Annotated in this window: 50 protein-coding genes (2 of these 50 only partly in view); 27 read left to right on the forward strand and 23 right to left on the reverse strand. The window is 56.3% G+C overall.

Going from position 1 to position 57671, the window contains the following annotated elements; genetic code table 11:
• On the reverse strand, positions 1-702 hold the 5' portion of the coding sequence (locus tag ACMYSK_RS15260) for a sugar efflux transporter (RefSeq protein WP_434636528.1). Its footprint begins 483 nt before the window's first position; only the first 702 of its 1185 coding nucleotides appear in the window; its start codon is at positions 700-702; its stop codon lies off the left edge, out of view.
• A gap of 189 nt (positions 703-891) precedes the next feature.
• Entirely contained in the window at positions 892-1044 is a 153-nt protein-coding gene (sgrT, locus tag ACMYSK_RS15265) for a glucose uptake inhibitor SgrT (RefSeq protein ID WP_434636530.1), read from the reverse strand.
• An 87-nt stretch (positions 1045-1131) separates the two neighbouring features.
• Between sgrT and sgrR the strand changes: the two genes are divergently transcribed.
• The 4 genes from sgrR (at position 1132) to thiQ (ending at position 6581) form a co-directional block, all read left to right on the forward strand.
• Positions 1132-2787 (forward strand): HTH-type transcriptional regulator SgrR, encoded by a 1656-nt coding sequence (gene sgrR / locus ACMYSK_RS15270; protein ID WP_434636532.1) that lies wholly within the window; start codon positions 1132-1134, stop codon positions 2785-2787.
• A 539-nt stretch (positions 2788-3326) separates the two neighbouring features.
• Complete coding sequence (gene thiB / locus ACMYSK_RS15275; protein WP_434636534.1) at positions 3327-4310, forward strand: thiamine ABC transporter substrate binding subunit; 984 nt, start codon at positions 3327-3329, stop codon at positions 4308-4310.
• Positions 4286-5896, forward strand: coding sequence for a thiamine/thiamine pyrophosphate ABC transporter permease ThiP (gene thiP, locus ACMYSK_RS15280; RefSeq protein WP_434636536.1), 1611 nt, complete (start codon positions 4286-4288; stop codon positions 5894-5896). Before thiB ends, thiP begins: the two co-directional genes overlap by 25 nt.
• Positions 5880-6581, forward strand: coding sequence for a thiamine ABC transporter ATP-binding protein ThiQ (gene thiQ, locus ACMYSK_RS15285; protein ID WP_434636538.1), 702 nt, complete (start codon positions 5880-5882; stop codon positions 6579-6581). The genes thiP and thiQ overlap by 17 nt, the downstream gene beginning before the upstream one ends.
• Here thiQ and ACMYSK_RS15290 read toward each other — a convergent pair.
• Together ACMYSK_RS15290 and araC are read right to left on the reverse strand one after the other, a co-directional pair.
• Positions 6568-7332, reverse strand: coding sequence for a DedA family protein (locus tag ACMYSK_RS15290; protein ID WP_434644154.1), 765 nt, complete (start codon positions 7330-7332; stop codon positions 6568-6570). The genes thiQ and ACMYSK_RS15290 overlap by 14 nt on opposite strands.
• Positions 7333-7725: 393 nt before the next feature.
• Entirely contained in the window at positions 7726-8571 is an 846-nt protein-coding gene (gene araC, locus ACMYSK_RS15295) for an arabinose operon transcriptional regulator AraC (protein WP_434636540.1), read from the reverse strand.
• A gap of 337 nt (positions 8572-8908) precedes the next feature.
• On the opposite strand from araC, the gene araB reads away from it, so the two are divergent.
• From araB to rluA, 6 genes are all read left to right on the forward strand, one after another.
• A complete protein-coding gene (gene araB / locus ACMYSK_RS15300) occupies positions 8909-10618 on the forward strand; it encodes a ribulokinase (protein WP_434636542.1) in 1710 nt (569 codons plus the stop codon).
• A gap of 10 nt (positions 10619-10628) precedes the next feature.
• Entirely contained in the window at positions 10629-12131 is a 1503-nt protein-coding gene (gene araA, locus ACMYSK_RS15305) for an L-arabinose isomerase (protein ID WP_434636544.1), read from the forward strand.
• A gap of 100 nt (positions 12132-12231) precedes the next feature.
• On the forward strand, positions 12232-12927 hold the full coding sequence (araD, locus tag ACMYSK_RS15310; protein ID WP_434636546.1) for an L-ribulose-5-phosphate 4-epimerase: 696 nt from the start codon (positions 12232-12234) through the stop codon (positions 12925-12927).
• A 170-nt stretch (positions 12928-13097) separates the two neighbouring features.
• Positions 13098-15455, forward strand: a complete 2358-nt coding sequence (gene polB, locus ACMYSK_RS15315) for a DNA polymerase II (protein WP_434636547.1) — start codon at positions 13098-13100, stop codon at positions 15453-15455.
• A gap of 187 nt (positions 15456-15642) precedes the next feature.
• A complete protein-coding gene (gene rapA, locus ACMYSK_RS15320; RefSeq protein WP_434636549.1) occupies positions 15643-18549 on the forward strand; it encodes an RNA polymerase-associated protein RapA in 2907 nt (968 codons plus the stop codon).
• Positions 18550-18561: 12 nt separating this feature from the next.
• Positions 18562-19221 (forward strand): bifunctional tRNA pseudouridine(32) synthase/23S rRNA pseudouridine(746) synthase RluA, encoded by a 660-nt coding sequence (gene rluA, locus ACMYSK_RS15325; RefSeq protein WP_434636552.1) that lies wholly within the window; start codon positions 18562-18564, stop codon positions 19219-19221.
• A 105-nt stretch (positions 19222-19326) separates the two neighbouring features.
• On the opposite strand, the gene citX is transcribed toward rluA, so the two are convergent.
• On the reverse strand, positions 19327-19857 hold the full coding sequence (gene citX / locus ACMYSK_RS15330; RefSeq protein WP_434636554.1) for a citrate lyase holo-[acyl-carrier protein] synthase: 531 nt from the start codon (positions 19855-19857) through the stop codon (positions 19327-19329).
• Positions 19858-20027: 170 nt separating this feature from the next.
• Positions 20028-21392, reverse strand: a complete 1365-nt coding sequence (locus tag ACMYSK_RS15335; protein ID WP_434636555.1) for a 2-hydroxycarboxylate transporter family protein — start codon at positions 21390-21392, stop codon at positions 20028-20030.
• A 443-nt stretch (positions 21393-21835) separates the two neighbouring features.
• On the opposite strand from ACMYSK_RS15335, the gene ACMYSK_RS15340 reads away from it, so the two are divergent.
• Positions 21836-23461: an ATP-binding protein gene (locus ACMYSK_RS15340; protein ID WP_434636558.1), complete on the forward strand. Its 1626-nt coding sequence runs from the start codon at positions 21836-21838 to the stop codon at positions 23459-23461.
• Positions 23451-24149, forward strand: a complete 699-nt coding sequence (locus tag ACMYSK_RS15345; protein ID WP_434636560.1) for a response regulator — start codon at positions 23451-23453, stop codon at positions 24147-24149. The genes ACMYSK_RS15340 and ACMYSK_RS15345 overlap by 11 nt, the downstream gene beginning before the upstream one ends.
• Positions 24150-24179: 30 nt before the next feature.
• On the opposite strand, the gene djlA is transcribed toward ACMYSK_RS15345, so the two are convergent.
• Positions 24180-25007: a co-chaperone DjlA gene (gene djlA, locus ACMYSK_RS15350; RefSeq protein ID WP_434636561.1), complete on the reverse strand. Its 828-nt coding sequence runs from the start codon at positions 25005-25007 to the stop codon at positions 24180-24182.
• Between the two features lie 244 nt (positions 25008-25251).
• Between djlA and lptD the strand changes: the two genes are divergently transcribed.
• The 6 genes from lptD (at position 25252) to apaH (ending at position 32101) form a co-directional block, all read left to right on the forward strand.
• Positions 25252-27597, forward strand: a complete 2346-nt coding sequence (lptD, locus tag ACMYSK_RS15355; RefSeq protein ID WP_434636563.1) for an LPS assembly protein LptD — start codon at positions 25252-25254, stop codon at positions 27595-27597.
• A gap of 54 nt (positions 27598-27651) precedes the next feature.
• Complete coding sequence (surA, locus tag ACMYSK_RS15360; RefSeq protein ID WP_434636565.1) at positions 27652-28938, forward strand: peptidylprolyl isomerase SurA; 1287 nt, start codon at positions 27652-27654, stop codon at positions 28936-28938.
• 121 nt (positions 28939-29059) lie between these two features.
• Positions 29060-30049, forward strand: coding sequence for a 4-hydroxythreonine-4-phosphate dehydrogenase PdxA (gene pdxA, locus ACMYSK_RS15365; protein ID WP_434636566.1), 990 nt, complete (start codon positions 29060-29062; stop codon positions 30047-30049).
• Positions 30046-30867, forward strand: a complete 822-nt coding sequence (gene rsmA / locus ACMYSK_RS15370) for a 16S rRNA (adenine(1518)-N(6)/adenine(1519)-N(6))-dimethyltransferase RsmA (protein ID WP_434636567.1) — start codon at positions 30046-30048, stop codon at positions 30865-30867. Before pdxA ends, rsmA begins: the two co-directional genes overlap by 4 nt.
• Before the next feature lie 3 nt (positions 30868-30870).
• Positions 30871-31248, forward strand: coding sequence for a Co2+/Mg2+ efflux protein ApaG (gene apaG / locus ACMYSK_RS15375; RefSeq protein WP_434636569.1), 378 nt, complete (start codon positions 30871-30873; stop codon positions 31246-31248).
• Between the two features lie 4 nt (positions 31249-31252).
• Positions 31253-32101 (forward strand): bis(5'-nucleosyl)-tetraphosphatase (symmetrical) ApaH, encoded by an 849-nt coding sequence (gene apaH, locus ACMYSK_RS15380; protein WP_434636571.1) that lies wholly within the window; start codon positions 31253-31255, stop codon positions 32099-32101.
• A 79-nt stretch (positions 32102-32180) separates the two neighbouring features.
• Here apaH and folA read toward each other — a convergent pair whose 3' ends face one another.
• The 6 genes from folA to ACMYSK_RS15410 all read right to left on the reverse strand — a co-directional run bounded on the left by folA (position 32181) and on the right by ACMYSK_RS15410 (position 38873).
• On the reverse strand, positions 32181-32660 hold the full coding sequence (gene folA / locus ACMYSK_RS15385) for a type 3 dihydrofolate reductase (protein ID WP_434636573.1): 480 nt from the start codon (positions 32658-32660) through the stop codon (positions 32181-32183).
• A gap of 197 nt (positions 32661-32857) precedes the next feature.
• Positions 32858-34723 (reverse strand): glutathione-regulated potassium-efflux system protein KefC, encoded by a 1866-nt coding sequence (gene kefC / locus ACMYSK_RS15390; protein WP_434636574.1) that lies wholly within the window; start codon positions 34721-34723, stop codon positions 32858-32860.
• On the reverse strand, positions 34716-35246 hold the full coding sequence (gene kefF / locus ACMYSK_RS15395; RefSeq protein ID WP_434636576.1) for a glutathione-regulated potassium-efflux system oxidoreductase KefF: 531 nt from the start codon (positions 35244-35246) through the stop codon (positions 34716-34718). The genes kefC and kefF overlap by 8 nt, the downstream gene beginning before the upstream one ends.
• 95 nt (positions 35247-35341) lie before the next feature.
• Positions 35342-36646, reverse strand: coding sequence for an MFS transporter (locus tag ACMYSK_RS15400; RefSeq protein WP_434636578.1), 1305 nt, complete (start codon positions 36644-36646; stop codon positions 35342-35344).
• A 72-nt stretch (positions 36647-36718) separates the two neighbouring features.
• Positions 36719-37669 carry a 2-hydroxyacid dehydrogenase gene (locus ACMYSK_RS15405; protein ID WP_434636579.1) on the reverse strand — a complete coding sequence of 317 codons (951 nt, stop codon included), beginning with the start codon at positions 37667-37669 and terminating at the stop codon, positions 36719-36721.
• A gap of 211 nt (positions 37670-37880) precedes the next feature.
• Positions 37881-38873, reverse strand: a complete 993-nt coding sequence (locus ACMYSK_RS15410; protein ID WP_434636581.1) for a LacI family DNA-binding transcriptional regulator — start codon at positions 38871-38873, stop codon at positions 37881-37883.
• Between the two features lie 330 nt (positions 38874-39203).
• On the opposite strand from ACMYSK_RS15410, the gene idnO reads away from it, so the two are divergent.
• The 3 genes from idnO to ACMYSK_RS15425 are packed head-to-tail and all read left to right on the forward strand — an operon-like array spanning position 39204 to position 40977.
• Entirely contained in the window at positions 39204-39968 is a 765-nt protein-coding gene (gene idnO / locus ACMYSK_RS15415) for a gluconate 5-dehydrogenase (protein WP_434636583.1), read from the forward strand.
• A 14-nt stretch (positions 39969-39982) separates the two neighbouring features.
• Positions 39983-40513, forward strand: a complete 531-nt coding sequence (locus ACMYSK_RS15420; RefSeq protein WP_434636584.1) for a gluconokinase — start codon at positions 39983-39985, stop codon at positions 40511-40513.
• Positions 40510-40977 (forward strand): YhcH/YjgK/YiaL family protein, encoded by a 468-nt coding sequence (locus tag ACMYSK_RS15425; protein WP_434636586.1) that lies wholly within the window; start codon positions 40510-40512, stop codon positions 40975-40977. Before ACMYSK_RS15420 ends, ACMYSK_RS15425 begins: the two co-directional genes overlap by 4 nt.
• 52 nt (positions 40978-41029) lie before the next feature.
• Here ACMYSK_RS15425 and ACMYSK_RS15430 read toward each other — a convergent pair whose 3' ends face one another.
• The 5 genes from ACMYSK_RS15430 to ACMYSK_RS15450 all read right to left on the reverse strand — a co-directional run bounded on the left by ACMYSK_RS15430 (position 41030) and on the right by ACMYSK_RS15450 (position 48280).
• Positions 41030-41263: a YgdI/YgdR family lipoprotein gene (locus ACMYSK_RS15430; protein WP_434636588.1), complete on the reverse strand. Its 234-nt coding sequence runs from the start codon at positions 41261-41263 to the stop codon at positions 41030-41032.
• A gap of 170 nt (positions 41264-41433) precedes the next feature.
• Positions 41434-44658, reverse strand: a complete 3225-nt coding sequence (gene carB, locus ACMYSK_RS15435) for a carbamoyl-phosphate synthase large subunit (RefSeq protein WP_434636590.1) — start codon at positions 44656-44658, stop codon at positions 41434-41436.
• A 16-nt stretch (positions 44659-44674) separates the two neighbouring features.
• Positions 44675-45823, reverse strand: a complete 1149-nt coding sequence (gene carA, locus ACMYSK_RS15440) for a glutamine-hydrolyzing carbamoyl-phosphate synthase small subunit (RefSeq protein ID WP_434636591.1) — start codon at positions 45821-45823, stop codon at positions 44675-44677.
• A 458-nt stretch (positions 45824-46281) separates the two neighbouring features.
• Entirely contained in the window at positions 46282-47103 is an 822-nt protein-coding gene (gene dapB, locus ACMYSK_RS15445) for a 4-hydroxy-tetrahydrodipicolinate reductase (protein ID WP_434636593.1), read from the reverse strand.
• 160 nt (positions 47104-47263) lie between these two features.
• Positions 47264-48280, reverse strand: a complete 1017-nt coding sequence (locus ACMYSK_RS15450; RefSeq protein ID WP_434636595.1) for a LacI family DNA-binding transcriptional regulator — start codon at positions 48278-48280, stop codon at positions 47264-47266.
• Between the two features lie 189 nt (positions 48281-48469).
• Here ACMYSK_RS15450 and ACMYSK_RS15455 point away from each other — a divergent pair, with 189 nt between their 5' ends.
• The 5 genes from ACMYSK_RS15455 to ACMYSK_RS15475 are packed head-to-tail and all read left to right on the forward strand — an operon-like array spanning position 48470 to position 52780.
• Entirely contained in the window at positions 48470-50215 is a 1746-nt protein-coding gene (locus tag ACMYSK_RS15455) for a class I mannose-6-phosphate isomerase (RefSeq protein ID WP_434636597.1), read from the forward strand.
• 4 nt (positions 50216-50219) lie between these two features.
• Positions 50220-50648, forward strand: coding sequence for a PTS sugar transporter subunit IIA (locus ACMYSK_RS15460; protein ID WP_434636598.1), 429 nt, complete (start codon positions 50220-50222; stop codon positions 50646-50648).
• 11 nt (positions 50649-50659) lie between these two features.
• Positions 50660-51154: a PTS system mannose/fructose/N-acetylgalactosamine-transporter subunit IIB gene (locus ACMYSK_RS15465; protein ID WP_434636600.1), complete on the forward strand. Its 495-nt coding sequence runs from the start codon at positions 50660-50662 to the stop codon at positions 51152-51154.
• A gap of 10 nt (positions 51155-51164) precedes the next feature.
• Positions 51165-51962 (forward strand): PTS mannose/fructose/sorbose/N-acetylgalactosamine transporter subunit IIC, encoded by a 798-nt coding sequence (locus ACMYSK_RS15470; RefSeq protein WP_434644156.1) that lies wholly within the window; start codon positions 51165-51167, stop codon positions 51960-51962.
• On the forward strand, positions 51962-52780 hold the full coding sequence (locus ACMYSK_RS15475) for a PTS system mannose/fructose/sorbose family transporter subunit IID (protein ID WP_434636602.1): 819 nt from the start codon (positions 51962-51964) through the stop codon (positions 52778-52780). The genes ACMYSK_RS15470 and ACMYSK_RS15475 overlap by 1 nt, the downstream gene beginning before the upstream one ends.
• 226 nt (positions 52781-53006) lie before the next feature.
• Here the strand turns inward: ACMYSK_RS15475 and ACMYSK_RS15480 are convergent, their stop codons facing one another.
• From ACMYSK_RS15480 to ACMYSK_RS15490, 3 genes are all read right to left on the reverse strand, one after another.
• Positions 53007-53789, reverse strand: coding sequence for a glucose-6-phosphate isomerase family protein (locus ACMYSK_RS15480; RefSeq protein ID WP_434636604.1), 783 nt, complete (start codon positions 53787-53789; stop codon positions 53007-53009).
• Entirely contained in the window at positions 53782-54345 is a 564-nt protein-coding gene (locus ACMYSK_RS15485) for a glucose-6-phosphate isomerase family protein (protein WP_434636606.1), read from the reverse strand. Before ACMYSK_RS15485 ends, ACMYSK_RS15480 begins: the two co-directional genes overlap by 8 nt.
• 117 nt (positions 54346-54462) lie before the next feature.
• Positions 54463-55092 (reverse strand): alanyl-tRNA editing protein, encoded by a 630-nt coding sequence (locus ACMYSK_RS15490; protein WP_434636608.1) that lies wholly within the window; start codon positions 55090-55092, stop codon positions 54463-54465.
• Positions 55093-55184: 92 nt separating this feature from the next.
• Between ACMYSK_RS15490 and ACMYSK_RS15495 the strand changes: the two genes are divergently transcribed.
• On the forward strand, positions 55185-56087 hold the full coding sequence (locus tag ACMYSK_RS15495) for a LysR family transcriptional regulator (RefSeq protein ID WP_434636610.1): 903 nt from the start codon (positions 55185-55187) through the stop codon (positions 56085-56087).
• Positions 56088-56093: 6 nt separating this feature from the next.
• Here ACMYSK_RS15495 and rihC read toward each other — a convergent pair whose 3' ends face one another.
• Both rihC and ispH read right to left on the reverse strand, forming a co-directional pair.
• Entirely contained in the window at positions 56094-57008 is a 915-nt protein-coding gene (gene rihC, locus ACMYSK_RS15500; protein WP_434636612.1) for a ribonucleoside hydrolase RihC, read from the reverse strand.
• 65 nt (positions 57009-57073) lie between these two features.
• Positions 57074-57671, reverse strand: the 3' portion of a protein-coding gene (ispH, locus tag ACMYSK_RS15505) for a 4-hydroxy-3-methylbut-2-enyl diphosphate reductase (protein WP_434636614.1). It continues 353 nt past the right edge of the window; the window shows 598 of its 951 coding nt (coding positions 354-951); the start codon falls outside the window, past its right edge; the stop codon is at positions 57074-57076.

Raw genomic sequence — 57671 nt, forward strand, 5'->3', positions numbered from 1 at the left:
GGTGTTGCAGGTCCACATCAGCGTCGAAGCGATAAACAGCATACGCACGTTTTTGTCCTGCCAGCCGCCGGCCTGCACCGCCACGCCTGCCGCTTGTGAAGGCGACTCTACGCGGGCAACCGACGGTAGCTTAACGGCAATCAACGCCAGGCTAATCACGAAAATACCGGCGGCAATTGAGAACATCGTGGTAAAGCCATAGTTCAGCGCCAGCATAAAGGCGAGCGGCGGGCCAATAACCCACGCCAGCGACAGCTGAGCACGCATGACCGAACTAAACATGACCACTTCCCGCGCCGAACTGTCGGCATATTCCCGCGCCAGGGCGAACAGCTGCGGCATGGCGGCATTGGCTATCGAGGCCAGCATCACGCCGCAGGTGATCAACGTTAAGTAGTGACGATTAAAGGCAAACAGCAGCGCATTACCCACCGCCATCAGGCAGCAGAACATAATCAGACGACGGCGATCTCCCTGGTTATCGGATCGTTTTGCCAGCGCGAGGCTAACCAGAATACCGGCGATCGCATTAACGGTATAAAACAAACCGACCCAGAAGGGCTGCGCGCCCACCTCGCGGCTGAGGAACAAGCTGAGGGTCGGTGCCTGCAGCGCGCCTGCAATGCCCATCATAAAAGCGACCAGCATAAAAGCCGCATAAACGCCGTTAAGCCGCCGTCCCATCGTCATCAACCAGAGCATGTCATGTCCTTAAAGCACGCGAAGAAAACGAAAAAAGCCAGCAGAAGCAATCTGCTGGCAGGTGATTTTATACTCTATCTATTTCAAGTGACAGTCAGGAAACCGAAACGTTTTGGCTCAGTCAACTGGTCTGGAGTTTGAAAGACGATAAGTACACACCAATACTCAGTCACACATGATGTAGGCAAGTCAATGATCAGAGGTCTGTGACGTAACTCCCCACTGCATCAGCTCGCCAAGAATCTTCTGCTGTCTCCCTGCCATCAAGCGGGCCAGCCATGACGCATCCTGCGTCGCAGAAAAGTAGCGTTGGTAGAACTGTTTCGCGGTAGACCCCATCATATTCACCTCCTCGCTTCATCGGAATGCATTATTGGCCTAATATAGGGATTAATAAATTGCTGAGTTTTCATCAGGAGTTCCCCTTTTATGTCTTCTGCTCGTCTGCAACAACAGTTCATCCGCTTATGGCAGTGCTGCGAAGGTAAATCGCAGGAGACGACGCTCAACGAGCTGGCGGAGATGCTCTGCTGCTCGCGCCGCCATATGCGCACGCTGCTGAATATGATGGAAGAACGCGGCTGGTTAACCTGGGAGGCGGAAGCCGGGCGCGGCAAGCGCTCGAAGCTCTCTTTCCTTTATACCGGCCTGGCGCTACAGCAGCAGCGGGCGGAAGACCTGCTGGAACAGGACCGCATCGATCAGCTGGTCCAGCTGGTGGGCGATAAAGCCGCCGTCCGCCAGATGCTGGTCTCGCATCTGGGTCGCAGCTTCCGTCAGGGACGGCATATCCTGCGCGTACTCTACTACCGACCGATGAAAAACCTGCTTCCTGGCAGCGCGCTGCGCCGCTCGGAAAACCATATCGCCAGGCAGATCTTCAGCGCGCTGACGCGGGTAAATGAGGAAAACGGGGAACTGGAAGCAGATATTGCCCACCACTGGCAGCAAATTTCTCCGACCCACTGGCGTTTTTTTCTCCGTCCCGGCATTCATTTTCATCACGGAAGAGAGCTGGAGATGGAGGATGTGATTGCCTCGTTGCAGCGCAGCAACGCCCTTCCACTCTATTCCCATATTGAACGCATTATCTCCCCCACCGCCTGGACGCTGGATATTCATCTGACCCAGCCCGACCGCTGGCTACCGTGGCTGCTCGGCCAGGTGTCGGCAGTCGTGTTACCGCGTGAATGGCAGTCAATGGAAAATTTCTCTGGCATGCCGGTGGGCACCGGGCCTTATGCGGTGGTTCGCAACAATCAAAATCAGCTGAAGATCCATGCCTTCGATGATTATTTCGGCTACCGGGCATTAATTGATGAAGTCAACGTCTGGGTCCTGCCGGAAATTAGCGAAGAACCCAACGGTGGCCTGACGCTGCAGGGGACCACTCAAAGCGAGAAGGCAATTGAGAGCCGCCTGGAGGAAGGCTGCTATTATCTGCTGTTCGACGCCCGCAGCCCCCTGGGCAGCAACTCCGCGGTTCGCCAGTGGCTTAGCTATCTGTTACAGCCCGCCAATCTGCTCTACCACGCCGGTGAACATTACCAGGGCAACTGGTTCCCGGCCTATGGCCTGCTGCCTCGCTGGCACCACGCCCGCAGCCACGCCTGTGAAAAACCGCCGGGGCTGGAGTCGGTCACCTTGACCTATTACCGGGATCACGTCGAACATCGCGTTATGGGCGGGATCATGGCCACGCTGCTGGCGGAGCATCAGGTGAAACTTGAGATTCAGGAGCTGGAGTACGAAGAGTGGCACCGCGGCGAGGTTGTCAGTGATATCTGGTTGAATAGCGCCAATTTTACTCTGCCGATCGATTTTTCCCTGTTTGCCTGGCTGTATGAAGTCCCGCTTATACGCAATTGTATCCCTATCGACTGGGAGCAGGATGCCCGTCGCTGGCATGCAGGAGAGTTAAACCCGGCCACCTGGAGCCAGCAGCTGCTGGCCAATCAAACTATCGTGCCGCTGATCCACCACTGGCTGATGATCCAGGGGCAGCGCAGTATGCGCGGCGTAAGAATGAACACGCTCGGCTGGTTTGATTTCAAATCCGCATGGTTTGCACCGCCGGAGCCGTAATGCTTTCAGTCAACTAACAAAATCATTACACTATTCGCCGTTCTCAACGGGGTGCTATTACACATACATACGATCGTTCGGACTACCTCAAGGCAGCAAGCGGGTGAATCCCCGGGAGCATAGATAACTATGCGACTGGGGTGAACACGCGATGCTAACGCAGAGGCAGCTTGTTGGATCAAGTGTGCATACACAAAATCATTCGGGTTGCATCAAGGCAGCAAGCGGGTGAATCCCCGGGAGCATAGATAACTATGCGACTGGGGTGAACACGCGATGCTAACGCAGAGGCAGCTTGTTGGATCAAGTGTACATACACAACATCATTCGGGTTGCATCAAGGCAGCAAGCGGGTGAATCCCCGGGAGCATAGATAACTATGCGACTGGGGTGAACACGCGATGCTAACGCAGAGGCAGCGCGAAGGATGAAGTGTATAGGCTGAGAAAATACCCGTCGAACCTGATCCGGATAATGCCGGCGAAGGGATTTGGGGCCCACTCAAAGTCCTTTGCCCCCCCTTTTTTATGAGGTGCAAAGTGTTAAGAAAATTACTCCCGCTGCTGGCGCTGGTCGCCGCCCCCGTGTTTGCTAAACCTGTGCTCACCGTCTACACCTATGACTCTTTTTCTGCCGACTGGGGCCCGGGACCGGTGGTGAAAAAGGCTTTTGAAGCCGACTGCAATTGCGAGCTGAAGTTTGTGGCGCTGGAGGACGGCGTGTCGTTGCTTAACCGTCTGCGGATGGAGGGCAAAAACAGCAAAGCTGACGTGGTGCTTGGGCTGGATAACAATTTGCTGGAAGCGGCCGCCCAGAGCAAACTGTTCGCCAAAAGTCAGGTTCCAGCCAGCGCGGTCACGGTTCCTGGCGGTTGGGATAACGACACCTTCGTACCATTCGATTATGGCTATTTCGCCTTCGTTTACGATAAAAACAAGCTGAAAAGCCCACCGAAAAGCTTGAAAGATCTGGTGGAAAGCGATCAAAAATGGCGGGTGATCTACGAGGATCCACGCACCAGCACACCAGGCCTGGGGCTGCTGCTGTGGATGCAGAAAGTCTATGGTGACAAGGCTCCGGAGGCCTGGCAAAAACTGGCGGCGAAAACCGTCACCGTCACCAAAGGCTGGAGTGAGGCCTACGGTCTGTTCCTCAAGGGAGAAAGCGATCTGGTTCTCAGCTATACCACGTCGCCGGCCTATCACATCATTGAAGAGAAAAAAGACCAGTACGCGGCGGCGAATTTTGCCGAAGGCCACTATCTGCAGGTTGAAGTCGCCGCCCGCACAGCCGCCAGCAAGCAGCCAGAGCTGGCGGAGAAATTCCTCAAGTTTATGGTGTCTCCAGCCTTCCAGAACGCGATCCCGACCGGTAACTGGATGTATCCGGTCACTCAGGTTGCTCTGCCGGCAGGCTTTGAGGCGCTGCACAAACCGCAAACCACTCTTGAATTTACCCCGCAACAGGTCGCCGCAGAACGTCAGAACTGGATTAACGCATGGCAACGCGCCGTCAGCCGCTAACCCTCGGCTGGCTTACGCCGGGCCTGACGGCAGCCGCTCTGCTGGTTGCCGTCGCTCTGGCCGCATTTCTGGCGCTCTGGAGCAGCGCGCCGGAGGCGTCGTGGCGTTCGATTTTCAGCGATAGCTATCTGTGGCACGTTGTCCGCTTCTCCTTCTGGCAGGCGTTTCTCTCCGCACTGTTCTCCGTCGTGCCAGCTATTTTTCTCGCCCGCGCTCTGTATCGTCGGCGCTTTCCGGGACGAACGCTGCTACTGCGCCTGTGCGCCATGACGCTGATTCTACCGGTACTGGTGGCCGTCTTTGGCATTCTTAGCGTCTATGGCCGACAGGGCTGGCTGGCGACGCTGTTTAACGCCGTCGGCTGGCAATGGGATTTCTCACCTTACGGGCTACAAGGCATCCTGCTGGCGCATATCTTTTTCAATATGCCGATGGCGACTCGCCTCCTGCTGCAGGCGCTGGAGAATATCCCCGGAGAACAGCGCCAGATAGCCGCCCAGTTGGGCATGCGTGGCTATCATTTTTTCCGCCTGGTGGAATGGCCCTGGCTGCGGCGACAAATTCCCCCCGTCGCGGCACTGATCTTTATGCTCTGCTTCGCTAGCTTCGCCACCGTACTGTCGCTAGGCGGCGGCCCGCGGGCCACGACGATTGAGCTGGCTATCTACCAGGCATTAAACTTTGATTACGACCCGGCCCGCGCCGCGATGCTGGCGCTAATCCAGATGGTCTGCTGCCTTGGGCTGGTGCTGCTCGCCCAGCGTCTGAGCAAGGCCGTCGCTATCGGCGCTACACAGGTTCACGGCTGGCGCGATCCGGATGACCGTTGGCACAGCCGACTGACCGATACCGCGCTGATTGTTATCGCGCTGCTGTTGCTGCTTCCCCCACTGCTGGCGGTCGTCGTTGACGGCCTGAATAACAACCTACCCGGCGTTCTGGCCCAGCCTGCGCTATGGCAGGCATTCTGGACCTCATTACGCATCGCGGTTTCCGCTGGGCTGCTCAGCGTCATACTGTCGATGATGCTGCTGTGGAGCAGTCGTGAGTTGCGCCTTCGCAGCCGACCGCTGGCAGGCCAGGCGCTGGAACTCAGCGGGATGCTGATTCTTGCCATGCCGGGAATCGTACTGGCGACCGGCTTCTTTTTACTGCTCAATAACAGCATTGGCCTTCCGGCCTCCGCCGACGGTATCGTTATCTTTACCAACGCGCTCATGGCAATACCCTATGCCCTGAAGGTGCTGGAAAACCCGATGCGCGATATTGCCGTGCGCTACGGCAGGCTCTGCCATTCTTTGGGCATGAGCGGTTTTACCCGCCTGAGGGTCGTCGAGCTTCGCGCGTTAAAGCGTCCGCTGGCCCAGGCACTGGCGTTTGCCTGCGTACTGTCGATCGGTGATTTCGGCGCTGTGGCGCTGTTCGGTAATGAAGAATTCCGTACGCTGCCGTTCTATCTGTATCAGCAAATTGGCTCTTATCGGAGTCAGGATGGTGCCGTCACCGCCCTGCTGCTACTGCTGCTGTGCTTTTTACTTTTTACCGTGATTGAGAAACTTCCGGGGCGTGATGTTAAAACTGAATGATGTAACCTGGCTCTACCAGCATTTGCCGATGCGCTTCACGCTCTCCGTCCAGCAGGGAGAGCGCATCGCCGTGCTCGGCCCAAGCGGTGCAGGTAAAAGCACGCTGCTGAACCTGATCGCCGGTTTTTTACCCCCGGTAAGCGGCAGCATCACGATTGCCGGCCAGCCTCATACCAATACGCCGCCGGCCCGCCGACCGGTGTCGATGCTATTTCAGGAAAACAATCTCTTTAATCATCTTACCGTGCGCCAGAACATCGGCCTCGGGATGCATCCGGGGCTGAAGCTGAGCGCGGCGCAGACCGCCAGCCTGCAGGAGATTGCCGGGCAAATGGGCATAGATTCACTGCTGGACAGATTGCCAGGCGAGCTGTCCGGCGGCCAGCGTCAGCGTGCGGCGCTGGCGCGCTGCCTGGTCCGGGAACAGCCGGTACTGCTATTAGATGAGCCTTTTTCCGCGCTCGACCCCGCGCTACGTCAGGAGATGCTGACGCTGGTTAGCGACGTCTGTCAGCGTCAGCGTTTGACGCTGCTGATGGTGTCACATAGCGTGGAAGATGCCGCCCGCATCGCGCCACGCTCTCTGGTGGTGGCGGACGGGCGGATCGCGTGGGATGGCGCAACCGAAGCATTAATCAGCGGCAACAGCAGCGCATCTCATTTGTTAGGTATTAGCGCGCGATAACCTTGTGCAGAATGTCGAGATAGACAGGCATCAGCGGATGACGAATCACCAGAGTTAACGCGGCACCGGCCAGCACCATCGTCGCCGGCGTCAGCCACAGCAGGCGTGAACGGGACAAGTATCGCGTCAGGCGATCGCGCATTTTCGCACTGCGCCACAAGCGCCAGCACAGCCAGCCCGCCAGCCAAACCAGCAGAGCGGCCGCCAGCAGCAGCCACTTAAAGCTGGCGCTGTTTTCATCGGCGGGAATATCAATCGCCGCACCGGCCAGAATGCCCGGCAAGAAGTACAGCGGTGGCCACAGCAGGCAACCAATAATATTCGGCAGGATAAACTTCGCCACCGGGAGATCGAGCATACCGGCAACCATCGGCACCAGCGGACGCGTCGGGCCAACAAAGCGGCCGATGAGAATCGTGATCATGCTGTGCTGATGCAGTGCATGCTCCGTCTTGTCCAACAGCGCTTTGTTTTTCTTCATGAAAGACCAGCGATGCAGCGGTTTCTTAAACCGCCAGCCGAGCCAGAAAGAGATCCAGTCGCCAAGTAAACAGCCGACAATCCCCGCCAGCCACGCCTGCCAGAAATTCACGTCTCCGCTGCCAATCAGCGCCCCCAGGCCGGCCATCATCACCGTTCCTGGCAATATCAGCCCCACCAGCGCCAACGATTCAAGGAAGGCGACCAGCATCACGGCTATCAGGGAATAGACCGTGGACTGGGTGATAAAATGTTCCAGCAATGCTTGCATAATGTGCCCGGTATCAAAACGAAGCACGGATTCTCCAGAGCCCTCGCGCCTTCGTCAAGTCATCAATTGTCAGAATATACCCGTCATACTTCAAGTTGCATGAGCGTTGGCAATACCCGGCCCATCCTTGGGCCTCGCCCTAACGGGCGCAGTAAACTGCGTTCAAATTCGTTCCTGACGAATTTGTCCTCGCTCACCCCAGTCACTTACTTCAGTAAGCTCCTGGGGATTCCCTGCGTTGCCACGTGATTCGGCCTATGGCCTCACCCCTTCGGGGCCAGCGCAAGCGCTGTTCAATTCGGCTTCGCCTCTTGTCCTGCAACTCGAATTATTTAGGGTTTAGTTTACTGGTTGTGACAATTATCCGGCGCAACATTTCATTTTATTTACGTTTTATTCACACCCCGCACGAAACTCACTTGGGCTGGCGCCGGTACATTTCTTAAACACCCGCGAAAAATAGAGCTGGTCTTCAAAGCCAACGTTGCGCCCGACCGTGGCGATCGGCATACGCGTGGTGCTGAGCAGCAGCTTTGCCTGGCTGATGCGCTGGTCTTCCCGCCATCCCAGCACGCTGATGCCTAGCTGTTGGCGGAACAGATGCGACAGCCGCGAAGGCGACAGACAGACGTGCTGGGCGACGCTGGCGATATCGAAATGACTGTCCGCCAGGTGATCGCTGATGTACTGGCAGGCATCGCGCACACGATTATCCAGCGGCGGATGCAGAGACTCATTGATCGCCTCCATACGCCGCAGCAGCAGCTGTTCCAGTAAATTGATCGCCAACAGCTCCGAATAACGCCCGGCGCCCTGGCCTGCCTCCACGATTTGCCCAAACAGCTCGCAAAAACGCGCCTGCCATTGTTCGTCCGGGCGGAAAAAACCGGTCTGGGCGAAGATAGTGGGCCAGTTCAGCCATTCATGCCAGTACGCCCGTGGCCGGAAGTAGACCCACTGGTGATACCACTCGCGAGCATCGGGATGGCGACCATAATGATGAACCTCTCCCGGAGGAAAGAGCAAAATATCGCCTGGCCGGCAGATAAACTGCTCATCGTGATTGTTAATAACCCCTTCGCCGCGCACCGTCAGGTTCAGAATATAGCCTTTCATACCTAACGGGCGGTCAATAAAGAAATCCAGATAGCCATCGGCATCAATCGGCGTCAGTCCCGTCACCAGATGGGCATTAAAAGAGTAGCCCGGCAGCAGCGGATCGTTTTGTGTTTCAGCCATAGGCTCAGCTCTCCTGGATATATTATGGAAACCAATTGTCCATATTCAACATTGTACTGCCAACGCCGCTCACCGTACTGGGACGGCGGTTGAAATTTAGATTAAAACCCGCTTTGTCACGCCAAAAATCGACGGTAGCGCACAATTAAAGCACTTCCACCGTGTAACAGAAGTGTCTATAAATACGGCAGGAAAGTCCACATTGAATATTTGCACAGCGTCACACTTTGCGATGCAATAGCAAAATAGTCCATAAGATTAGCGAATACGGCCTGACGGTTTTTGCCGTGAATATCTACTGTTTCACCATGAATGGTTTTCAGCATGGAGTAACAGCATGGCAATTGCGATTGGCCTCGATTTTGGTAGTGATTCCGTACGTGCGCTAGCAGTGGAATGTGCCACCGGTGAAGAAGTTGCTACCAGCGTAGAGTGGTATCCGCGCTGGCAGGAGGGGCTGTTTTGCGATGGCCCGAACAACCAGTTCCGCCACCATCCGCGTGACTATATTGAATCTATGGAAGCCGCACTGAAAAGCGTGCTGGCGTTATTAAGCGCCGAACAGCGCGCTGAGGTGGTTGGCATTGGCGTTGACAGCACCGGTTCAACTCCGGCGCCGATCGATGCTGACGGCAACGTGCTGGCGCTGCGCGAAGAGTTCGCCAATAACCCGAATGCTATGTTCGTGCTGTGGAAAGACCACACTGCGGTTGAAGAGGCGGAAGCCATCACCCGGCTGTGCCATCTGCCGGGCAAAGAGGACTACTCCCGCTATATCGGCGGCATTTACTCCAGCGAATGGTTCTGGGCAAAAATACTCCACGTCACCCGGCAGGACAGTGCCGTCGCCGAAGCCGCGGCGTCGTGGATTGAGCTGTGCGATTGGGTTCCCGCTCTCCTTTCCGGCACCACCCGCCCGCAGGATATTCGTCGCGGCCGCTGTAGCGCCGGGCATAAATCGCTGTGGCACGAAAGCTGGGGGGGATTGCCGCCGGCCAGCTTCTTCGATGAGCTCGACCCTCTTATCAACCAGCATCTGAACTGGCCGCTGTTCACTGAGACCTGGACTGCCGATGTTGCGGTCGGCACGCTCTGCACCGAATGGGCCCAGCGCCTGGGCCTGCCGGAAACCGTCATTCTCTCCGGCGGCGCTTTCGACTGCCATATGGGTGCAGTCGGCGCTGGCGCGCAGCCTAACGCGCTGGTGAAAGTCATCGGTACCTCGACCTGCGACATTCTGATCGCCGATAAACAGAGCGTGGGCAGTCGCACGGTCAAGGGGATCTGCGGCCAGGTCGATGGCAGCGTTGTTCCGGACTTTATTGGTATGGAGGCCGGGCAGTCCGCCTTCGGCGATATCTACGCCTGGTTTGGCCGTATTCTCGGCTGGCCGCTGGAGCAGCTGGCACAGCAGCATCCGGAACTGAAAGCGCAGATTAGCGCCCAGCAAAAACAACTGCTGCCGGCGCTGACCGAAGCCTGGGCGAAAAACCCATCACTCGAACATCTGCCGGTGGTCCTCGACTGGTTCAACGGCCGCCGTACCCCTAACGCTAACCAGCGCCTGAAAGGGGTCATTACCGATCTGAACCTCGCCACCGATGCACCCGCGTTATTTGGCGGCCTTGTCGCGGCCACCGCCTTCGGCGCACGCGCCATTATGGAGTGCTTCACCGACCAGGGTATCCCGGTCAATAACGTGATGGCCCTGGGCGGTATCGCTCGCAAAAACCCGGTCATTATGCAGGCCTGCTGCGACGTGCTGAACCGGCCGCTGCAAATCGTCGCCTCCGATCAGTGCTGCGCACTCGGCGCGGCAATCTTTGCCGCCGTTGCCGCAGGCGTGTATCAGGATATCCCGACGGCCCAGCACAGCATGGCAAGCCAGGTCGAAAGCACCCTGCAGCCGCGCCCGGCCCAGGCTCAACGCTTCGAACAACTTTATCAGCGCTACCAGCAGTGGTCGGTCAGCGCAGAACAACAGTATCTCCCTTCAGCTGCGAAAGCGGAAAAAGCCCCGCTCTCTCAGGCAGCTCTCACCCATTAAGGACACGAAAATGACGATTTTTGATAACTACGAAGTATGGTTCGTGATTGGCAGCCAGCATCTGTATGGCCCGGAAGCGCTGCGTCAGGTCACGAAGCATGCCGAACATGTGGTGAACAGCCTGAATGCGGAAGCAAAGCTGCCTTGCAAGCTGGTATTAAAACCGCTGGGCACCACGCCGGATGAGATTACCCATATCTGCCGTGACGCTAACTATGATGATAAATGTGCGGGCATGGTGGTGTGGCTACATACCTTCTCGCCGGCCAAGATGTGGATTAACGGCCTGACCATCCTCAATAAACCACTGTTGCAGTTCCACACCCAGTACAACGCCTCGCTGCCGTGGGACAGCATCGATATGGACTTTATGAACCTGAACCAGACCGCACACGGCGGCCGCGAGTTCGGCTTCATTGGCGCACGCATGCGCCAGCAACACAGCGTGGTCACCGGCCACTGGCAGGATCAGGATGCGCATCAACGTATCGGTTCCTGGATGCGCCAGGCGGTCTCGAAGCAGGATACTCGCCATCTGAAAGTCTGCCGCTTCGGCGATAACATGCGCGAAGTTGCAGTCACCGACGGGGATAAAGTTGCCGCGCAGATCAAATTCGGTTTCTCGGTGAATACCTGGGCGGTGGGCGATCTGGTTCAGGTGGTCAACAGCATCAGCGATGGCGATATTAGCGCGCTGGTTGATGAGTATGAAAGCAGCTACCGCCTGACCCCGGCGGCACAGGTCCACGGCGATAAGCGCCAGAACGTGCTCGATGCCGCCCGAATTGAGCTGGGGATGAAACGCTTCCTTGAGCAGGGCGGTTTCCATGCTTTCACCACCACGTTTGAAGATTTGCACGGACTGAAACAACTTCCGGGTCTCGCCGTACAGCGTCTGATGCAGCAGGGCTATGGCTTTGCCGGCGAAGGCGACTGGAAAACCGCCGCCCTGCTTCGCATCATGAAGGTGATGTCAACCGGTCTGCAGGGCGGCACCTCCTTTATGGAGGATTACACCTACCACTTCGATAACGGTAACGATCTGGTTCTGGGCTCGCATATGCTGGAAGTCTGCCCGACCATCGCCACAGCAGATAAACCGATCCTCGACGTCCAGCCGCTGGGCATCGGCGGCAAAGCCGATCCGGCCCGCCTGATCTTCAACACTCAGACCGGCCCGGCACTTGTCGCTAGCCTGATCGATCTTGGCGATCGTTTCCGCCTGCTGGTGAACACCGTGGAAACGGTGCCGACTCCGCACGATCTGCCGAAGCTGCCGGTCGCCAACGCCCTGTGGAAAGCCCAGCCGGATCTGCGTACCGCATCTGAAGCCTGGATCATCGCCGGCGGTGCACACCATACCGTCTTCAGCCACGCGTTGACGCTCGACGATATGCGTCAGTTTGCCGAACTGCAGGATATCGAACTCGCCGTTATCGATAACGAAACCCGTCTGCCGTCCTTTAAGGACGCGCTGCGCTGGAATGACGTCTCTTACGGTTCAAGACGTTAACCACGGCACCCTATTGCCCGGCGGCAGTTTGTTCGCCGGGCCTACAAACTGCGATTTTATAGGCCGGAGCAGCACAGCGCCGCCCGGCAAGGAGAACGCAATGCTCGAAGCATTAAAGCAGCAGGTGCTTGAAGCCAACCTGGCCCTGCCGAAACACAATCTCGTCACCCTCACCTGGGGCAACGTCAGCGCCGTGGACCGCGAGCGCGGCGTGCTGGTGATAAAGCCATCGGGCGTCGACTATAGCGCGATGAGCGCCGACGATATGGTGGTGGTGAGTCTGGAAAATGGCGAAGTCGTCGAGGGCAAAAAGAAACCCTCTTCGGATACGCCGACCCACCGCCTGCTCTATCAGGCCTTCCCGACGCTGGGCGGGATCGTCCATACCCATTCGCGCCACGCCACCATCTGGGCGCAGGCCGGGCAAGCCATTCCGGCGACCGGTACTACCCACGCCGATTATTTCTATGGTCCGGTTCCCTGCACCCGCCTGATGACCGATGAGGAAATCAACGGCGAGTATGAGTGGGAAACCGGTCGCGTCATCGTCGAAACGTTCCGCGAGCAGGGGATTGATCCGGCACAAATGCCCGGCGTGCTGGTGCATTCCCACGGTCCGTTTGCGTGGGGGAAAAATGCCGAAGATGCGGTACACAACGCTATCGTGCTGGAAGAGATCGCCTACATGGGAATTTTCTGCCGTCAGTTGGCGCCGCAGCTGCCCGCGATGCAGCAGACGCTGCTGGATAAGCACTACCTGCGCAAGCACGGCGCCAAAGCCTATTACGGGCAGTAGCGCTACTGCTTCCCCGGTAGCGCTTCGCTTGACCGGGCGACTCGCTGACCGGTAGCCTGGACAGGTGCGTAGCATCGCCTCCGGGGTAAGCCCATACCTGTATAAAACCCCAGCATCATTGATTGAACCAGGCTATAATCAGGCCTGGTTTTATTTTGTGAGAGCACGGCGTGACCCAGCCACGAGAAGGTTTCCTACTGACCCGTCACTGGCGGGATACCCCGCAGGGTACCGAGCTGTCCTTCTGGCTCGCCACCGACGACGGCCCGCTTGAGGTTACTCTGCCGCCGCAGGAGTCCGTGGCTTTCATTCCCGAAGCGCAACGCGCCCAGGTCGAACGCCTGTTACAGGGCGAAAACGGTCTGCGCCTCGCCCCGCTCAATTTAAAAGACTTTCGTCGCCAGCCGGTTTTTGGCCTTTATTGCCGCGCTCATCGCCAGCTAATGCGCCTGGAAAAGAAGCTGCGTGAAAACGGCATCACCGTTTACGAAGCCGACATCCGCCCACCGGAGCGTTATCTGATGGAGCGCTTCATTACCGCTCCGGTTTGGGTCGAAGGCGATACTCTCGGCCCGCGCCTTATTCACGCCCGTATGAAACCCAACCCGTCCTATCGCCCGCCGCTGAAGTGGGTTTCGCTGGATATAGAAACCAGCCGGCATGGCGAACTGTACTGCATCGGGCTGGAAGGGTGCGGGCAGCGAGTAGTCTACATGCTCGGGCCTGAGCCGACGCCCTCGCCCGCCGTCGATTTCCAGCTGGAGTACGTCTCCAGCCGACCGCAGCTGCTGGAAAAACTCAACGCCTGGTTTGCCGCCCACGACCCGGACGTGCTGATCGGCTGGAACGTCATCCAGTTTGACCTGCGGGTTCTGCAAAAGCATGCCGAGCGCTATCGAATTCCGCTGATGCTCGGCCGCGGTAATGCTGAACTGGAATGGCGCGAACACGGGTTTAAGAATGGCGTGTTTTTCGCCCAGGCCAGCGGCCGCCTGATTATTGACGGTATCGAGGCGCTGAAATCCGCCTTCTGGAACTTCTCCTCCTTTTCCCTTGAGACGGTGGCGCGCGAGCTGCTCGGTGAGGGGAAAGCGATTGATAATCCCTGGGATCGGATGGACGAAATCGACCGCCGCTTTCATGAAGATAAACCGGCGCTGGCCATCTACAATCTGCAAGACTGCGAACTGGTCACGCGAATCTTCCACAAAACGGAAATCATGCCGTTCCTGCTGGAGCGAGCCACGGTCAACGGCCTGCCAGCCGACCGCCACGGCGGTTCCGTCGCCGCCTTCAGCCATCTTTATTTCCCACGTATGCACCGGCTGGGCTATGTCGCCCCCAATCTGGGAGAGGTACCGCCGCAGGCCAGCCCCGGTGGTTACGTTATGGATTCGCGCCCCGGCCTCTATGATTCGGTGCTGGTACTGGACTATAAAAGCCTCTATCCCTCGATTATCCGCACCTTTTTGATCGATCCGGTCGGGCTTATCGAAGGGATGGCGCAGCCGGACGATGTGCACAGCACCGAGGGGTTTCTTGGCGCCCGCTTCTCGCGGCTCAACCACTGCCTGCCGGGGATTGTCGGGCAAATCTGGCACGGCCGCGATGATGCCAAACGGCACCACAATAAACCGCTATCGCAGGCGCTGAAGATCATTATGAACGCCTTCTATGGCGTGCTTGGCACCAGCGCCTGTCGCTTTTTCGATCCCCGTCTGGCCTCCTCAATTACCATGCGTGGGCATGCGATTATGCGCCAGACCAAGGCGCTGATTGAGTCGCAGGGTTATGACGTTATCTACGGCGATACCGACTCGACCTTTGTCTGGCTGAAACGCCCCCATAGCGAAGAGGATGCGACGCAAATCGGGCGCTCCCTTGTCGCTTTCGTCAATGACTGGTGGGCCGCAGAACTGAGTAAAGATCAGCTGACCAGCACCCTGGAGCTGGAGTTTGAAACCCACTTCAGTCGCTTTTTAATGCCGACCATTCGCGGGGCCGATACCGGCAGCAAAAAACGCTACGCCGGAATGATTCAGGAAGGCGAAGCGCAGCGCATGGTCTTTAAGGGGCTGGAGACGGTGCGCACCGACTGGACGCCGCTGGCGCAGCAGTTTCAGCAGGAGCTGTATCTGCGTATTTTCCGCCACCAGCCGTATCGGGACTACATTCTGGAAACCATTGATAAGCTGATGAGCGGCGAACTCGACGATCGGCTGGTTTATCGTAAACGCCTGCGTCGCCCGCTGGCCGAGTATCAGCGTAACGTCCCGCCGCACGTCCGCGCAGCACGGCTGGCCGATGAGCAAAACGTCAGGCTGGGCAGACCGCAGCAGTACCAGCAGCGCGGCAGCATCAAGTACGTCTGGACCACCAGCGGCCCGGAGCCGGTGGATTATCAACTGTCGCCGCTTGATTATGAGCACTATTTGTCAAAGCAGCTTCAGCCAGTAGCAGAAGGAATTCTTCCCTTTGTCGACGATGATTTTGCTACAATAGTGACAGGGCAACTGGGGCTATTTTGATTCCTCGCCATTTCAATTTCCAGTCAACATATCTGCAAATTGAAGGGTGACGAGGACGTGACGAACGACCTGCCATCCAGTAATATAGCGCCCTTTCCATTCCTGGACCCAATCTTGATCTCTCTCTGACTTATCTGGAGATGATCAACTATTGCCTGCAATTTAAGAACACAAGAGCTGAACATATATGCCTTTTACACTTGGTCAACGCTGGATTAGCGACACAGAGAGCGAACTGGGATTAGGGACGGTAGTTGCGCTGGATGCGCGTATGGTGACCCTGCTTTTCCCCGCCATCGGCGAAAACCGTCTGTACGCACGCAATGATTCCCCGATCACCCGCGTGATGTTTAACCCGGGTGATACCATCACCAGCCATGAAGGCTGGCAGCTCCAGGTTGACGAAGTTAATGAAGAGAACGGCCTGCTGGCCTATACCGGCACCCGCCTCGATACCGAAGAAGCCAACGTCACGCTGCGCGAAGTGTTACTCGACAGCAAGCTGGTCTTCAGCAAACCACAGGACCGCCTGTTCGCCGGACAGATCGACAGGATGGACCGTTTTGCGCTGCGCTACCGCGCGCGTAAATACCAGAGTGAGCAGTACCGGATGCCGTGGAGCGGCCTGCGTGGACAGCGCGCCAGCCTGATCCCCCACCAGTTGCATATCGCGCATGATGTCGGCCGTCGCCACGCGCCGCGCGTCCTGCTGGCGGATGAAGTAGGTCTGGGTAAAACCATTGAAGCCGGGATGATCCTGCATCAACAGCTGCTCGCCGGCGCCGCCGAACGCGTGCTGATCATCGTCCCGGAAACCCTGCAACATCAGTGGCTGGTCGAAATGCTGCGCCGCTTCAACCTGCGCTTCTCGCTGTTCGACGATGAACGTTATGCCGAAGCCCAGCACGACGCCTACAACCCGTTTGAGACCGAACAGCTGGTTATCTGCTCGCTGGATTTCGTCCGCCGCAGTAAGCAGCGTCTTGAGCACCTGTGCGACGCCGAATGGGATTTGATGGTCGTCGATGAAGCGCACCATCTGGTGTGGAGCGAAGAGGCACCGAGCCGCGAATATCAGGCGATTGAACAACTGGCCGAACGCGTGCCGGGCGTGCTGCTGCTGACCGCAACGCCGGAGCAGCTGGGTATGGAAAGCCACTTTGCCCGCCTGCGCCTGCTGGACCCAAATCGCTTCCACGACTTCGAACAGTTCGTTGAAGAACAGCAGAATTATCGCCCGGTGGCCGATGCCGTTGCCCTGCTGCTGGCCGGCAACACGCTGAACGATACCGAGCTGAATACCCTTGGCGATCTGATCGGCGAGCAGGATATCGAACCGCTGCTGCAGGCTGCCAACAGCGATCGCGACGACGCGCAGGCCGCACGCCAGGAGCTGGTCTCGATGCTGATGGACCGCCACGGTACCAGCCGCGTCCTGTTCCGTAACACTCGTAACGGCGTCAAAGGCTTCCCGAAACGCGAACTGCATACGATTCGTCTGCCGCTGCCGACTCAGTACCAGACGGCGATTAAAGTCTCCGGCATTATGGGTGCCCGCAAAACCGCGGAAGAACGCGCGCGCGACATGCTTTATCCGGAGCAGATTTATCAGGAATTTGAAGGTGATACCGGTACCTGGTGGAACTTCGACCCGCGCGTAGACTGGCTGATGGGCTATCTGACCAGCCACCGCTCGCAGAAAGTGCTGGTGATCTGCGCGAAAGCGACCACCGCCCTTCAGCTGGAGCAGGTTTTGCGCGAGCGCGAAGGGATCCGGGCGGCGGTCTTCCATGAAGGCATGTCAATCATCGAGCGCGACCGTGCCGCCGCATGGTTTGCCGAAGAAGATACCGGCGCCCAGGTGCTGCTGTGTTCAGAAATTGGCTCCGAAGGCCGTAACTTCCAGTTTGCCAGCAACCTGGTGATGTTCGACCTGCCGTTCAACCCGGATCTGCTGGAACAGCGTATCGGCCGACTCGACCGTATTGGCCAGGCCCATGATATTCAGATCCACGTGCCGTATCTGGAAAGAACCGCCCAGTCCGTGCTGGTTCGCTGGTATCACGAAGGCCTGGATGCGTTTGAGCATACCTGCCCGACCGGCCGCACCGTTTATGACAGCGTGCATAACGAACTGATTAACTATCTTGCCGCCCCGGAAACCACTGAGGGCTTCGATGAGCTGATCAAAATCTGTCGCCAGCAGCACGATGCGCTGAAAGCGCAGCTGGAACAGGGTCGCGACCGCCTGCTGGAGATTCACTCCAACGGCGGCGAAAAGGCGCAGCAGCTTGCCGAGAGCATTGAAGAGCAGGATGACGATACCAACCTGATCGCCTTCGCCATGAACCTGTTCGATATTGTCGGGATCAACCAGGACGATCGCGGTGAAAACCTGATCGTACTCACCCCCTCCGACCATATGCTGGTTCCGGACTTCCCGGGCCTGCCGGAAGACGGCTGCACCATTACCTTTGAGCGTGATGTCGCTCTGTCCCGCGAAGACGCCCAGTTCGTCACCTGGGAGCATCCGCTGATTATCAACGGCCTGGATCTGATCCTCTCCGGCGATACCGGCAGCAGTACTCTCTCTCTGCTGAAGAACAAGGCGCTGCCGGTCGGGACGCTGCTGCTGGAGCTGGTTTACGTAGTCGAAGCGCAGGCGCCGAAGCAGCTGCAGCTTAACCGCTTCCTGCCAGCGACTCCGGTGCGCATGCTGCTGGATAAAAACGGCAATAACCTCGCCGGACAGGTGGAGTTTGAAAGCTTTAACCGTCAGCTGAGCGCCGTCAACCGTCATACCGGTAGTAAACTGGTTAATGCGGTGCAGCAGGACGTCCACGCCATCCTGCAGCTCGGCGAAGCGCAGGTTGCTAAAGCCGCGCAGACGCTGATCGATGCCGCCCGCCAGGAAGCCAACGACAAACTGTCGGCGGAGCTGTCTCGCCTGGAAGCGTTAAAAGCCGTTAACCCGAACATTCGTGACGACGAGCTTTCCGCTATCGAGAGCAACCGTCAGCAGGTGATGGATGCGCTGGCGCAGGCAGGCTGGCGTCTCGATGCGCTGCGCTTAATCGTGGTCACCCACCAGTAACGGAACGCAAATATGGCGATGGAAAACTACAATCCGCCACAGGATCCCTGGCTGGTTATCCTCTATCAGGATGAGCACATTATGGTGGTCAACAAGCCGAGCGGCTTGTTGTCCGTACCGGGGAGACTGGAGGAGCATAAAGACAGCGTGATGACGCGTGTCCAGCGCGACTTCCCGCAGGCCGAGTCGGTACACCGGCTGGATATGGCGACCAGCGGCGTGATTGTGGTGGCGCTGACGAAAGCGGCGGAACGCGAGCTGAAACGTCAGTTTCGCGAGCGTGAGCCGAAGAAGCAGTACGTCGCCCGCGTGTGGGGGCATCCGGAGAAAGCGGAAGGGCTGGTGGATTTGCCGCTAATCTGTGACTGGCCGAACCGGCCGAAGCAGAAAGTATGCTATGAAACCGGCAAAGCGGCGCAGACCGAGTATGAAGTGCTGGAGTATGCGGACGATAACAGCGCTCGCGTACGGCTGAAGCCGATTACCGGACGTTCGCATCAGCTGCGTGTGCATATGCTGGCGCTGGGCCACCCGATTCTTGGCGATCGCTTTTATGCCACGTCTGAGGCGCTGGCCATGGCGCCGCGGCTGCTGCTGCACGCTGAAACGCTGACCATCACCCATCCGGCTTTCGGCAACGCGATGACCTTCCGCGCCCCCGTCGATTTCTGAACACCGATTAATCTGTAGCCCCGGAAAGCATCGCGCGACCGGGGTTGTGGCCCCGGATGATGCCGACAGCGGCTTATCCGGGCTACATATTCACGCTATCATCCGTTAATCGCGGGAAAACCACGCATCAATCATCTGCTCAACGTGAGCAGCAACTTCGGCGGCATCATGGCGATGCTGGCGCTCACAGGTCTGCGCTGCATCATCGCACAGCAGGCAACGACCCGCGCTTTCATCCTGCATCAGCTGCCCTTGCTGCGGGCAAATCACCTCGATATTCCACAAGCGGCCAAGCGGATGAGTCTGTACCAGCTCCGTGCATAGCGCGTTGACGTCACTCGCAGAATGCTCAACGCACCACAACGCTTCCGGCCCGGTTGGCAACCACAGCACCTGACGGTCCAGCGTTTTCCAGCGGCGCTTCCATAGCAGTTGGTCGCAGGCCTGCAGCGCTACGCCCATCATATTGCGATAGCGAATGCTGTCTTTTACCGCGCCCGGCGTCACCAACGTGAGTGAAATAACCGGTTGCTGATAATGGCCCAGCCAGTCGGCCTGGCGGGCTGCACGCTGCTCTTTCGCCGCCAGCTCGGTTTCTACGCTGGCGCCCGCACGGGCGGGAGTATCCACAGACATTAATTCCTCTCCTTCACTTAATAAAATGACGGCGGCAAAGCCACCGTCGCGATAGCGGATTACGGTGCTGATTGTATCGCTAAACGAACAGAATTTAGGACACAGGACAAAGAAATTTTCTTCGTCCCGTGGAGGAAAATGGCAGTTTTTCCTGTTAGCGCAGAGCTAAATCACGCCAGGAAATGACTGAGGAACAGCAGGCCCAGCGAAACATTAATTGCGCCGCCAATACGGGTGGCGATTTGGGCGAACGGCATCAGGTTCATGCGGTTACCGGACGTCAGGATCGCCACGTCGCCGGTGCCGCCCTGGCCACTCTGGCAGCAAGAGACAATCGCCACATCAATCGGGTGCATGCCAATCTTTTTACCGACGAAAAAGCCGGTCGCCACCAGCGCCGAGACCGTACTGACAATCACCAGCAGATTGTCGATGGTGAAGGCGTTCACCAGCTCCTGCCACGGGGTAATCGCCACGCCAACGGCAAACAGAATCGGGTAGGTCACCGCCGTACGGAAGAATTTGTAGGCCATCTGCGACCCTTCCTGCAGTCGCGGCGAGACGCCGTTGACCAGCTTAAGCAGCACTGCCAGAAACAGCATCCCTACCGGTGCCGGTAAGCCCGTCAATTTCTGACCCAGCATTCCCAGCATATACAGCAGCACCGCCAGCAGGGCGCCGGAGGCCAGCGTCGTCACGTCGGTCTTGCCACCGGATGTCTCACTCTCATCCGCACGCTGCGTTTCATTGCTACGGTTTGGCATCAGCTGCCCTTCCCCGGTCAGATGCGGGAAGCGTTTACCCAGCTGATTCAGGCCGCCAGAGATAACAATCGCCGTCAGGCTGCCCAACATCACCATCGGCAATACGCGACCTAGCGCGACGCCCTGATCCATATGCATCAGTGCGGCATAGCCGATGGAGAGCGGAATGGCCCCTTCTCCGACGCCACCGGCCATAATCGGCAGGACGATAAAGAAGAACACCTGGAACGGCTCCAGCCCGAGAGCGGTACCGACGCCAACGCCGACCAGCATCCCGACAATCTCACCGCACACCATCGGGAAGAAGATGCGCAGAAAGCCCTGAATCAGAGTGGTGCGGTTCATGCTCATGATGCTGCCGACGATAATGCAGCAGATATAGAGATAAAGAATATTGGTCGATTTGTAGAATTTGGTCGTGGATTCCACCACCACGTCCGGCAGCAGGCCGTAATGCACCAGCGCAGAAGGAATAAAGGTGGCGCAGATCGCCGCCGCGCCCAGCTTACCGAGGATCGGCAGGCGCTTGCCAAACTCACCGCAGGCAAAACCGAAAAATGCCAGCGTCGCAACCATGACCACGATATCGCTCGGCAGCTTTCCGCCCAGGCAATCAAGGGCGATTAATCCCCCGGCCAACAGAAACAGAGGCAGCGGGATAATCCCGACTTTCATATTGTCCATCACGTGCCACCAGCGTTGTTTCAACGTGGCTTTTGGTGAGTCGATGGGATCGAGGGTCGCAGAGAATGCATTGTCTGTGGTGCTCATAGGTTTTGCCCTTTAGTTATTATTCATTTTTGAGATTAGGGGGCCTGACGCGGACTTAATGTGAAGCATGACGAATTAGAAATGAAGTTTTAATGGTTTTTATGGTTTCTATTCGCCAGAGTGATATCCCTCTGATTTATTAGCGTGGTTTTTAAGGTTTTTATCGTCATGCCAGGGCGGAGCGCCTCGACATATGCATCGGCAACGCCTTGTCACCGCCGAGCACAGCAGGCCCAGAGGGGTTGGTTGCCCTGCAGCGATAGCGACTGACGGGCTGTCAGGCGAAATAATCGACGCCCGGAGCCATCTTGATAAATTATCGCCGGTAGATGATGCTGGTTTCTCATCGCCTGCGGCAACGATCGCCACGTTTCCGCCTAACCCATGCCAGCACAGGAATAAATGTTACCGTGCCGGCAGCGTAGAGACGTTGCACACGACTTATGAAGGTTTCCTTTCAATTTAAGCTGTTTATTTCACTGGTCGCCTTTTTCTCGGTATTGTTCGCACTACTGGGGGTCTATTACTACATCGATGCCAGCCATCAGCTTTATCAGGAAATGAGTACCCGCGCCAAAATACAGGCTGAAGAGATCGCGCTGATGCCGGATTTACGCCAGCAGGTTATCGAGGAAGATCCGCAGTCGCTGAAATCCTTTATGCAAAAAATCGCCGCCCGCAGCGACGCGAGTTTTATTGTTATTGGCGATGCCCGCGGCGTGCATCTGTTCCACTCCGTCCACCCGGAATGGGTCGGTACCCGGCTGGTAGGCGGCGATAATCAGGCGGTACTGGAAGGGAAAAGCATCACTACCATTCGTAAAGGAGGGCTCGGGGTGTCGCTGCGGAGTAAGGCGCCTGTCGTCGATGATGCAGGCCGGGTCGTGGGTATCGTTTCCGTGGGCTACCTGACCAGCTATCTTGATAGCATCACCGTGGAAAAAGTCATCAATATCTTTGTCGCCGCCGTGCTGCTGCTGATCGCGCTGTTTATTTTCTCCTGGTATTTTACCCGCAGTATTAAAAAGCAGATTTTTTCACTGGAACCGCGAGAAATCGGCCTGCTGGTGCGCCAGCAGAAGGCGATGATGGAATCGATCTATGAGGGGGTTATCGTCATTGATAATCTCCGTCGCATCGAGGTGATCAATCATGCCGCACGCAGCCTGCTGGGGCTGAGTCAGCCCGCACGCCTGCTGCGCGGCAGATCTATTGATAGCGTGATTGTTCCGCAACCCTTTTTCGCCAGCGGCGAAATGCTGGAAAACGATACCCATGATGAGCTGTGCCGCTTCAACCAGCTAACCGTACTCGCCAGCCGGGTGCGTATTATGCTGGAGGACTCGCTACAGGGCTGGGTGATTACTTTCCGCGATCGCGATGAAATCAACTCTCTCAGCGCCCAGCTAAGCCAGGTTAAACGCTATGTTGATAACCTGCGCATTATGCGACATGAGCAGTTGAACCGGATGACGACACTCTCCGGCCTGCTGCATATGGGCCACTATGACGAAGCAATTCGCTATATTCAGGCCCAGTCGGAGCATGCCCAGGAGCTGCTGGACTTTATTTCCTCCCGCTTCAGCTCACCGACGCTCTGCGGACTACTGCTGGGTAAGGCCGCCCGCGCCCGCGAAAAAGGCGTGGTACTGAGTTTCGATCCCGCGTGTCAGCTCGACAGGCCGCTGCCTTCATTAATAGAATCAGAACTGATTTCGATTATTGGCAACCTGCTGGATAACGCGATTGAAGCCACGCAGCGCGCCGAGCTGCCGCACGAGCCGGTTGAAGTGCTGATTCAGCTGAATGCCCGCGAGCTCATGATTGAAGTTGCCGACCGCGGCGTCGGCATTGACCCGGCCATCCGCGACCATATCTTTGAACGCGGCATCACCACCAAAACCCGTGGCGATCACGGCATCGGCCTGTATCTTATTGAACATTATGTGACCCAGGCCGGCGGCACCATTGAGGTCGCCGATAACTCACCGCGCGGCGCGATCTTTACGCTGTTTATCCCCGCCGACGGCCCCGCCCACTCCCGACACGAGGCGAACTATGCATCATGACCTGGTCGATGTCTTGATCATCGAAGATGAAAGCGAACTGGCGCGGCTGCATGCCGAGCTGATTCAGAAACATCCGCGCATGCGGCTGGCCGGAATGGCCGCCTCCCTCACCCAGGCGCGACAGATGCTCAATAGCCAACCGCCGCAGCTGATACTGCTTGATAACTATTTACCCGACGGGAAAGGGGTCACATTGATGACGGACCCGATTCTGGCGGAAGCGAACTGTTCGGTGATTTTTATTACCGCCGCCAGCGATATGGAAACCTGCAGTCAGGCGATTCGCAACGGCGCCTTCGACTACATTCTTAAACCCGTCTCCTGGAAGCGCCTGAGCCAGTCACTGGAGCGTTTCATCCAGTTTTACGATCAGCAGCGAGAATGGAAAATCGTCGATCAGCAAAACGTTGATTCTCTCTATCAGCTGCAGGCGAAGAACTATCGTGCCGACAGCGGCAGTAAAGGAATCGAGGAGAAAACGCTGGCGCTGGTGCAGAACCTGTTCAACGGGCGGGAAGATCATAGCTTTTCAGTGGATGACGTGGTGAACGATGCCGGGTTAAGTAAAACCACCGCCCGCCGCTATCTGGAACACTGCGTGGAAATCGGTTTTCTGGACGTTGAGATGTTGTACGGAAAGATTGGCCATCCGCGACGGATGTACCGCCGCGCCCAAAGCGCATCATAAGGCCTCTCCCGATGGGGAGAGGCCAACGGCTTAAAACCCACGCTGTTCTTTAATCAGCTCCCAGGCCTTCTGAATATCCTGCGCTTTCTGCTTCGCCATCTCCATCATTTCTGGCGGTAATCCTTTTGCCACCAGCTTATCCGGATGGTGCTCGCTCATCAGCTTGCGATAGGCGCGCTTCACGGTAGCGGCATCATCGGTGGGCTTCACGCCCAGCACGTTGCACGCATCCTCCAGCGTGGGCCCACGCTGCGCCTGCTGCCAGCCGGCGTTTCCGCCACCCTGCCCGTAAGAGCCCTGCTGAGAACCGCCGCCAAACTGGGCGCCGCCCTGCATCATCCGCAGGAACTGTTCGAACTGAGCGCGGGAAATGCCCAGCTCATCGGCTATGACAAACAGAACTTCTCGTTCATTAGGATGCAATTCGCCATCGGCGAAGGCCGCCTGCAGCTGAATTTCCAGAAACATCCGAATCAAATCGAAGCGGCCGAAACAGACGCTGCGCAGCTGACGCATTTTTTCGCGCAGCGGGTAATCGTCTGATTTCCCGGTACGAAACGCCTGCTGAGCTGCCGTACGCGATTCTCCGTGCAAATTCATGCGATCCATCAGAATGTTAGCAACGTGAATATCGGCTTCGGTGACGCGACCTTTGGATTTGGTCAGATGCCCCATCACCTCAAAGGTGGTGGAGAAAAATAGCGCCTGCCGCTCTTGCTGATTAGCAAACACGTTGATGCGCCGGCGTCGCGCACGGTCAAATATATGGCCGACCAATAAACCCAGCACCACGCCCCAAAAGCCCGCCCCCATTAATAGCGCGACCGCAACCCCAATTATTTTTCCCAAATACTGCATAGACTCCCCAATCTTTACGCCGCCAGTTAAGCTATATATGACCGCACGTTACAAAGCACTGACGCTTCGGTCAATTGTGGGACATAGCCTATATTTTGCTTTATCATACTCGTCATTCTACACGGTGCCTAACGCTCGGGATTCAAACCGGCAGGATTAACACTAGCGCGATGAAGATGAGTACGTTAGGCTCTGACCGTTTGCAAGCCGCTGCCACAAGATGACGGAACAACAAATACAACGTATGAAAAAACGTATTCCCAGCCTCCTGGCCACCATGATCGCCAGCGCCTTGTATAGCCAACAAGGCCTCGCCGCCGATCTCGCCACGCAATGTATGCTTGGCGTTCCAAGCTATAATCGTCCCCTCGTTGAAGGTCAAACCAACGAGCTGCCGGTGACGATCAATGCCGATCATGCGAAGGGCAATTATCCTGATAACGCCGTATTTACCGGTAATGTCGATATTAACCAGGGTAATAGCCGTCTCCAGGCGGATGAGGTCCAGCTTCATCAGCAGCAGGCTGCTGGCCAGCCTCAACCCGTTCGTACGGTTGATGCGCTCGGCAACGTTCACTATGACGATAATCAGGTTATTCTGAAAGGGCCGAAAGGCTGGTCAAACCTGAACACCAAAGATACGAATATCTGGCAGGGCGATTATCAGATGGTGGGTCGCCAGGGCCGCGGTACCGCCGATCTCATGAAGCAGCGGGGCGAAAACCGCTACACCATTCTGGAAAATGGCAGTTTTACCTCCTGTCTGCCGGGCTCTGACACCTGGAGCGTCGTCGGCAGCGAAGTGATCCACGACCGCGAAGAGCAGGTTGCGGAAATCTGGAACGCCCGCTTCAAACTCGGCTCGGTCCCCATTTTTTATAGTCCCTACCTGCAGCTGCCGGTGGGCGACAAACGTCGTTCAGGCTTCCTGATCCCTAACGCCAAATACAGCACCAAAAATGGCGTAGAGTTTTCGCTTCCGTATTACTGGAATATTGCCCCGAACTTCGACGCCACCCTGACGCCGCACTACATGAGCAAGCGTGGCGGCGTGATGTGGGAAAACGAATTCCGCTATCTGACAAAAGCGGGTGCGGGCCTGTTCGAATTTGACTACCTGCCGTCCGATAAAATTTACGAAGACGAGCACTCCAGCGACAGCAACAGCCGCCGTTGGCTGTTCTACTGGAACCATTCTGGTGTTATTGACCAGGTATGGCGCCTGAACGCTGACTACACCAAAGTCAGCGATGCGGACTATTTTAACGATTTCAGTTCTAAATACGGTTCCAGTACCGACGGTTACGCTACGCAAAAATTCAGTGCCGGCTACGTCAACCAGAACTTCGACGCCACCGTGTCGACTAAACAGTTCCAGGTCTTCAACCGCGAATCGAGCAATTCATACGCCGCTCAGCCGCAGCTGGACGTCAATTATTACCAGAACGATGTGGGTCCGTTTGATACCCACCTGTATGCTCAGGCAGTACACTTCGTCAACAGCAACGGCAACATGCCGGAAGCCACCCGCGTTCACTTTGAACCGACGATCGCTCTGCCGCTGTCTAACGGCTGGGGCAGTATTAATACCGAAGCCAAGCTGCTGGCAACCCACTACCAGCAGAGTAACCTCGATAATTACAACGCTGCTAACGGCACGGACTATAAAGAGTCCGTTAACCGCGTCATGCCGCAGTTTAAAGTCGACGGTAAAATGGTCTTCGAGCGCGACATGCAGGAGGGGTACACCCAAACCCTGGAACCGCGCATGCAGTATCTGTATATCCCATATCGCGACCAGAGCCAAATTGGTTCCTATGACTCCACGCTGCTGCAGTCAGACTACAGCGGCCTGTTCCGCGACCGTACCTACAGCGGCCTGGACCGTATAGCATCCGCGAACCAGCTCACCACCGGCGTGACCTCTCGCGTATATGATTCCGCCGCCGTTGAACGTTTTAATATTTCCGTTGGTCAAATCTATTATTTCACCGAGTCCCGGACCGGTGATGACAACATCAACTGGGAGAATAACGACACAACGGGTTCACTGGTATGGGCCGGCGATACTTACTGGCGCATCGCCGATAACTGGGGTTTACGCGGAGGCATTCAGTACGACACACGTCTGGATAACGTCGCAACCGGTAACGGCACCGTGGAATACCGTCGCGATGAAAACCGCTTAATACAGCTTAACTATCGTTATGCCAGCCCGGAATACATTCAGGCAACGCTGCCGTCGTATTCCACCGCTGAGCAGTACAAAAATGGTATTTCTCAGGTGGGCATGACCGCCAGCTGGCCGGTTGTCGATCGCTGGTCCGTGGTCGGTGCATACTACTTTGACACCAATACCAGAAAGAGCGCCGACCAGATGTTAGGGGTCCAGTATAACTCTTGCTGCTACGCAATTCGCCTCGGCTATGAACGTAAGATCAACGGTTGGGATAGCAACGGCAACGGTGAGAGCAAATACGATAATACCTTTGGCATCAACATTGAGCTACGTGGCCTGAGCTCCAACTACGGTCTCGGCACTCAGCAGATGCTGCGTTCGAACATTTTACCGTACCAGAACTCCCTGTGATGTGGCTGGTTTAAAACGTAATCCGCATTTGCGGTTAATTGAAATGGAAAAAGTATGAAGAACTGGAAAACGCTGCTTCTCGGTATCGCCATGATCGCGAATACCAGTTTCGCTGCCCCACAGGTTGTCGATAAAGTAGCGGCTGTCGTCAATAATGGCGTTGTTCTTGAAAGCGACGTCGATGGCTTATTGCAATCGGTTAAGCTGAATGCTGGCCAGGCCGGTCAACAGCTGCCGGATGACGCGACCTTACGTCATCAGATCCTCGAAAGACTGATCATGGACCAGATTGTTCTGCAGATGGGCCAGAAGATGGGCGTGAAAGTCACTGACGATCAGGTCGATCAGGCCATTGCCAACATCGCGAAACAAAACAACATGACCATGGATCAGATGCGCAGCCGTCTGGCCTACGATGGGCTTAACTACAACACCTATCGTAATCAGATTCGTAAAGAGATGCTGATTTCCGAAGTGCGCAACAACGAAGTGCGTCGTCGCATTACCGTGCTGCCACAGGAAGTCGAATCTCTGGCGAAACAGATTGGCAATCAGAACGATGCCAGCACCGAGCTGAACCTGAGCCACATCCTGATTCCGCTGTCAGAAAACCCGACCTCCGACGATGTTGCACAAGCGCAGCAACAGGCTAACGCCATCGTTGAACAGGCACGCAGCGGTGCTGACTTCGGTAAACTGGCTATCACCTACTCTGCCGACCAGCAGGCGCTGAAAGGCGGCCAGATGGGCTGGGGACGAATTCAGGAGCTGCCGGGGATCTTCGCCCAGGCGCTGAGCACAGCGAAGAAAGGCGATATTATCGGCCCGATTCGTTCTGGCGTCGGCTTCCATATCCTGAAAGTGAACGATATGCGCGGCGAGAGTAAAAACATCTCCGTCACCGAAGTTCACGCGCGTCATATTTTGCTGAAGCCGTCACCGATTATGAACGACGATCAGGCGCGAGCTAAGCTGGAGCAGATCGCAGCGGATATTAAGAGTGGAAAAACCACCTTCGCCAAAGCGGCGAAAGATTTCTCTGAAGATCCGGGCTCGGCAAACCAGGGGGGTGATTTAGGCTGGGCAACGCCTGATATCTTCGACCCGGCATTCCGCGATGCGCTGATGCGCCTGAATAAAGGCCAGACCAGCGCTCCGGTTCACTCCTCCTTCGGCTGGCACCTGATTGAACTGCTGGACAGCCGTCAGGTAGACAGGACCGATGCTGCGCAAAAAGACCGCGCGTACCGGATGCTGATGAACCGTAAGTTCTCTGAAGAAGCGGCAACCTGGATGCAGGAACAACGCGCCAGCGCTTACGTCAAGATTCTGAGCAACTAATACAACGGCCTCATACACAACGGCACTCAGGGTGTATTGAGGCGGCAGGCCGCCGGGTCCCGGGCAACTCACGATGTGAGCGGGGCTCGCCGGCCCTGCCAACAAAAAGACGTCCTGAAGGATGAAGTGTATGAATCGAGTTGTTATCACCCCCGGTGAACCCGCCGGAATTGGCCCCGACCTTGTCGTGCAGCTTGCGCAGCGCGACTGGCCGGTAGAGCTGGTGGTTTGCGCCGATGGCGCACTGTTATCTGACCGAGCCCGACAGCTCGGTCTTCCTTTATCTCTCCTGCCCTATGACGCTTCTCTTCCCGCTGCTGTGCAGCGCGCCGGTACTCTGACGCTCCTCCCCGTCCCGCTGAACGCGCCAGTTGAACCTGGTGTGCTGAGCGTACGCAACGGAAGCTATGTGGTTGAGACGCTGGCTCGCGCCTGCGACGGCTGCCTGAACGGCGAATTTGCCGCATTAATTACCGGGCCGGTGCATAAGGGCAATATCAACGACGCCGGGATCGCCTTTACCGGCCATACCGAGTTCTTTGAAGAACGCGCTCACGCCAGCAAAGTCGTGATGATGCTGGCAACGGAAGAGCTGCGCGTCGCCCTGGCGACCACTCATCTGCCGCTAAAAGCGATCAGCGACGCAATAACCCCCGATCTGCTGCGCGAAGTCATAACGATTCTGGACCACGATCTGCGTCATAAATTTGGCATCGCCCAGCCGCACGTGCTGGTCTGCGGCCTGAACCCGCACGCCGGGGAAGGCGGGCATATGGGGATGGAAGAGATCGATACGATTATTCCGGTACTGGAGGAGATGCGCGCCCGGGGCATGAATTTGAGCGGCCCACTACCGGCGGATACCCTTTTCCAGCCCAAATATCTCGACAATGCCGATGCAGTACTCGCGATGTACCACGATCAGGGCCTTCCCGTGCTAAAATACCAGGGCTTTGGCCGCGGCGTGAATATTACGCTCGGTTTACCTTTTATTCGAACCTCCGTTGACCACGGTACCGCGCTTGAACTGGCGGGCCAGGGGAAAGCGGATGTCGGCAGTTTTATCACGGCGCTTAATCTCGCCATCAAAATGATTGTTAATACGCAATGAATAATCGAGTCCATCAGGGCCACTTAGCCCGTAAACGCTTCGGGCAAAACTTTCTCAACGATCAGTTCGTGATCGACAGCATTGTCTCGGCCATTAACCCTCAGAAAGGGCAGGCGATTGTCGAGATCGGTCCGGGCCTGGCAGCGCTGACCGAGCCGGTCGGTGAACGCCTGGACGAACTCACCGTTATCGAGCTGGACCGCGATCTGGCTGCTCGTCTGCAAACGCACCCGTTCCTGGGGCCGAAGCTGACTATTTATCAGCAAGACGCCATGACCATGAACTTCGGCGAGCTGTCGCAGAAGATGGGTCAACCGCTGCGCGTGTTCGGCAACCTGCCGTACAACATCTCTACGCCGCTGATGTTCCATCTGTTCAGCTATACTGATGCCATTGCCGACATGCACTTTATGTTGCAAAAAGAGGTCGTCAATCGCCTGGTTGCCGGACCGAACAGCAAGGCGTATGGTCGACTGAGCGTCATGGCACAATATTACTGCCAGATTATCCCGGTACTCGAAGTCCCGCCGAGCGCCTTTACGCCGCCGCCTAAAGTGGATTCCGCCGTCGTGCGTCTGGTGCCTTATCGCACGCTACCGCATCCGGTGAAAGAAGTTCGCGTACTGAGCCGAATCACGACAGAGGCTTTCAACCAGCGTCGGAAAACGATTCGTAACAGCCTTGGCAACCTGTTCAGCGTTGACGTGCTGACCGAGCTGGGCATCGACCCGGCGAAACGTGCAGAGAATATTTCCGTGGCGCAGTATTGCCAGCTGGCTAACTGGCTGACTGACAACTCGCCCACCAAGGAGAGCTAAACCATGATTAATTCGCCTCGAGTTTGCGTGCAGGTGCAAAGCGTCTATATCGAATCGCAGTCTTCCCCGGAAGAAGAGCGCTACGTTTTCGCTTATACCGTGACGATTCGCAATCTGGGGCGGACTCAGGTTCAGCTTCTTGGCCGCTACTGGCTTATCACCAACGGCCACGGTCGTGAGACTGAAGTTCAGGGTGAAGGGGTTGTCGGCGAACAGCCGCATATTCCCGCAGGCGGTGAATTCCAGTACACCAGCGGGGCCGTCATTGAAACGCCGCTGGGCACCATGCAGGGACATTATGAAATGATCGACGTGAACGGTGCGCCGTTCGCGATCGATATCCCTGTTTTCCGTCTCGCAGTACCAACGCTCATTCACTAAAACAATGTCTACATACCTTATTGGCGACGTTCACGGTTGCTACGATGAACTGATCGCGTTATTAAAGCAGGTGGCGTTTACCCCTGGGACCGATACGCTGTGGCTCACGGGCGATCTTGTCGCCCGCGGCCCGGGTTCGCTGGAGGTTTTACGCTACGTAAAATCCCTTGGCGATAATGTACGCCTCGTCCTTGGCAATCACGATTTGCACCTGCTGGCCGTCTTCGCCGGCATCAGTCGCAACAAGCCCAAAGATCGTCTGAAATCACTGCTCGAAGCGCCGGATGCTGACGAGTTGCTCAACTGGCTGCGCCGCCAGCCGTTGATGCAGATTGATGAAGAGAAAAAACTGGTGATGGCCCATGCGGGTATCACGCCGCAGTGGGATCTGGAAACAGCAAAACAGTGCGCGCACGATGTTGAAGCCGTGCTCGCCAGCGACTCCTATCCGTTCTTCCTCGACGCGATGTATGGCGATATGCCCAATAACTGGAGCAACGAGCTCAGCGGTCTTGCCCGTCTGCGCTTTATCTCCAACGCTTTTACCCGCATGCGCTACTGCTTCCCGAACGGGCAGCTGGATATGTATGCCAAAGAAGCGCCGGAAAATGCCCCTGCGCCATTAAAACCGTGGTTTGCCATTCCCGGCCCGGTGGCCCGTGAATACAGCATTATTTTTGGTCATTGGGCTTCGCTGGAAGGTCGCGGTACGCCAGAAGGGATCTATGCCCTCGATACGGGCTGCTGCTGGGGTGGGGATCTTACCTGCCTGCGCTGGGAAGACAAACAGTACTTTACGCAGCCCTCAAACCGTCAGAAAGATCCTGACGAAGGTGAAGCGGCGGCCTCATAAAAAAAATCCCGGATAGCGATACGCTTTATCCGGGATTTTTTCTTGCCCCGGCCAGCGTCATGCGCTGCCCGGATTGCCATTAGCGACGTTCGAGAACCTCGAAGCAGTAGCTATGCGAGTTCTGTTCATCGGCGTCATGGAATTCACTGAATACCGACTCCCACTGATCTGGATCGTAGTCAGGGAAATGGGTATCCCCTTCCACTTCAGCATCAATGTGCGTCAGATACAGCTTCTGAGCTTTCGGCAGAAACTGCTCATAGACGCGTCCGCCGCCAATGACCATCATCTCTTCAACGTCGCCGCACGCGGCAATCGCTTCATCCACCGATTTTACCCACTGGACGCGATCGTCAGTGCCAGGCTGGCTGCTGATAACGATATTCTTACGCCCTGGCAGCGGTCGGCCAATAGACTCCCAGGTCAGACGCCCCATCACAACCGGCTTGTTTAACGTATTACGTTTAAACCAGGCGAGATCGGCAGGCAGGTTCCATGGCATGGCGTTTTCCATACCAATGACGCGATCTACCGCTAACGCCGCAATCAGACTGATCATTGAATAATTCCCGAATGCAAAAAATTGCCGCCACTATACGTAAAGCGTAATACTTCGTCGACTGCACGGAGAGTAAAGAATAAGAAAATTTTCTGATTTGCTGGCGGGCCCACGTAAGCCACGTGAGCCGCCAGAAGAGGATTCAAATTGAAAACAAAATGTTAACTGTAAACAAAACGTAACGGCTGGCCCGCTCGTCAGGAAGAAGGCTTACTCTCTGGTTCATCGGCGATATCCCCGGTATGCCTGCCCTCTTCGGTTCCCTGCCAGCCATGACGCTGCACCAACGACAGATGATTACGATCCTCGTTGATAATCCCGGTCAGCATGTCACTGGTTCGCTTGAACACCGCCACGCGAGACGCCGCATCGTTTTCAGCCATCGCCACCATCTCTTCCACCATTTTCTGGTTGAAGCGACGGAACAGATCGGCGCGCTCGCGCGCTTCGTATGCTCCCAGCCCCAATGCCTCCAGCGCCATTCGCCCTGATTTCAGCGCCGCTTCGAAGGTTTCACGTTCCGGAGCATCCACGCCGGCCTGACGCAGCTGGATATAGTGGTCCACATCGCGGGCGCGGGAGATAATCTGCAAATGCGGGAAATGCTCTTTAACCAGCTCAACCAGCTGCAGGCTGGCCTGCGGATCGTCGATAGCGTTAATCAGTACCTCCGCTTTTGCCGCCCCCGCCGACTCCAGCAGATCCGCGCGCGTGGCATCGCCATAGAACACCTTCATATCAAACTTACGCAGCGTATCCACATGGTCAGGATCGTGATCGAGGATCACCATCTTCACACCGCCGGAGAGCAGTACACGACCTGCAATCTGTCCGTAACGACCAAAGCCGGCGATGATCACTCGCGGCTGCTCTTCATCAATCTCATCGGCTTCGCGCTCCTGGCCGCTGGAAGATTTCTCCAGACGGGTCAGCAGCACCAGCAGGATCGGCGTCGCCGCCATCGACAGCGCAACCGCCAGAGTCAGCGCTTTTGCCCATTCACTATCCAGTACATCAGCCATCTGCGCCGCGCCGAATACCACAAAGGCAAACTCACTCCCCTGCCCCAGCAGCACGGCAAACCAGCGGCGCTGCGCACGAGGAACGCCCAGCGGCTTCGCAATCAGCCACAGCATTGCGCCTTTGATAACCAAAAAACCGACCAGTAAAATCAGAATGCGCAGTGGATGACTCATCAGGGTACCGAAATCAATCGACATCCCGACGCCAATAAAGAACAACCCAAGCAGCAGCCCCTTAAACGGCTCGATATCGCTTTCCAGCGCGTGACGATATTCCGAGCTCGCCAGCAGGACTCCCGCCAGGAAGGCGCCCATCGCCATCGACAATCCGACCTCCTCCAGCAACAGGCCAAAGCCGAAGACCAGGAACAGGGCCACGGCGCTGAAGACTTCACGCAGACCAGAACGGGCTACGAAGCGCAGCACCGGACGGGTCACATAGCGCCCCAGAGCTACCACCAGGGCCAGCGCGCCTGCTACCTTGAGTGCCGACAGGGCAAATGCGCCCAGCGTCGTTGAGCCGCCGCTGGCGGCCAGCAGCGGGATCATCGCCACCAGCGGGATCGCCGCGATATCCTGAAACAACAGGACGGCAAACGCGCTCCGTCCCATCTGCGAGACCGTCAGGTTGCGTTCGTTCATTGCCTGCATGGCGATCGCCGTCGACGACAGCGCCAGCGTCATGCCAATAAGCTCCGCCACCTGCCAGCGCATCCCCAGCAGCATGCAGAACAGGCCAATCAGCACGCCGCACACCACCATCTGTAGCGCACCGCCGCCGAATACCGACGCGCGTAACTTCCACAAGCGCTGCGGGTCAAGCTCCAGACCAATCACAAACAGCATCAGAACCACGCCAATTTCGGCAAAGTGTAAAATCGCCTCAGCGTCGGTGACCAGCCTCAGGCCCCACGGCCCGATAATGCACCCGGCGATCAGATAGCCGAGCACCGACCCCAGCCCCAGACGCACGGCAATCGGCACAATCAGGGCGGCAGATCCCAGATAAATCAGCGCCTGTATTAGCGTATGGCTATCCATGGTGTGCCTCCTGCCATTCAATTAAGCGTTGTCGATAGCGGCGCGCCTGCGCCTGAAGGGTTTCATCGTCGCAGATAAACGTGCAGTGCATGGCAAAGGGCGGCAGCCACGTCATCCCGCAGTACAGTCCGGTGGCCTGTAGCGGCTGAGAGAGCACATCGAACCCGGGAAATGCGCCGATATCAAAGTGGCTCTCGCCGCCGCCGGTGGTCACCGCCCACATCAGCGATTTGCCGCGCAGCGCGATGCCGTTATGCCCGTAGGCCCAGCCGTGCGACAGCACCTTATCCATCCACAGTTTCATCAGCGGCGGCACACTGTACCACTGCATCGGATGCTGCCAGATAATCAGATCGGCCCGTGCCAGCGCCGCCTGTTCGGCGGCGACGTCGATATTAAAATCGGGGTAAAGTTGATAGAGGGAGCGTATTTCTACGCCATCCAGCGTCCTTGCCTGCTCAAGCATCCGCTTATTCGCATGCGAGTGATGCGGATAGGGATGGGCGTAAATTATCAGAATCATTGATTAGCCTGCGTTAACTCTCGTTGTAATCAGCAAGAGTGTAGTCAGTTAATCGAAGTGCTTACAATCATAACCTTATTTAATGTCTGTACGTCTCAGGCATTTCGCGGCTGCTTGCTGACGGAAACATCGGATTCACGGATGTCGAGATCGCAGCGTTTCGGCAGCAGGAAGGTCATGGTCCCGGCAATGATTAGCGAACCGGCCAGCGCGCAAACCGCCACGTTCTGACCATACAGATAGATCATTACCCCAACCAGATACGGGCCGCAGAAGCCGCCGAGATTGCCCAGGCCATTAATCACGCCACGGGCGCTACCGGCCACTTCCGCAGAGGCAATACGCCCCGGCATTGACCAGAACGGACTGGTTGCCGATTTAAGGAAGAAGCCGCAAATCACCAGTGCAATATAGGCAGCCACTACGTGCTCACGCAGCACTACCGAGGCCAACAGCGCTGCCGCGAAGCTGTAGAGCGAGAAGCGCACCCACAGGCGACGTTTGCCGCTGCGATCGCTGAATAACGAAATCACATAGATCCCCGCCAGCGTGGCCATAAACGGCAGTACCGCCAGAAATCCGACGCTGGCCATACTGCCGCCGGTCAGGCCCTTGAGGATAGTCGGTAACCACAGGGTGTAGCCGTAATCGCCGGTCTGATAAAAGAAGTTAAGGATAACCAGCTTCATCAGCCCGCTATTGCGGAAAACATCTTTGACCGGTGCGTTGCTGACCGTATCTTCCGCCAGTTTTGCCGCTCGCTCTGCGGCCAGCGTAGTGACCAGATAGTGACGTTCTTTCTCCGGCAACCAGCGGGCTTCTTCCGGGCGATCGCTAATCATAAACCACCATACCGCCAGCACGACCACGGACAGCAGGCCTTCGATAATAAACAGCCAGCGCCAGTCGAGCGCGGCAATAATCGCTCCGGATACCGGTGCGGTCAGCATGCCGCCCAGCGGCGCGAACATCATGACGAAGGCATTGGCCCGCCCCAGCTCTTTTTCCGGGAACCAGTTGCTGACCATCGTCAGGACCACCGGCAGCATCCCGCCTTCAGATACGCCGAGAATAAAGCGCAGGACCAGTAGTTGATATTCATGGGTCACAAAGCCGGTAGCAATCGACACCACGGCCCAGGCCATTAGCGACCAGGCAATAAAACGTTTACCGCTGCCGTTTACCGCAATCCTTCCGCCGGGTATTTGCAGAAATAAATAACCAATAAAAAATATCCCACTGGCAACACCGGCCATCTGGCTGGTAATACCTAAATCTGCTTCCATTCCACCAGGTAAAGCAAAACTAATATTCACCCGATCCATAAACGAAATAATACAGGCGATCAACACCGGCGTAATAATACGCAGCCAGCGGGTGCCGGGAGTTTTATCATTCATATTTCGCACTCTCTATGCAGAGGTTATTGTTGTCATTAAAGAAGAGCCGGGCACAGAAATAAGAGATAAAAATTAATTAATGGCGTTCGGCAATACGTTACCGGAGAAATAAGCCGTCACGTTTGCGAATACCACCGCACTCATTTTCTGTCGGGTTTCATGGGTCGCGCTGGCTACGTGCGGCTGCAACACCACATTATCGAGCGCGATCAGTTCTGCCGGAACATGAGGCTCGTCTTCAAAAACGTCGAGCGCGGCGCCGGCGATAACACCGTTTTGTAACGCCTGGATTAACGCCTTTTCATCCACCAAAGAGCCGCGGGCGATATTAATCAGCCAGGCATGTTTCGGCATCACGTTGAAGACTGAGAAATCGATCAACCCGCGGTTTGCTTCACCGCCGGAGGCGGCAATCACCAGAAAATCACTCTCATGCGCCAGCGTATGCAGATCGGCGCACCATTGGTAATCCAGCCCAGGGACCGGTTTGCGGTCGGTGTAGAGTACCTGCATATCAAAACCGCAGGCGCGGCGGGCAATAGCCTGGCCAATGTTTCCCATTCCCAGCAGACCGATACGTTTACCGCTCACCTGGGTGGCCAGTGGCATCCCCCCTTTCTCCCAGCGGCCTTCTCGTACAAAACGATCGCCCTGGCACAGATTACGTGAACCGCTCAGCAGCAGCCCCATCGCCAGGTCCGCAACGTCGTTGGTCAACACGCCGGAGGTAATTGAAACCTGAATCCGCCGGGAACGAACATACTCTAAATCCACCGCATCGGTACCAACGCCGAAAATGGCAATCAGACCCACATGCGGCAGCAGTTCCAGGACGCTGTTCTGCACCCCGATATCCCCTCGGGTAACGACGGCGGCGATGTTCTCCCCCTGCTCGCGTAAAAATCCGATGGGATCGTCCTGCTCGTACAGACGCAGCAGCGGGAAGTCGGCCGCCAGCTGTTCCTGCAAAGCATCGATAACGGGGGCCACTAAAAGAACGGCGCGGGTAATAGTACTCTTCATCAGATCACCTGTTTGACGGTTTATTACGACAGTAGCCACTATCAAACGGTTTTTTAGCGGGGCGTTTTGCGATCTACATCACGCTGAATCGTGTTAAAAAATGCTGTTACCGTGTCCGTGATCGCTAAGACAAAACCCATGTATGGCGAGGGGTCGTTCGAGGCGACGTTAACGTTTTGCTAACACCGCCGCGCCGCCGCTCAGAGAGCGGTTAAATGGTTTCGCCCATCGACAGGCGATAGTGCAGATCAACTTTTTCAATGGTTGGCAGCCCTTTGATTTTCTTAATCAAAATCTCAGTGGCGACCTTCCCCATTTCATAGCGCGGAGTCAGGACGCTGGCCAGGCGCGGCGTGATAATCTGGCCAATCTCCAGGCCATGAAAACCCGCGATCGCCAGCTCCTGCGGTACGGCGATACCCGATGCGAGGCACTCCTGTAACACGCCGACTGCCAGGTCGTCATTAGTGCATAGAATGCCGTCCATGGTGGCATACATCTGCCGCGCCAGGTTCATCATGCCGGTACCGATCGACACCGATGACACCTTATTTGGCGCAATACGCCCGGTCGCCAGTCCTGCATTCTCCATCGCCTGGCAATAGCCGGCGTAGCGCTGCTCGTCGCGCACATCAGACATCGAACCGAAATAGATAATGTGCCGTTTGCCGCTCGCCAGCAGCATATTGGTCATGTCAAAACCGGCTTTGAAGTTATCAAAACCGACATTGATACGCCCGGGGTTCTCCGCCAGCCCCATCACTTCAGCGATGGGTATTTTGGCCGCATTAAGGTATTTATCCGCCCGCAGGGTATGGACCGACTCGGTCAGCAGCAATCCTTTGACATGAAAGGCCAGCACGGCGGCAATCTGCTCTTCTTCACGCTGGCGGTCGTAATCGTAGTTAACCACCAGCGTCTGATAGCCATGGGCGGCGGTCACTGACTCAATTCCGGCCAACAGGTCGGCGAAGATTTGATTATGAAAAGAAGGAATAAGCACGCCAATGCGTGGAACGACGACGCTGGTCATCGCCGGGTTATCGGGATCGGGCTCGTAGCCAATTTCTGCAATCACGCTGGCGATACGCTCCGCCGTCTCCGGTTTCACTTTGTCCGGAGTGCGTAAATAGCGGCTGACGGTCATCTTCGTTACGCCGGCCAGCGCTGCAATATCATTGAGCGTAATGCGTTGTGCTTTCATCTATTGACCTGTCGAATACATCCACGGCATCAGGCCATTATGCCTGCCGCTGAAGAAAAAGAGAATCGAACCCTTCCGCTGTTAACCCCTTGAGCAGCGGTAATTTCCACCCGGCTTCACGTTTAGCGTAACCCCTTTTCGTAACACCCTTTTGAGTGATCTCCATCACAGATTTACCCGGCAAAAATACGTGAGATAGAGCACAGGTTGCTGCGGGTCATGTTGTTTGCCTGTCAGGAATTAACAACCTGTCCCAGTAGGCGTTATTGGCGCAGGTCATTTGAACACGCACAACATCATTTATATTCAGCCGTTAATCAGGATATCAAGATGAAAGATCTTTTCAGCTTACAAGGCAAACGTATTTTAATTACTGGCGCGGGACAAGGCATTGGTTTTGTCATGGCGCAGGGCCTTGCACAATATGGCGCAGAAATTATTATCAACGATATTTCAGCGTCCCGAGCAGATGATGCGGTCATGAAATTACGTGATGAAGGCGCGATTGCCCATTCGGCCGTATTTAATGTTACCGATGCCGACGCCGTCGAAAATGCCATTGCTAAAATCGAAGAAGAAATCGGCACTATTGATGTGTTATTTAACAATGCGGGTATTCAGCGCCGCCATCCGTTTACTGAATTTCCGGTACAGGAATGGAATGACGTTATTTCCGTTAACCAGACCGCGGTATTTCTTGTCTCTCAGGCCGTAGCCAAACGCATGGTGAACCGTCAGTGCGGAAAAATCGTCAATATCTGTTCCATGCAGAGCGAGCTGGGACGCGACACAATTACGCCCTACGCCGCCGCCAAAGGCGCGGTCAAAATGTTGACTCGCGGTATGTGCGTCGAGCTGGCGCGCTATAACATTCAGGTCAACGGTATCGCGCCGGGCTACTTTAAAACCGCCATGACCCAGGCTCTGGTGGACGATCGCGCCTTCACCGACTGGCTGTGCAAACGTACGCCTGCCAACCGCTGGGGCGATCCGCAAGAGCTGGTCGGGGCGGCGGTATTCCTCTCGTCCAAAGCGTCCGATTTCGTTAACGGTCACCTGTTGTTCGTCGACGGCGGCATGCTGGTTGCCGTCTGATTAAGGAGCACACTATGGCAGGGCAATGCATTATTTTGATGGGCGTATCGGGCACCGGCAAGACGACCGTCGGTCAGGCGCTGGCCCAGGCGCTTGGCGCAAAGTTTATCGACGGTGACGATCTTCATCCACGGCAGAACATCCTCAAAATGGCCGCCAGTCAGCCGCTGGATGATAACGATCGCCAGCCGTGGCTGGAACGTATTGGCGATGTGATTTTTAGCCTCGGGCAGAAAAACGAATCCGGCGTGCTGGTGTGCTCGGCGTTGAAAAAGCGCTACCGCAACCAGCTGCGCGAGGGCAACCCCCATTTACGCTTCCTGTGGCTGACCGGCGACTACGACTGTATTTTGCAACGGATGCAGGCGCGCAAGGGCCACTTTATGCCGGAAGCGCTGCTGCGAAGCCAGTTTGCGGCCCTGGAAACGCCGGACGCCAGCGAACGCGATATCGTGGCCGTTGATATCGCTCCCGACGTGGCAACCATCGTGGCGCACTCGCTCACATTACTTCAGCCTCAACCAGCACAGGGAGTTCCGGCATGATTATCGATACCTTAAGCGCCGCCGCAAAAAATGCATTCTATCCGGCGGTGATTAAAAAAGCGCTGCAGGCCGTTGCCCAGCAGGACCCTCACGCGCTACCGCCGGGAAAATATACGGTCGATGGCGATAACCTGTTTTTTACCGTTGTCGAAGGTCAGACGCGCCCGCTGACGGAGCAGCGCCCGGAATTTCATCGTCAGTATATTGATATTCATATTGTGCTGGCGGGCGTTGAAATTATCGGCGCCGGCAACAAGGGCCTGCCAATCGTTGCCGACGGGCCGTTCAAGGAAGCCCATGATATTGGTTTTTGCGAGGAAATTAGCAGCGAAACGCTGATTCATCTGCATCCGGAAGAGCTGGCAATTTTGTTTCCGGGTGAACTGCACCGCCCAATGGGCGCCATGGATGCCGGCGCACCGCTGCGCAAAATTATCGTGAAGATAGATAACGCTCTGCTGTAACACCCTGCCGTAGCCGGCCCCACGAGATCCTTCGCGGGGCCCTGGACTGCCTTTAATTATCCAGCTCGTCCATTGACTTCACCTGATCGCGATTGATCTGTTCAGTCCGGCCGGTTTCCGCATTTTTGTAAGACACCATACCGGTGTCATCATCTACCTGCGGCTTGCCATCAGTCACGATCGTTTTGCCATCGGTCGTTTTCAGCGACTGGTTCGATGAACACCCCGCCACAAACAATATTGCCGTCGCCGCCAGCGCGGATGCCATCAGAATTTTGTTCCGCATTGTATCCTCCTGTCTTTCCGTCAATTGATATCGTTATGATGCTAACTATAGTTAGCCTCACCTGGCGGGCAGTTAAAAGCAGAACTCTCCGAAGATGGCCTGGATAAAAAAAGGGCCGACGATTTCGCGTCAGCCCTTGTTGTTCCGTGACCCGGCTTTAGCGGGACGGCTTATTTTTTAATTTGCGCATGCATTTCCTGCACCGAGGTCACCTTCTCGATAGCGTTGGCGTTCAGCGCCATTGCCGTCGCGAAACCGCCGTTCAGGGTGGTGTCGTAATGCACTTTGTACTGCAGGGCGCTGCGGCGAATCAGCTTGGAGTCTTCAATCGCCTGACGACCTTCGGTGGTGTTGATGATGTAGGTGTATTCGCCATTCTTGATACGGTCCTGAATGTGCGGACGACCTTCATGCACCTTGTTCACCAGACGCGGGTTGATACCGGCTTCACCCAGCACAATCGCGGTGCCGTGGGTGGCATCCAGTTCGAAACCGAACTTCAGCAGTTTCGCCGCCAGGTCAACCACACGCTCTTTGTCGCCTTCGCGAACGGAGAGCAGCGCGCGGCCCTGTTTTTTCATGGTTGAGCTGCTGCCCAGCTGCGCTTTCGCGAACGCTTCCGCGAAGGTACGTCCTACGCCCATGACTTCACCGGTAGAGCGCATTTCTGGCCCTAACAGCGGGTCAACGCCCGGGAATTTGTTGAACGGCAGGACCACTTCTTTCACCGAGTAGTACGGCGGAATAATCTCTTTGGTCACGCCCTGCTGTGCCAGAGTCTGGCCAGCCATCACGCGCGCTGCTACTTTGGCCAGCGGGACACCGGTGGCTTTAGAGACGAACGGGACGGTACGTGCCGCACGCGGGTTCACTTCAATCAGATAGACTTCGTTGTTTTTCACCGCGAACTGGACGTTCATCAGGCCACGGACCTGCAGTTCGAAGGCCAGCTTCTGCACCTGCTCGCGCATCACATCCTGAATTTCCTGGCTCAGGGTGTAGGCCGGCAGAGAACATGCGGAGTCGCCGGAGTGCACGCCCGCCTGCTCGATGTGCTCCATGATGCCACCAATCAGCACCATTTCGCCGTCGCAGATAGCGTCAACGTCGACTTCTACCGCGTCGTCAAGGAAGCGGTCCAGCAGAACCGGCGCATCGTTAGAGACGCTGACCGCAGTCTGGAAATACCGCTTCAGGTCAGCTTCGTCGTAAACGATTTCCATTGCCCGACCACCAAGGACGTAGGACGGACGTACCACCAGCGGGTAGCCAATCTCTTTCGCCTTTTCAACGGCCATCTCAATGGCGGTGACGGTGGCGTTGGCCGGTTGTTTCAGCTTCAGACGGTCAACCGCCTGCTGGAAACGTTCGCGGTCTTCCGCGCGGTCAATTGCATCCGGGCTGGTACCGATAACCGGTACGCCTGCGGCTTCCAGCGCACGCGCCAGCTTCAGCGGGGTCTGGCCACCGTACTGAACGATAACGCCCTTCGGCTTCTCGATACGGACGATTTCCAGTACGTCTTCCAGGGTGACCGGCTCAAAGTACAGGCGGTCGGACGTGTCGTAGTCGGTAGACACCGTTTCCGGGTTACAGTTAACCATAATGGTCTCGTAACCATCTTCGCGCAGCGCCAGCGAGGCATGCACGCAGCAGTAGTCGAATTCGATACCCTGGCCAATACGGTTCGGACCGCCGCCAAGGACCATAATTTTATCGCGGTCAACCGACGGATTGGCTTCACACTCGTCTTCATAGGTTGAGTACATGTAAGCGGTATCCGTCGAGAATTCCGCCGCACAGGTATCGACGCGTTTGTAGACCGGGTGCAGGTTGTACTGGTCGCGCAGCTTGCGAATTTCCGCTTCACGAACGCCCGCCAGTTTTGCCAGACGTGCATCGGCAAAGCCTTTACGCTTAAGCATCCGCAGGAAGTCAGCATCAAGGCCGTTGATGCCCATCTCTTCCACTTTCTCTTCCAGGCGCACCAGTTCTTCAATCTGTACCAGGAACCAGCGATCGATGTTGGTCAGGTTGAAGACGCCGTCAATCGACAAGCCCGCGCGGAATGCGTCGGCGATATACCAGATACGCTCGGCGCCAGCATCTTTCAGCTCGCGGCGAATTTTGGTCAGCGCTTCCGGGTCATCCAGGCTGACTTTCGGGTCAAAGCCGGTTGCGCCCACTTCCAGGCCGCGCAGCGCTTTCTGCAGCGATTCCTGTTGGGTGCGGCCAATTGCCATCACTTCGCCAACAGATTTCATCTGTGTCGTCAGGCGGTCATTCGCGCCAACAAATTTTTCAAAGTTAAAGCGTGGGATCTTGGTCACGACGTAGTCGATGGACGGTTCGAACGAGGCCGGCGTACGACCGCCGGTGATGTCGTTCATCAGCTCATCCAGGGTGTAACCCACCGCCAGTTTTGCCGCCACTTTGGCAATCGGGAACCCGGTTGCTTTAGACGCCAGCGCGGAAGAGCGTGATACACGCGGGTTCATTTCGATAACAATCAGACGACCGTCTTTCGGGTTCACAGAGAACTGTACGTTGGAACCGCCGGTTTCCACGCCGATTTCACGCAGTACCGCCATCGAAGCGTTACGCATCACCTGGTATTCTTTATCGGTCAGGGTTTGCGCCGGTGCAACGGTGATGGAGTCGCCGGTGTGAATACCCATGGCGTCGAAGTTTTCGATGGAGCAGACGATGATGCAGTTATCGTTCTTATCGCGTACCACTTCCATTTCGTACTCTTTCCAGCCGATCAGCGATTCATCAATCAGCAGCTCGTTGGTTGGAGAGAGATCCAGCCCGCGGGTACAAATTTCTTCAAACTCTTCGCGGTTGTAAGCAATACCGCCGCCGGTGCCGCCCATGGTGAAGGAGGGACGGATAATACACGGGTAGCCCACGTCAGCGGCAACCGCCAGCGCTTCTTCCATCGTGTGGGCAATACCGGAACGGGCGGTATCCAGACCGATTTTCTTCATCGCCACATCGAAGCGACGACGGTCTTCCGCTTTATCAATTGCGTCGGCGGTGGCGCCGATCATAGTGACACCAAACTCGGCCAGCACGCCCTGACGTTCCAGCTCCAGCGCACAGTTCAGCGCCGTCTGGCCACCCATAGTTGGCAGTACGGCATCCGGGCGCTCTTTTTCGATGATTTTGCGCACGACTTCCCAGTGGATAGGCTCAATGTAGGTCGCATCGGCCATTTCAGGGTCGGTCATGATGGTGGCCGGGTTCGAGTTCACCAGAATGACGCGGTAGCCTTCTTCACGCAGGGCCTTACAGGCCTGGGCGCCAGAGTAGTCAAATTCACAAGCCTGGCCGATAACGATCGGGCCAGCGCCAAGAATCAGGATGCTTTTTATGTCTGTACGTTTTGGCATGGCTTTTTTCTCCTGATTATTTCGCGGACTGGCGGTACTGCTCAATTAACGCAATAAAATGGTCGAACAACGGCGCGGCATCGTGCGGGCCTGGGCTCGCTTCCGGGTGTCCCTGGAAGCTGAATGCCGGTTTGTCGGTGCGGTGGATGCCCTGTAACGTACCGTCGAACAGTGACTTGTGGGTCACGCGCAGGTTAGCCGGCATGGAGGCTTCGTCTACCGCAAAACCGTGGTTCTGGGCAGTAATCATCACCACGTTATTATCAATGTCTTTAACCGGGTGGTTGCCGCCGTGGTGGCCGAACTTCATCTTAACGGTCTTCGCTCCGCTCGCCAGCGCCAGCAGCTGATGGCCAAGGCAGATGCCAAATACCGGAATATCGGTCTCGAGGAATTTTTCAATCGCTTCAATGGCGTAGTCGCACGGCGCCGGGTCACCAGGACCGTTGGACAGGAAGATGCCATCCGGATTCATCTTCAGCACTTCTTCGGCAGAGGTTTTTGCCGGGACAACCGTCAGGCGGCAGCCGCGGTCTACCAGCATACGCAGGATGTTACGCTTGGCGCCAAAATCGTAGGCTACGACGTGGAACGGCAGCTCGCTTTCCGCCTTCGCTTCCGGCAGGTCGCCCGCCAGCGTCCAGCTCCCCTGCGTCCAGCTGTAGGTTTCTGAAGTGGTGACTTCTTTCGCCAGGTCCATGCCGTTCAGGCCAGGGAACGCTTTGGCTTTTTCCAGCGCCAGCTGTGCATCCAGGTTATCACCCACGATGATGCAGCCGTTCTGTGCGCCTTTTTCACGCAGCAAACGCGTCAGCTTACGGGTATCGATATCGGCAATCGCCACGATGTTATGGCGCTTCAGGTAAGAAGAAAGGTCTTCGGTATTACGGAAGTTGCTGGCAATCAGCGGCAGGTCGCGAATAACCAGACCCTGAGCATGTACCTGAGAAGATTCTTCATCGGCGGCGTTGGTGCCGACATTACCAATATGGGGATAAGTAAGAGTGACGATTTGGCGGGAATAGGAGGGATCAGTGAGGATTTCTTGATAACCGGTCATTGAAGTATTGAAAACGACTTCCCCAACCGCCGTGCCCGTTGCCCCGATGGCCCGACCGTGAAACTGGGTTCCGTCTTCCAGAACCAATAGCGCTGACTTAATCAAAACACCCTCCAGAGAATATTCACTCACTTTATTTGCATATTAATGCATATGTGTAGCATGAATCAATGCAAATTTGCTTACCTATGGATTTCTGGCAAACGGCGGCATTCTGGAGAGATGTCGGGTAAAAGTCAACTTAAAGCCGATATTTTTAATCTATTTTTACGTCACTGGACACTTCACACTGCTTTAGCAGGCAAAAAGATCAACTAACTATGCTAAGAAAACGCTTGCGGACCTGGAAGATTGAAAAAGTGAGCGTGCCAGAGCAAAAAAGTAGACCAGATGGTCAAAATTTACAATAACACAACAGAAAAAGAAGAGATAAGTACAAGTTATAGAAACTTCATAGGATTATAATCACAAAACGCTCAAAAATAAAAAGGGCAATAAAATATTGCCCTTTGCAATCAATTACATATTGAATGCAATAACCACATCACGATGGGTAATAAACCTTATAAAGCATTCAATTCAAGCACATCACGCATATCAAAAAGGCCTGATTTCTTCTCTTTTAACCATAATGCGGAACGAACGGCACCATTGGCAAAAGTCATCCGGCTGGAGGCTTTATGGCTGATTTCAATACGCTCACCAATATCGGCAAACATCGCGGTATGTTCACCGACAATATCCCCGGCGCGCACGGTGGCGAAGCCAATAGTCCCCGGGACACGTTCGCCGGTGTGACCTTCACGGCTGTAGACCGCGATATCCTTCAGATCTTTGTTCAACGCGCCGGCAATCGCCTCGCCCATCGCCAGGGCGGTGCCCGACGGCGCATCCACTTTGTGGCGGTGGTGCGCTTCAATAATCTCGATATCGGTGTAGTCGCCCATCACCTTCGCCGCTTTTTCCAGCAGCTTTAACAGCACGTTCACGCCGACGCTGAAATTAGCCGCGAAAACGATAGCAATATCCTGCGCCGCATCGCGAATAGCCTGTTTCCCTGCCTCATCAAAACCGGTGGTGCCAATCACCATCCCTTTGTCGTGTTCGCGGCAGAAAGCCAGGTGGTTTAAGGTGCCTTCCGGACGAGTGAAATCGATCAGCACGTCAAAATCATCTTTGACCGCCGCCAGGCTGCTTTGCACCACCACACCGGCGTTACCAGCGCCGGCCAGCTCGCCGGCATCGCTGCCGAGCAGGGAAGAACCTTCACGCTCCAGCGCGGCCCCCAGCGCTACGCCGTCCATCTGCTGTACGGCCTGAATCAACTGGCGTCCCATCCGGCCGCCCGCGCCCGCGATGGCCACGCGGATTTGTGCATCATGCATAGCTATTCTCTTTTGTTAACTTAACGTAAATTGTTTTCAGATTAACCAGCCCGTCGATGAGCCGCTACTCTAAAACACCGATAATTAGAAATTTATGACAAACGGCGTTCGATATCAGTAAAAACTATATGCTGGCGTCGTTTCTTATGCGAACCGGCCTTTATGCCCTCAATCGAAAACCACAAGACTCGCGGATCACCAGCGCCGGCGGCAGAATAATACGTTTCGGCGGCTCATCATTGCCCTGAATTCGACTAAACAGCAGCTCACCGGCTTTGCGGCCAATCTCTTTCGCCGCCACCGAAACGGTCGTCAGCGCAGGCTGAACCAGGGCCGCTTCGGTAATATCGTCGAAGCCTACCAGCGCAAAATCCTGGCCCGGCTCACGCCCGGTCTTACGCAGCGCCTGCATCACGCCAAGGGCGACAATATCCTGATAACAAACCGCGGCGGTGATTTCCGGATAGCGGGTCAGCAGTGCTTCAGCGACTTTCGCACCATCAATCTGGCTGGCCTGGGCCGTGACAATCCACTCTGGATTGGGTGAAATCCCGCTCTCCAGCAGCGTACTGGTAAACCCGCCAATTCGCTGAGCACGGGTGCCGGAACTCAGGCTACCGCCGATAAACGCAATATGCCGGTGCCCCATTTTCAGCAGGTGCGCCGTGGCCATTTGGGTACCGAGAAAGTTATCGGTGCCAACAAAATCAAAATCCGGATCGCTGAGCGGGCGCACCACCATGATGGCGGGGATATTGCGCCTTTTCAGTGCGTCAAAAAATGAGGTCGGAGTTTCTCGCGCTGCGCATAGCACCATGCCACAGGCGTTATTACGCATGAGTGAATCGACAAATTTTTGCTGCCGCTCACCTGACTCTTCGCTGTTTGCCAGAAATAACAGCAAATCATGCCGCTCCATTTCATGGCTCAACCCTGCCGTCATCTCGCCGTAAAACGGGTTCGTAATATCGTGCAGCAGCAGCCCAACCTGATTGCTGCTGCGATTACGCAGGTTGGCAGCGGTCTGATTGTAGACATACCCGGCCTCATCCAGCGCTTTCAGCACCCGTTCGCGCGTGGCTTGTGAAATCCGCCCTCGATTACGCAGCACCATCGAAACGGTCGCTGTGGAGACTCCCGCCCGTTCTGCTACCTGCGCCAGCGTCACTGTTGTCATGTTCTCTCCCGTTCGTTCACCGAAGGTTAATCGAATAACCTAAACATCGCATTTTTCCTTGTGACAGGACTCACAATAACGCCCATTTTGGCGCTTTACTTGCTCATTATGGCGGGTTAATCGCGTTAACCATACTGTCAAAACAAGGTTAATCGATTAATCTTAATTTAGCCAATACGGAGACAAACAATGCAAACGACTTATCATAAATTCCCTGAAGTTGTCGTTCAGGGCTTTGGCGACCAGGCCTGGCAGGGCTGGGAATCCATCCTTGCAGCGCTTAACCTCAGGACTTCAACCTCCTCCAGAACCGTACTGGTTGTGGACTGCTATCCGGGCGTGCGGCTTGACGAGCTTGAGCAGCACCTTCTGCCCTCACTGAACGCGGCCCTGGTACTGAACGTCGAATCCGCCCGTCGCGATGAGCAGGCGCTCCACGATTTACTGGCCCGCAACCTCACCGACGACCGTGTTTTTGGGGTCCTCTCCTGTCATCATCTGGATGAGTTTTTTAACGCCGACACATTGCATCAGCTGCGCCAGCAGGTTGACGCCGTGACGGAAGGCGTCATCGTTATTTATGGTCCAGGAGCCACCCTCGTCCATCCGGGCGATCTGTTGGTCTATGCCGATATGCCACGTTGGGAAATCCAGCAGCGAATGCGCCATGACGGCCTGGGAAACTGGGGAGCGGACAACCAGGACGAAGACATCCTCCGTCGCTATAAACGTGCCTTTTTTATTGAATGGCGCGTTTTCGACCGCCACAAAACGCCGTTGCTCAAACGCGCCGACTACCTGCTCGATACGACGCAAAAAGAGGCGCCGACGCTGGTCAGCGGTGAGGCGCTGCGCGCCGGACTTCAGCAAACCACCACCCGCCCGTTCCGCGTCGCTCCGTTCTTCGATCCCGGCGTCTGGGGCGGCCAGTGGATGAAACAGCAATTCGATCTCGATCCCTCCGCGCCCAATTACGCATGGTGTTTTGATTGCGTGCCCGAGGAAAACAGCCTGTTACTGCGCTTTGGTCAGGTGCGGATCGAGATCCCCTCACAAGACCTGGTTCTGCTCCATCCGCGTGCGCTGCTTGGCGAGAAAGTTCACGCGCGGTTTGGTGCTGAATTTCCTATCCGCTTTGATTTTCTGGACACCATCGGCGGTCAGAATCTGAGCTTCCAGGTCCATCCCGTCACCGAATACATCCAGCAGCAGTTTGGTATGCACTATACCCAGGATGAGAGCTATTACATCCTCGAAGCACAGCCGCATGCGGTGGTCTATCTGGGAACCAAAACGGGAACCGATCCGCAGGCGATGCTGGACGATCTTAAAGCCGCCGCGCGCGGTGAGAAAGCCTTCGATGATACCCGCTTTGTTAACCAGATCCCGGCGCGTAAGCACGATCACTTCCTGATCCCTGCCGGCACGGTTCACTGCTCGGGCAGCGGCACGATGGTGCTCGAAATCAGCGCCACGCCGTATATTTTTACCTTCAAACTGTGGGACTGGGGTCGTTTAGGGTTAGATGGCCTGCCGCGCCCTGTCCATCTGGAGCATGGGGAGCAGGTTATCGACTGGCAGCGCGACACCCGCTGGGTTGCCAGCAATCTGGTGAACCAGATTGAGCCCGTCGCCGAAGGTGAAGGCTGGCGTGAAGAACGAACCGGGATGCATGAACGTGAATTTATCGAAACGCGCCGCCACTGGTTCACCGCGCCGGTGACCCATCATACGCAGGGTGGCGTGAACGTACTCAATCTGGTCGAAGGTGCGGAGGCCGTCGTTGACAGCCCAGACGGCGCCTTCGAGCCGTTCGTCGTCCACTATGCCGAGACCTTTATTATTCCCGCCGCGGTGGGTGAATATCGTATTTCGCCGTCGGGTAAAGGCGTAGGGCAACAGCTCGCGACCATAAAAGCCTGGGTAAGAGGATAAGCGCATGATCAACATTATTGTTGCTACTCACGGCCCGCTGGCGAATGCCCTGCTTGAGAGTGGCCGGATGGTTTACGGTGAATTACCTCATGTTTTTGCCGTAACGCTCGGTGAGCAGGCCGGTATTGAAGGTTTCCGACAGGATTTTGCCCGCACGCTGGCTAGCGCCGGGCAAAACGCCGATGGCGTGCTGGTGCTGTGCGATATGCAAAGCGGCACCCCGTGGAACGTTGCCTGCCAGCATGCATTTTCACCCCTGACGATCCCCCCTGTCGCCGTTGTGGCGGGGGTCAATTTCCCGATGTTGCTACAAAGCGACGAGGTTCACCATTTAACGGATGTGCACGACGCGGCCACCCAGTTGCTGGCGCTAACCGTGCCAACGCTGGTTATGGCCGCCCCGACGTTAACCGTTCAGTCCGATGATTTTTAAAGGAAACTGTTATGAGTATCTCTTTTGTACGTATCGACGACCGCGTTATTCATGGGCAGCTCGTGACACGCTGGGCCAAAGAGCTGCCCTGTGATGGCATCGTCGCCATTGACGACGCCGTCGCGGCCGATCCGCTGCTCTCATCGGTAATGAAAGGCGCAGTTCAGGACACCAAAGTCTGGTTGTTCGATACCGCAACGGCTATCGAAAAATTACCCAAAGTGATCGCCAGCGATAAACGCTACTTCGTGATAGGGAAATCCCCGCTCACCCTGCAGCGCATCGAAGAAGCCGGTATCAGCCTGAAAAATGCCAACGGAAAAATTAATGTTGGCCCAATGAGCGCCCGCGCCGATACCCGGACTATTGGGCCGAATCAATCGGTCAATGCGGATGAGATTGCCGCTTTTGACTGGCTGGTACAGCACGGACATCTTGTTGAATTTCGCCTGGTCCCGGACGCCGGCTGCTACAGCTGGCAGGACGCCCGGCAGAAGCTGAAATAAGGAGCGGATGATGATTATCGAAGCGACGTTGATAGGCTTTCTTTGCTATCTGGGCGCCCTCAGTAGCCCCTGGCTTTTGGGGCTGACCGGCGGCTGGTATTTGATTACCCGGCCACTGGTTTCCGGCATGCTGGTCGGGCTGATTCTCGGGGATGTAAAAACCGGCATTATGATAGGCGTGGCGGTCCAGGCCGTCTATATCGCGATGGTGACACCCGGCGGGTCGATGCCGGCCGACCTCAACTTCGTGGCCTACCCGGCCATTGCGCTGGGGATCCTGTCAGGAAAAGGGCCGGAAGTAGCAGTAGCACTGGCGGCCACAATCGGCATCGCCGGGACCATTTTGTTTAACGCCATGATGGTACTGAACTCTTTCTGGAACCACCGGGCCGACGTCGCGCTGGATCGCGGCGATGAGCGCGGGATCTACCTCAACAGCGCCATCTGGCCCCAGGCCACGAACTTTGTTTTACGCTTCGTGCCGACCTTTATCGCCGTCTATTTTGGCGCGCAGTACATCAGCGGCTTTATGGACAGCCTGCCCAAAATCATTCTGTCGACGATGAACGTCCTGGGCGGCATTCTGCCTGCGGTGGGGATCGCTATCCTGCTCAAACAGATCATCAAAAACTACACCATGCTGATCTATTTTCTCGTCGGTTTCGTCTGCATCGTCTTTTTAAAGCTCAATATGGTCGCGCTGGTGATCGTGGGCTCGCTGCTGGCGCTAATCCATTACAACTACAAACCGGAACCGCAGCAGAGTCCAGGCGCAAAACCGGTCGTCGATGATGAGGATGAATTCTGATGGAAGACCGTACCCTGACCCGCAAAGACCTGCGCCGCTGCTGGCGTGCGTGGATGATGCACAACTTGTCCTCAATGAGCTTTGAACGCCTGGAATCCTTCGGCTTTTGCCTGAGCATGCTGCCGGTGGCGAAAAAACTCTACCCTGATGCCGCCCAGCGGACCGAAATGCTGCGCCGCCATGCATCGTTCTATAACACCGAACCGCAGATCGGCGCGATCGTCAACGGTATGGTGCTGGGACTGGAAGAGAAAAAAGCCAACGGCGAGCCTATCGATGGTGAAACGATCAACACCTTGAAAGTTGGCCTGATGGGCCCGATCGCCGGGATCGGCGACTCGATGATCCCGGGTATGCTAATCCCGATCCTGTTGAGTATCGGTATGGCACTGGCGGCCGGCGGCAGCATTCTCGGGCCACTGTTTTATATCATCGCCTGGCTCGGCATTATCATTCCCGGCTCGTGGTTTCTGTTTCTCAAAGGCTACAAAATGGGTTCCGGCTCGGTAGAGATGCTGGTCAGCAGCAAGTCTACCCGCCTGCGCGAAGCCTTGTCGCTGCTGGGCGTCTTCGTAATGGGCGGCGTGGCGGCGAGCTACGTTAAGCTTGGCACCGGACTGGAGTTCATCACCAAAGACGGGGTCAACATTCACGTTCAGCAGATGCTGGATGGCATCTTCCCGCAGCTGCTGCCGCTTATTGTGGTGCTGGGGACATGGTATTTGATGGCCAAACGCGGAGTTTCACCGGTGAAAGCGATGTTGCTGCTGCTGGTACTGGCTGCGCTCGGCGTGGTGAGCGGCCTGTTTGCCGGCTAATACCGGATGCGGTGTTGAAGATAACCGATCGCTCAGCGCCGATCGTTTAAGGGTCGGCTGAGCGATCCGGCAGTGGTGTAAAAATCGGTCATCTCACAGAGATTGCCGATTTTTTTATGCGGTGCTGCAAGGGGTTTCGTTATTACGGTATCACCCAGATCTGCGATTAATCATAAAAAATGCTGGCCACCTTAAGTGACCAGCATTAGTCCATGCCCCGGTTTTGCTATGGATGAAAATTTCGCCATAATTCTGCGGTTTTATCCGGACGAGAGATAAACTGGAAACGAGCAGGATCGTCAATAAACTGCTGATAAATTGGCGCGGAAGTGATGCCAAACTCCGTATACTGCCGGGGCGTAATCGCCTGTAACCGCCCGGGAATATAGTGCGCATTATGCAACCAGATAATCTGTTTATCCTGTAGCAACGGATACCAGGCCAGCCCTTTGCGCGCCCGCACGCCCTCATATTCAAAACCGTACTCACGGTCGCACCAGGCGCCAAAGGTTAAGGGCTCGTCGGGACTCGCAGAAATAGTGGCATGCCCCCATCCGGGCGGCACCAGCACCTTTTCTCCCGGTCCGGCAATGACCGCAAAGCAGCGGCCAGGATCATCTTCCACGTACTCCTGCATGTAGATAATGGCTTTTCCCTGCCAGATTTCATACAGCTCCGGTGGCGACCAGCCGCTGTGCTGGCTGATGCGATGAACATGCCCCTGACTGCGTACCGGTTCCTCCCCCAGTCGCCCGGCGGCATAGGTCACCACGCCAAACAGCAGCATGCGTTTTTTCAGCTCTTCGCGATCCTGCATCCGCGCCACATCCATGGCAATCGCATACACCTCTTCCGGCCCTTCGCAGTGGGGATCCCGCAGCGAAGCACGAATTTGATCGAGACGACGGATTTCCGGCATCGGTCCGGTAACATCATTGCCGTAGCTAAAACCCAGCGGCCGGTGATGGATCGCCATATCCAGCCCGGAGGGATAACCAGACTTAGCCATTCTGCACCTCCTTTGCCTGGATCGTCTGATTTTCTTCAAAGACGCGCAGTGCAAAGCCGTTTACCAGCGAAGCATAATCGTGCCCGGCCACGCCGGGCCATACGGCCAGCGCGGAGAGCATTTCACTGCCGGTATTAATTAACCGATGGGCGGTGAACCCAGGAATAATATGCACAGACCCGGGAAAGACCTTCTCCAGACGCGCCTGTCCCTGCTCATCTTGCAAAAGCAGCAGGCCGCTACCGCGCAGGCCAAAGTAGACTTCACCCTGTTCACGACGGGCATGGAAATGCCCACGGGTCATAAAATATTCGTTGCCGACTTTCCCAGGATAGAGATGGGTAACCCCGGTATAGAGCTCCCCTTCCGCTGAAGAGGTATCAAACATTTCCACATCATAAACGACCTGCTCGCCCGTCATTCCCTGACGCGCGCGCTCATCGGCAAACACCTGCGTAAGATCCGCAATGCGCGTTGATTTACGTAATAACGGGCCATTGGAGAGTGCGCCACTGGCCCAGTCCACCTGCGGTGGCTGAATAAAGGAAGGATTCATATTTGTCTCCGGCCCGAGGAGAACAACAGCATCAGATTAGCAGATTAATCGATTAACCTTCGATAAAACGGGCGACTTTGTTACTGATATCACACAAAAGCCCGGCAGCGTTGCCGCTCACTCCAGCGTATAACTCACGATCAGCTGCCCTTTTTTCATTTTCATCTGCGTTATTGTCACGCTCCCCAACTCAGACAGGCTGGCGACATGCGTTCCGCCACAGGGATAGGCCGGCAACAGGCCAAACCCGACCCGACGTAGCCCGTCTTCATAAGTCAGATGGCGCGGTAGGTTCTCCGCCTGCCAACCTGCGATCATCGCCAGGAGCGCGCTGGCCTCCGGCATAGCGGCATTGGCCGCGGCACTGAAGGTTATCCGCCCTTCTCCCGGCCAGTGGTGCGCCTTGGTGGGATGCCAGCCGCAGCGTTCCCCCGCCAGCCCAATCAGATGCCCCGCAGAGTGCAGTCGCGCGTGCAATTGCCGGGTAGATTCATCGACGCGAATCACCACCTCTCCAGGCGGCAGCGGTTGGGCAACGATATGCATAACGCTGTCGCCTCGCGCAACAACGCTTTCAACGGCAACCTCGCCAATCCAGCCGCGGTCGGACGGCTGCCCACCGCCCTGCGGGTGAAACAGCGTCTGGTCCAGTTCAATGGCATAACGGCCATCGGCTTCTGTCTGACAGCGCAGTACCTGAGCGCGCGCTTCGGTCTCGTCGTGGGTGTAATAAAGACGTTCAGTCATGGTTGTCCTCCTCTCTGTCAGGACAGTATATTGATATTATCCATGACGATAATCCTGTCTCTCATCAATGCACCTTTGCTTCAAGGGCACAAATGAACCTGAATTTACTCCCCGACCTCGCCCTGTTTGTGCAGATTGTCGAACAGGGCAGCTTTTCTGCCGTCGCCCGCCTTTCCGGAGCAACGCCCTCGGCGGTAAGTCGCAGCGTCTCGCGGCTGGAACATGAGATGGGCTGCAAGTTGCTGCACCGCAGCACGCGAAAACTACGCCTGAGCGATGCCGGAAAAACGGTATATACGCATGCGCTGGAGATGCTGGAGTCGGCTCGTCAGGCAATGGATTCTGCCAGCAGTACGCAGGAGGTGGCACAGGGGAAACTCACCCTCAGCGTGCCTAAAGCCGTTGGACGTTTCGTGATCCATCCGTTAATGATGGAGTTTCTCACCCGCAACCCTGGCGTGGACGTCTGTCTGCGGCTTGAAGACCGCTATCTGGATTTGATTGATGACGGCATCGATCTGGCGCTACGTATTACCCACACCCCTTCTCCGGGGCTACACGGCAAACCGCTGATGCCGGTGACGCACGTCATTTGCGCCACGCCGGACTATTTACAGCAGCACGGCGTCCCGCAAACGCCGGCAGAGCTGCGCGCCCACAGCTGTATCAGCCTGGGTGAAACGCCGGCCGACTCACGTTGGAAATTCCGGCGGATGGGTAAAACGGAAACCGTTCAGACTCACGGACGCTACGCCGCCAACCACACCGCCGTTCGCCTTGATGCGGTGAAGCAACATGTGGGTATCGGCAGTCTGCCGCTGTTTACCGCACGCGAAGCGCTGGAGCGAGGAGACATCGTGCAGGTCCTGGCAGATTGGGAGTTTATCAGCAGCTATACCGGCCAGCTTTGGCTGCTATGGTCGGGCAATAAACATATGCCCGCCAGAATGCGGGCCATGATTGATTACCTGAGTGAAAAAATATACCGCCGCTAGCGCTGCTTACGGCGCCAGGGACAAGACTTCTGCTACCCAACGCTGGAAGCCCTCGGCATCCAGATCCAGCGCAACGCGCGCATTCGCCGGCTGCCCGAGCCGCCCCTCGATATCGACAACGGTAGCGCCGGATGTCCAGGTGCCCTGCGTTTCCACCGCCACAAAACAGGGCTTGAGGGTAAAGAGTTCGGGGCGAACCAGCCAGGCGATGGCGCACAGATCGTGCATCCGCAGACCGCTGCTCATGCTGCCGCTGCGATAATGACTGAACAACGCATGGAGCATCTTTCCGGTCTTGTTCAACGCAGGTAGCGTGGCAAGGTAAGCTGGCGTCAGCATCGCCTGGTTCGTCACATCGAGACCGCACATCACGATCTCCAGACCGCTGCGAAATACGCAGGCCGCCGCCTCCGGGTCAATAGCAATATTGAACTCCGCATTGGGCGTGAAGTTACCGCGCCCGGCAGAACCGCCCATGATAACCAGCCGGCGAATATTGAAGCGGCATTCCGGGTACTGCATCAGAAGTAGTGCAATATTGGTCAGCGGACCAATCGCCACCAGCGTAACAGGCTCCTGAGCATGCATCAGCGCGTCACGAATAGCCTGAAAGGCCGGTTTCGGCAACGGCTGGCAGTCATGTTCGACAAAATCATACCCTTCCATGCCGGATTCACCGTGCACGGAGGCTGCATCGCGCAGAGGTCGTAGAAGTGGCATCGAGGCACCCTGGGCAATCGGCACATCGGCCCCCCAGAAATGCAGCAGCTGCAACGCGTTACGGGTCGTTTTTTCCACCGACACGTTGCCCGCCACCGTGGTCATCAGTTGCAGATCCAGCTCGGGGGCGAACAGCGCTGCGGCTATGGCGGCCGCATCGTCGATGCCGGGATCGGTATCAAGAATGATCGGTAAGCGCATGGTTTCTCCAAAAAAAATGCCAGACGTTAAGTCTGGCATCTTCTCACATCAGAGTACGAAAGAACCTATTCCACTTCACGGACATCAACCCGCAGCTCTTTTGGTACTTCGAAAACGATATTCTCTTCACGGCCTTCCAGCGGTACGGCTTCTCCGCCGCCCAGCGCCTGCAAACGCGCGATCACATTCTGGACCAGAATATCCGGTGCCGATGCTCCTGCGGTCACGCCAACGCATTTTGCCTCCTTGACCCACGCTTCCTGAATATCGGTCGCATCATCAATCAAATAGGCCGCTTTCCCCATCCGCTGTGCGAGCTCCGCCAGGCGGTTGGAGTTGGAGGAGTTCTTCGACCCCACCACCAGCACGACGTCAGCCTGTTCCGCCAGCGCGCGGACCGCTTCCTGGCGGTTGGTGGTCGCGTAACAAATATCATCTTTGCGCGGCCCGACAATTTTCGGGAAGCGTTCGCGCAGCGCGTCGATCACATCCGAAGTGTCGTCTACGGAGAGCGTCGTCTGGGTCATAAATGACAGCCTGGCGTCGTTTTTGACATCCAGCGTCCAGACGTCTTCTGGCGACTCCACCAGATACATGCCCCCTTCCGGGTTGCTGTACTGACCCATCGTTCCTTCAACTTCCGGGTGACCGGCATGGCCAATC

Origin of the sequence: Klebsiella sp. I138 (assembly GCF_051131765.1) — a bacterium.
In the GTDB taxonomy this organism is placed as follows: domain Bacteria; phylum Pseudomonadota; class Gammaproteobacteria; order Enterobacterales; family Enterobacteriaceae; genus Klebsiella.

What these genes read in the sequence shown, in the direction of transcription:
- ACMYSK_RS15485 (WP_434636606.1), bottom strand. Translation starts at nt 54,345, where the DNA reads ATGAATCCTTCCTTTATTCAGCCACCGCAGGTGGACTGGGCCAGTGGC.
- citX (WP_434636554.1), bottom strand. Translation starts at nt 19,857, where the DNA reads ATGTCTGTGGATACTCCCGCCCGTGCGGGCGCCAGCGTAGAAACCGAG.
- apaG (WP_434636569.1), top strand. Translation starts at nt 30,871, where the DNA reads ATGATTAATTCGCCTCGAGTTTGCGTGCAGGTGCAAAGCGTCTATATC.
- ACMYSK_RS15460 (WP_434636598.1), top strand. Translation starts at nt 50,220, where the DNA reads ATGATCAACATTATTGTTGCTACTCACGGCCCGCTGGCGAATGCCCTG.
- dapB (WP_434636593.1), bottom strand. Translation starts at nt 47,103, where the DNA reads ATGCATGATGCACAAATCCGCGTGGCCATCGCGGGCGCGGGCGGCCGG.
- araA (WP_434636544.1), top strand. Translation starts at nt 10,629, where the DNA reads ATGACGATTTTTGATAACTACGAAGTATGGTTCGTGATTGGCAGCCAG.
- rihC (WP_434636612.1), bottom strand. Translation starts at nt 57,008, where the DNA reads ATGCGCTTACCGATCATTCTTGATACCGATCCCGGCATCGACGATGCG.
- ACMYSK_RS15345 (WP_434636560.1), top strand. Translation starts at nt 23,451, where the DNA reads ATGCATCATGACCTGGTCGATGTCTTGATCATCGAAGATGAAAGCGAA.
- ACMYSK_RS15410 (WP_434636581.1), bottom strand. Translation starts at nt 38,873, where the DNA reads ATGAAAGCACAACGCATTACGCTCAATGATATTGCAGCGCTGGCCGGC.
- ACMYSK_RS15405 (WP_434636579.1), bottom strand. Translation starts at nt 37,669, where the DNA reads ATGAAGAGTACTATTACCCGCGCCGTTCTTTTAGTGGCCCCCGTTATC.
- ACMYSK_RS15425 (WP_434636586.1), top strand. Translation starts at nt 40,510, where the DNA reads ATGATTATCGATACCTTAAGCGCCGCCGCAAAAAATGCATTCTATCCG.
- ACMYSK_RS15290 (WP_434644154.1), bottom strand. Translation starts at nt 7,332, where the DNA reads ATGCAAGCATTGCTGGAACATTTTATCACCCAGTCCACGGTCTATTCC.
- sgrT (WP_434636530.1), bottom strand. Translation starts at nt 1,044, where the DNA reads ATGATGGGGTCTACCGCGAAACAGTTCTACCAACGCTACTTTTCTGCG.
- araC (WP_434636540.1), bottom strand. Translation starts at nt 8,571, where the DNA reads ATGGCTGAAACACAAAACGATCCGCTGCTGCCGGGCTACTCTTTTAAT.
- pdxA (WP_434636566.1), top strand. Translation starts at nt 29,060, where the DNA reads ATGAAGTGTATGAATCGAGTTGTTATCACCCCCGGTGAACCCGCCGGA.
- kefC (WP_434636574.1), bottom strand. Translation starts at nt 34,723, where the DNA reads ATGGATAGCCATACGCTAATACAGGCGCTGATTTATCTGGGATCTGCC.
- ACMYSK_RS15335 (WP_434636555.1), bottom strand. Translation starts at nt 21,392, where the DNA reads ATGAGCACCACAGACAATGCATTCTCTGCGACCCTCGATCCCATCGAC.
- ACMYSK_RS15470 (WP_434644156.1), top strand. Translation starts at nt 51,165, where the DNA reads ATGATTATCGAAGCGACGTTGATAGGCTTTCTTTGCTATCTGGGCGCC.
- surA (WP_434636565.1), top strand. Translation starts at nt 27,652, where the DNA reads ATGAAGAACTGGAAAACGCTGCTTCTCGGTATCGCCATGATCGCGAAT.
- ACMYSK_RS15420 (WP_434636584.1), top strand. Translation starts at nt 39,983, where the DNA reads ATGGCAGGGCAATGCATTATTTTGATGGGCGTATCGGGCACCGGCAAG.
- thiQ (WP_434636538.1), top strand. Translation starts at nt 5,880, where the DNA reads ATGTTAAAACTGAATGATGTAACCTGGCTCTACCAGCATTTGCCGATG.
- ACMYSK_RS15490 (WP_434636608.1), bottom strand. Translation starts at nt 55,092, where the DNA reads ATGACTGAACGTCTTTATTACACCCACGACGAGACCGAAGCGCGCGCT.
- lptD (WP_434636563.1), top strand. Translation starts at nt 25,252, where the DNA reads ATGAAAAAACGTATTCCCAGCCTCCTGGCCACCATGATCGCCAGCGCC.
- idnO (WP_434636583.1), top strand. Translation starts at nt 39,204, where the DNA reads ATGAAAGATCTTTTCAGCTTACAAGGCAAACGTATTTTAATTACTGGC.
- ACMYSK_RS15465 (WP_434636600.1), top strand. Translation starts at nt 50,660, where the DNA reads ATGAGTATCTCTTTTGTACGTATCGACGACCGCGTTATTCATGGGCAG.
- araB (WP_434636542.1), top strand. Translation starts at nt 8,909, where the DNA reads ATGGCAATTGCGATTGGCCTCGATTTTGGTAGTGATTCCGTACGTGCG.
- ACMYSK_RS15480 (WP_434636604.1), bottom strand. Translation starts at nt 53,789, where the DNA reads ATGGCTAAGTCTGGTTATCCCTCCGGGCTGGATATGGCGATCCATCAC.
- sgrR (WP_434636532.1), top strand. Translation starts at nt 1,132, where the DNA reads ATGTCTTCTGCTCGTCTGCAACAACAGTTCATCCGCTTATGGCAGTGC.
- djlA (WP_434636561.1), bottom strand. Translation starts at nt 25,007, where the DNA reads ATGCAGTATTTGGGAAAAATAATTGGGGTTGCGGTCGCGCTATTAATG.
- ACMYSK_RS15495 (WP_434636610.1), top strand. Translation starts at nt 55,185, where the DNA reads ATGAACCTGAATTTACTCCCCGACCTCGCCCTGTTTGTGCAGATTGTC.
- thiP (WP_434636536.1), top strand. Translation starts at nt 4,286, where the DNA reads ATGGCAACGCGCCGTCAGCCGCTAACCCTCGGCTGGCTTACGCCGGGC.
- kefF (WP_434636576.1), bottom strand. Translation starts at nt 35,246, where the DNA reads ATGATTCTGATAATTTACGCCCATCCCTATCCGCATCACTCGCATGCG.
- ACMYSK_RS15475 (WP_434636602.1), top strand. Translation starts at nt 51,962, where the DNA reads ATGGAAGACCGTACCCTGACCCGCAAAGACCTGCGCCGCTGCTGGCGT.
- ACMYSK_RS15340 (WP_434636558.1), top strand. Translation starts at nt 21,836, where the DNA reads ATGAAGGTTTCCTTTCAATTTAAGCTGTTTATTTCACTGGTCGCCTTT.
- carB (WP_434636590.1), bottom strand. Translation starts at nt 44,658, where the DNA reads ATGCCAAAACGTACAGACATAAAAAGCATCCTGATTCTTGGCGCTGGC.
- ACMYSK_RS15400 (WP_434636578.1), bottom strand. Translation starts at nt 36,646, where the DNA reads ATGAATGATAAAACTCCCGGCACCCGCTGGCTGCGTATTATTACGCCG.
- rapA (WP_434636549.1), top strand. Translation starts at nt 15,643, where the DNA reads ATGCCTTTTACACTTGGTCAACGCTGGATTAGCGACACAGAGAGCGAA.
- apaH (WP_434636571.1), top strand. Translation starts at nt 31,253, where the DNA reads ATGTCTACATACCTTATTGGCGACGTTCACGGTTGCTACGATGAACTG.
- araD (WP_434636546.1), top strand. Translation starts at nt 12,232, where the DNA reads ATGCTCGAAGCATTAAAGCAGCAGGTGCTTGAAGCCAACCTGGCCCTG.
- ACMYSK_RS15430 (WP_434636588.1), bottom strand. Translation starts at nt 41,263, where the DNA reads ATGCGGAACAAAATTCTGATGGCATCCGCGCTGGCGGCGACGGCAATA.
- ACMYSK_RS15450 (WP_434636595.1), bottom strand. Translation starts at nt 48,280, where the DNA reads ATGACAACAGTGACGCTGGCGCAGGTAGCAGAACGGGCGGGAGTCTCC.
- folA (WP_434636573.1), bottom strand. Translation starts at nt 32,660, where the DNA reads ATGATCAGTCTGATTGCGGCGTTAGCGGTAGATCGCGTCATTGGTATG.
- ACMYSK_RS15455 (WP_434636597.1), top strand. Translation starts at nt 48,470, where the DNA reads ATGCAAACGACTTATCATAAATTCCCTGAAGTTGTCGTTCAGGGCTTT.
- rluA (WP_434636552.1), top strand. Translation starts at nt 18,562, where the DNA reads ATGGCGATGGAAAACTACAATCCGCCACAGGATCCCTGGCTGGTTATC.
- rsmA (WP_434636567.1), top strand. Translation starts at nt 30,046, where the DNA reads ATGAATAATCGAGTCCATCAGGGCCACTTAGCCCGTAAACGCTTCGGG.